This is a genomic window from Magnetococcales bacterium, assembly GCA_015228935.1.
GTDB lineage: Bacteria > Pseudomonadota > Magnetococcia > Magnetococcales > DC0425bin3 > HA3dbin3.
On record JADGCO010000033.1, the window covers coordinates 1 to 42,957 of the forward strand.

The window sequence follows — 42,957 nt, forward strand, 5'->3', positions numbered from 1 at the left end:
GACCTGCCAGGGAGCCAGCCCCCTGGACCCCGTTTTCGCCAAGCCCCTGCCCATGACCGAAACGATGAACATGTCCCATATTTCTGTTGATAAACCATGATGGAGATTTTATGCATCCAGACAAGATGACCAATAAAAAAGTGGCCATTTGGGGTATGGGTCAGGAAGGGCGCAGCGTCTTTGCAAGACTGAAAAATAATCCTTTGGAAGAACTTCTCTGTGTGGATGATTCATGCAGTGGACACAACATGATATCCACCGAACAGATGAAAGACAAAATAGAAAAAGGAAATCTCGATGTCATCATAAAAAGTCCCGGAATCTCTCTCTATGATCCGATCATCGACCTGGCCAGAAAGCGTGGCGTGCAGGTCACTTCGATGACCAACATGTGGATCGAAGAACATGGACAGGCAAAAGTCGTTGCCGTTACCGGGACAAAAGGCAAAAGCACCACCGCAAAGTTGATTCATTTTTTACTGAAAAAAGCCGGTATCGATGCGGCCCTGGGCGGCAATGTTGGCATCCCTCTTTATGATTTAAATCCAGGCCATGCGCTCTACATCATTGAAATGTCCTCCTATCAATTGGCTGACTTTGCAGGGTATGTGGATGTGGTCGTTTTTTTGGATCTTTTTCCGGAACATGCCGTATGGCACAGAACGCACGCCCAATATTACCAGGACAAAACCTCGCTTCTTGCCAGGGCACGGAAGGCTGTCATTATTTCCGGTGCTGTTTTGAAAGAGTATGGTCATCTGATCAACGCCGGCGTGCAGGTGACCTGTCATGATGCCATGGAGGGATTTCATGTCCGGGACAACGATCTCTATTGCGGCAACACACGGGTCACACCCGCTCATTCCACCTTGAAAGGTCGGCATAATCTGCGCAATCTGGCCGCTGCCTGTTCTGCCTTGTCGGTTTTGGGAGTGGATCCGACGGGTTATCTGGATGGCATGGCGGAGTTCGTTCCGTTGCCCCACCGGTTGCAGGAAGTGGCGGAACTGGACGGCGTGTTGTTTGTGGATGACACCTTGTCAACCATTCCTCAATCCACCGTGCAGGCTGTTGCGATATATTATCCGCGCACCATGTCTCTCATACTCGGGGGGACTGACCGCCGGCAGGATTATGCCTGGCTGGCCACGGCACTCATGCCCTACCAGGATCGAATCAAATCAATCCATGCAATTCCTGATAACGGGGAACGGATCATCCGGGAATTCAGGGCTGCCCACTATGCGGGTGAGATGTCTTTTGTCCCGGATCTGGAGACAGCCGTCAAAGCAAGCCGGGCATCCTTGACGGAAGGGGGCGTGGTGCTGTTTTCTCCAGCCGCACCACGTGGTCAACGCTTCGGAAATTCCGATGCACGCGGCATGTTGTTTGCGCAGGTGGCCACCATGCAGCCGGCAAACCAGCCAACCAAAACTGGATAGATCAGGCGAGGGTTGCCGGACGGGCATCCTTGATCAAAAACTGGACCTGATCACGATTCCGGTAACTGTTCACGCTCACGGTTCCGGCCACGTCAATGGGGCCTCGCTCCGTCAACAATCGTTCCCCCAGGGGACCGGGCAGAAGACCAAACCCCAGGGTTTCCACGCGCCCTCCCCCATGGGTCAGCCAACATTTGATGTGGCGTTCTTTCAGGATGGTCGGGTTTTCGATGTGGACTTGCGACAGAACAAGAATGGGTTCGGAATTGCCCATGCCGAAGGGCTGGAATTTCTGGATGTGTCTGATCAATTCCAGGTTCAAAACCACCAGGGGAAGGATGGCATCATACATGAGAACTGGCTGGAACAACCTGGGATCATTCTGGGTGCGCACGGCCTGATCGAAAGCTTCCGTAAAAAGATCCAGTTGCTCCATGGCAACGGTGATGCCGGCGGCAGCCCGATGACCGCCGAAACGTTGCAAATGTTTGCCGGCAGCGGCCACAGCAGCAAAAAGGTCCACATTGCGCACGGAACGTCCCGAGCCTTTGCCTTCGCCCTTGGCCGCATCCAGGGCCACAATGAAGGTCGGACGGTAAAAGCGTTCGGCGATACGCGAAGCAACAATGCCGACCACACCGGGATGCCAACCCGGACTGGCCAGGACCCAACCCAGACGCCGGTTCATGAGATTCTGTTCCTCGATCATCCGCAGGGCCTCGGCCAGAATGCGTTGTTCGATGGCCTGCCGTTCACGATTGGCGTTTTCGAGAATCTGGACAATCTCCCCGATGCGGACCGGATCTTCGCTGCTCAACAATTCCGATCCGAGAATACCCTGCCCCAGCCGACCACCGGCATTGATCCGGGGCCCCAATTGAAAACCGATCTGGCCAGGCGAAATGCCCTTGTCTGCCGTGCGGTTGAGACCCGCCTGTTGCACAAGGGCTTGCAGACCGGGATTTTTCAGCTTGCTGCTCTCGCGCAGACCGGCAGCAACCAGAAGCCGGTTCAACCCGACCAGGCGGGCCACATCCGCGACGGTCCCCACGGCCACCAGCTCCAGCAAGGGTTTGAGATCGGGTTCGGGGCGGGTGGTGCCAAACCAGCCCTGCTCACGCAAAAACCGGTTCAGGGCCATGACCAGGTAAAAAGCCAGACCAACGCCGGCCAACTCCTTGTGAGGAAAGGGGTCATCAGTCCGGTTCGGGTTGACAATCGCCACAGCCACCGGCAACCGGTCATCGACCAGTTGATGGTGATCGGTCACAATGACATCCATGTTGACACTGGCAGCCTCTTCCATGGCGTCAAAGGAGGAGATGCCGCAATCCACGGTGATCACCAGACGGATGCCTTCGGCAGCCAGTTGGCGCATGGCCTGCACATTGGGACCGTACCCTTCGTCCAGGCGATCCGGGACATAGACGCGCACCGCCACACCCAAGGCCCGAAAATAGCGCACCAGCAAGGCCGTAGATGTAGCCCCGTCCACATCATAATCACCAAAGATGGCGATGGCTTCACCCTCTCGCAACGCCTTGGCCACCCTCTGGATGGCCCGCTCCATGTCGCGAATCGACAACGGTTCGGCCAGATGTTGAAATTTGGGTTGCAGGTAGTTTTGGGCCAGTGCCACCGTTTCCAGATTGCGTGCTGCCAGAAGGGGGGCGAGAAGATCGGACAGGCCCAACTCCCGGGCCACATGTTCATGGTGAAGCCCTGCCACTGCCCGGCGTTCCCACAACCTCCCCAGGAAGGAAAGATTGGCAACATGTTCCGGAAAAGCGTTCATGACAACCACTCCTGCCGGAATTGTTGAGGGGAAAAGGTGGGACCTGACCCCCGGCGACCGGCCTGCCAGAAACGTTGCCACCTGGACGGCAATCCGGCTGGAACCACCACCCAGGGGGAAGGATCCGGCAAAATGGCACCGGTGGAATCCAGAACGGGTCCGGAAAGAACCACCAGGGAAGCGGTCCCCTCACGCAACGCCGTCATCAAAGGTGTCACCACATGTTCTCCAAACAAGCGCAAACGTTCCTGGCGTTCCTGCACCAGTCCATGCCGAACCAACAGGGATGGTGCCTGTAAATGGATGATGACCTTGCGGCCTTTTGCCATCTGGGCCAAGCACCCGGCGATCCAATTGTCCGGCAGGGTTTCCGTTTCATCCAGAATGGTTGTCTCCCAACCATCGCTCTGTGCCAGTGCGGCCACCAGTGGTTCGGCGGTCCAACACACGCCCTTGACTGCGGAGGGTGACGTCATGTTGCCAGGCGTTGGTTCTGGCTTCCGCTTTTGTTCATGACCCAGCTCCTGTTCTGAATGACCCTGCTCCGGTTGATTCTGTCCCGGTTGATCCTGTTCCGGCGGATCCTGTTCCCGACCGACACCCCAGATCCATGGGGTATTCAGGGTCAGGCGGCCCTGATCCTGTCTGGCACGATTCAGGGGATGACGGGCCAGAATGAGTTGCCCGGTGGTCAAAAGCCGGATCAGGGTGGCGGCGTCCCTGCCTTTGGGCAGGATATCCAGGGTGGTTCGCCCCTCCACCCGCTGCAAAGGCGTTGTGCGTACCGTCATCGGGCGTGGTGTCGAGAGGAGTATGACAGAATGTTGCCCGGCATGCACCTGCCACCCCTCAAGCTCATAGTCGGCCAGCAGGGCCTCGGCCAGGGCATGAATCTCCGCCTGCGTCTGGCCTGTGCGGTGTTTCGATACGCAACGCAATTCGGCCTGGACCTGTTGCAGGTGCGTAAAACCCAGGCAGGCCCAACTGTGACGGGAGGCATCTGGCCGCCCCAGATAACGGGCCAACAAGGAACCGACCGGCAAATCCTGTTCGGGATCGACTCCATAAGGCATCCCGAACAGGGCAAAAAGGCCGGGCTGTTCCAGCGTCGGATCCAGTTCTTCCGGTGGCCATGCCAGGCGACCCGTTTGATGGCGGTCCACGAGATCCGCCCATGCAGGACAGAGCTGCCGCAGAGGGGGATCGTCGCGGACCGTCAGACCCTCGACCAGAAGGATCACGGCGGCCTGAGCGACGCGACGGTCCATCTCAGGCAAAGAGGCTCTCGATACGGATCAGGTGGGGTCTTTCCCGGACCGAACCCAGGGTGTCCAGTTCCTGCAACCCGGCCCGAATCTGTCTTTCGGTGGTTTCGTGGGTGACAAGCACGAGGGGCACCGGCACGGTGGCCTGGGTGGAACGGCCTTCCTGGTGGATGGTTTTGATGGAGATGGCATGCCGGCGAAACACATCGGCAATTTCCGCCAACACCCCGCTCTGATCCACCACGGCCAGACGCAGATAAAATTCGCCCACCAGATCATCCATGGGGAGGACCGGCAGGGGTCGCAAATACGGTGTCTGGGTGGCCAGCAAGGGGACCCGACGACGCACCCCGGATTTCAGATTACGGGCCAGGTCGATGAGATCCCCCACCACGGCACTGGCGGTGGGTTTTTCGCCGGCACCGCGCCCGAAATGCATGGTCGTCCCGGAAAAGTCGCCCGTCACAAACACCGCATTGAATACGCCATCCACGGTTGCCACCATGCTGTCGGTTGCCACCATGGCCGGATGCACCCGCAGCTCCAATCCGGACGCATTGCGTTTGGCAATGGCCAACAGTTTGAGTCGATAGCCCATTTTTTTGGCCCAGGCAATATCGACTTCCGTGACGTGGCGAATGCCTTCGATGCTGATGTGATCGAAATCGAGGGGGGTGCCGAAGGCGATGGCCGCCAGAATGGCCAGTTTATGGGCGGTGTCGATGCCATCCACATCGAAGGAAGGATCGGCCTCTGCATACCCCATCTGTTGGGCCGCTTGCAGGACCTGGTCGAAAGGGAGGGCCTTTTCCCGCATTTCGGTCAGGATGTAATTGCAGGTGCCATTGAGGATGCCGTGAATCTGGTCGATACGATTGGAGGCCAGACTTTCCCGCAACGCCTTGATGATGGGAATGGCCCCCGCCACGGCGGCCTCGAAAGCGAGATCGCAGCCATGTTGTTCGGCGGTGTGCATGAGTTCATTGCCATGTTTGGCAATGAGGGCCTTGTTGGCCGTCACGACATGCTTGCCGTTGCGCAGGGCGGTTTCGACCAGTTCCCGGGCCGGTTTGAGGCCACCGATCAGTTCCACCACCACATCGATGTCGGGGGCTTGCACCACGGCATGGGCATCCCGGGTCAGATCCACACCTTGCAGGGAGAGTCCCCGGTCCCGCTCCAGATCCAGGTCGGCAATGCGTACCAGGTGCAGGTGTACTCCGGTCCTCTCCCGGAACAGGTGTTCATGGGTCTGCAACAGCCGCACGGTGCCGGTGCCTACGGTTCCCAGTCCCAACAATCCAATGCGCAACGTATCCAAAACCCTTGCCCTCCTGGTGTTGTCCTGCCCTGCTTTGTCTCTACTCTGCTCTGCCCTGCTTTGTCTCTGCTCTGCTCTGCCCTGCTTTGTCTCTGCCCTGCTCTGCCCTGCTTTGTCTCTGCTCTGCCTTGTCCTGACTTGCTGTTACCCCCTGCCTTGCGGGGCTCCGCCCCGGACCCCGCCAGGGGGAAGGGCACAGCCCTTCCCCCTGGACCCCCATCCCAGTCTTTTATTTACTTTTTTTCTTTTTTCTCTTTTCTCTTTTTCAGGACTGAACATCCGCCCCGGCATTGAGAAACCTCCTGATGCTGCGCAAGGCCTGCCGGGTCCGATGCTCATTTTCAATCAAGGCAATACGGACAAAATCATCGCCATGCTTGCCAAAACCCACCCCGGGTGCCACCGCCACCTTGGCCTCCTGCAAAAGAAGCTTGGAAAATTCCAGGGAACCCAGTTTGCGAAACTCCTCCGGAATCCGCGCCCAGACAAACATGGTGGCCTTGGGCCTGTCCACTTCCCAACCAGCCCTGGACAACCCATCAACCAGAATATCCCGCCGGCTCCGGTACAACTCGCGAATCTCATCCACACACTCCTGCGGCCCGTTGAGCCCAATGGCAGCAGCAATCTGGATGGGCTGGAACAAGCCATAATCAAGATACGACTTCAAACGAGTCAGGGCATGGATCAGTTTTTGATTACCCACGGCAAAACCAACCCGCCACCCTGGCATGTTGTAGGTTTTGGACATCGAATAAAATTCAACGGCAACATCCATGGCCCCGGGAACCTGCAAAATACTGGGAGCCAGATACCCGTCAAAGCAGAGTTCGGCATAGGCGACATCGCTCAAAACGATCAGGTCATGCTCCTTGGCAAACGCCACAACCTTCGCGTAAAAATCCAGATCGACCACCATGGCAGTCGGATTGGCCGGAAAGTTGATCATCAACGTCTTGGGACGCGGCCAGGTATGTTCAACCGCATGTTTCAGCGAATCGAAAAAGTCCTCTGCCCGCAACAAAGGAACATGCAAAATGTCCGCACCGGCGATGACGAAGGCATAGACATGGATCGGATAGGTCGGATTGGGTACCAGGACCGTCGATCCGGGTGTCGTGATGGCAAGCGCCATGTGCGACAACCCTTCTTTCGAACCGATGGTGACAATGGCCTCACGATCCGGGTCCAGATCCACATCAAACCGCCGCTTGTAGTACCCACAAACGGCCTTGCGCAGACCATGAATCCCTTTTGACAATGAGTAGCGATGGTTGCGGCCTTCCAGGGAGGCTTCGTTCAGACGATCCACAATATGCTTGGGGGTCGGGTGATCCGGGTTGCCCATCCCGAAGTCGATGATATCCTCGCCCTGTGATCGTGCCTTGTATTTCAGGTCATTGACCACGGCAAACACATAAGGCGGCAACCGTTTGATGCGGAAAAATTCCTCTTCCATAAGGCTCCGGTGCGACTTTGATTTGAGTGAACGGTCGCATGACTCTAAAAAAGGGGAGTTCCCCCTGTCAAGTTTGCACCTTTTTTTTCCGGAACCGGAACCGGGACCAACATCCGTTCATTTTCTCGCCAGGAGCAGCCCGTTCATCCTCTCGCCTGGAGCAGCCCGTTCATTTTTTTTCCAGAATCAACATGTGCAGAACAGGATCAGCAAACACCGTCCGATAGTCGGGCAGAATATTCTTTTTATCAAGCTGGGCAAACAGCGCGTATTCGTCATAGGGCCAGTCCGGCCTTTTGAAAATCAAGACATGAGAAGGTCGATAGGTCTCCACCTGCCAGGTCAAAAACAACAGATTGTCGCCATGACCGATGGCCTGTCGGTCGGCCAGGGCACCGACATACTGGGGCAGGGAGCTGGAGACCAGTGCCCCGACAGGGGTCATTTTTTGCACGATCTCCATGACCTGCGCGACATTCTGTTCGGCTTTTCGTTTTGAAGCAACTGTGAATGCCTTGGTGAATACGCCCCAACACAGTGCCGCCACCAGGACGAGACCAACCAGGAAATGCCACTCTCTCCCGCCCTCGATTTTCCCCATGCCAAACCGCACCGGCCAGGACAACAACATCAAAACCAGTACCGCCAGAAACGGCAGAAACAAAATAAGAAATCGCGCAAAAAACACCACTCCCGGATTCAAGGCATTCAAGACAAAGGCCAGGATGACAAAAAACAACGTATATTGAATGGAAAGCCAGCGGGATTTGCCCAGTAAGAGCGACAACAAGAGAATCATCAACAATCCCAGAGCGACAGGAACCGTCATGTGCCTGCCGCTTTGCACGGATACCAGGTATTGGAAATCCTTGCCGAGTTGTTCACCCATGATGCGTATCCTGCCCTGCCAGGGTTCGGGTTGCCAGGTGGCCAGATCCAGGGTGCTACCCAGGGCCTGCACGCCCAGCATGTAATTGTATAAAAAGACATACTTTTCCAAAAGCCGCACCCGCTTCAAATGCAGCTCCAACAGGAAGGTATTCAGGGGAGAGAGGGTTTCATTTGCGGAGGGGTGCCAGGTGAAATGGTCCGGATCGATCCTGACCCGGTAACGCTCGGCAAGCAGGTCGAGAAAAGGACCGTTCTTGACCTGATAGGATCCATCCGGTTTGGTTTTGAAAACGTTCACGGCGGAATGGGCGATCACCCCTTGGCGGGCAACATAGGCGCTCCACGGCAGGGCCACGGCCAGAAAGGCCAGACCCATGACCAGTAGTGGCAGGGTGGCCGCTCCTGCCCGTCTTGCCTGCTGGACAAACAGCGGGAGGATGAAAATCAAACCCAGCAAGACCACCCCAATACCGCCTTCTCCCTTGGTAAACAGGGGCGGAATCAGGCACAAAAACAGTGCGAACGCCTCGATCCAGCGGTTTTGCCAACGCAGAAGCAGCACGAAGGCCAACAACACATACAACAACGTCACCGCTTCAATAAATCCGAGAAGAAACACCGGATCCAGGGGCAGGAGCAGGGCCATGGCCACCAGAATTTCCAATGGCAGAAGAGCCACAGGCATCCCCAACCGTGAACCCCAGATGCGTACCCATTGCTGGGCAACGGGAACAAGCGCGGCCCCGACCAGGAACAAGATGCAGGAAAGTACCAGGGGATGTTCCGGAAACAGATGAAAATACAAAGCAGACAACAACGGCAGAAAAGGCAACCGGGACGGAATGGGCATGGATCGCACCAGCCCCGTCTGCACGACCGCCGTCAAATCTTCGGGTCGTTGGGGAAAATCCAGGACCAGATAGGAGGTGACATAACCCAAACCCCGGTAGAGGCTTTTGGCCAGGGCCAGACTCTCCACCTGATCTCCCAGGCCATACCGCAATGACCCGGGAAAGACAAAAGTGGAGAAAGCCACCCCACCCCCCACCAGGAACAACAAGGTCCATGGCAGCCAGAAGGGTCCAAAGGGGGGAAAGGATTTTTCCTGCCGGTTGAGGCGGATTTCCCGTCCCAGAAGCAGGGCCGGCACGACCAGCACCACACACCAGGCCGCCCAATCCCGACCCCGGGCATCAAGAGGCAAGACCAGGTGAATCAGCGCCGAAAGGGGAAACAGGAGTGCCAGACCAAGTCCAAACCCGGCACACACTCGAAACAGCCCCGTATCCGCATGGGGCACGGCTCCCAACCTGCGGAGCAGCGGCAACCCGTAAGCTGTGGCCGAAAGAGCCATGACACCCAGGGACAACAAAAAACTCCCCACTGTCATGAACGGAGACATGTCTCCCATGCACGGCTCTTGACAAAAGGTGTTGTACGTCTGGTCGGGAACCCTGGGGAAAGAGAGTAACCCCTTCCCCAGGTCAGAAGAAACACGGGGCAGAATTCCAATCGATCAGGAGAATGGATTCATCCCGGTTTGGGGGCTGCGTAGAAAGCTCCCTTGGCAACCTCTTCCCGAGAGAGGGTGAAGGTCGCCGCTTCCTGGGCAAACCCTCTGGTGTAAGTTGATACTTCGGCGCTGGCCTTCTCGGACAACTGCGCCATGGACTGCAACGTCCGCCTGGACTCAACTGTCGAGCTGATCCGAATATTCTGCTCAGCCTCCCTGGCAAATCCTTTCGCCATATTGTCAATATTCATACCCAGATCCACGCCGCTTATGGCCATCGGATGATCCTCTATTGTTCAGGGTTGCATGGCTGTTGCTGCCTCCACCAAAATAAAACCGGAAGGCATCCTCTTCAGGATACGATGTCCTGCCGAATGTTTAAAGGAGAAAATAAAAAAATCTGGTAAAATGCAGCATGTTGACGCCGTGTGTGGGCGTTGCCGATCAACGTTTCTGGAAGTGGCAAGGCACAAGAGGAAAATACCCATGCAGATCATCATTCCCATGGCCGGCTTTGGCGAGAGGTTTCGGCGGGCCGGATATACACTCCCCAAACCCCTGATTCCGGTCGATGGCAAACCCATCGTGGCCCATGTGCTGGATCTGTTTCCGGGAGAAAACGACATCACCTGTATTTGCAACCGGGATCATCTGGCCAATCCTGATTACCGGATGGCGGACATCATCCACCAGCACGCCCCAACCGCCCGCATCCTGGCCATTGCCCCCCACAAGCTCGGCCCCATCCAAACCTTGCAGGCCATCCGGGGTCTGGTGGATTTGCAACGACCGGTGGTGGTCAATTATTGTGACTTCAGTTGCTGGTGGGACTGGTCGCATTTCAAAGAGTTCGTGCAGACGTGCGGTTGTGATGGAGCCATTCCGAGCTATCGGGGTTTTCATCCCCACTCCCTCTATTCATCCTATTATGCCTATCTGCGCGAAACGGGAGGCTGGATTACCGATATCCAGGAGAAACAGCCCTATACGGATAATCCCATGCAGGAATACGCCTCCAGCGGTACCTATTATTTTGCCAGCGGTGCCCTGCTGCAAAAGGCCATGGATGCCGCCATGGCCCAGGATTTGACCACTGCCGGTGAATTTTATGTCAGCATGGCCTACAAACCCCTGCTGGCGGCGGGGCATCGGCTGGCGGTTTACGAAATCCAGCATTTCATGCAATGGGGGACCCCCCGGGATTTGGCAGATTATCAGGCCTGGTCCGGCATGTTTCACGCCCTGGCCGCCCCCCTGCCCCCTCCTCCTCCCCCCCTGGGTACCCTCATGATTCCCATGGCCGGTCTGGGATCCCGATTTGCGCAGGCTGGTTATCAGACCCCCAAGCCCCTGCTGCCGGTCTCGGGACGCCCCATGGTGGTACAGGCCGCCCGGGATCTGCCTCCAGGCCAGCAGGTTGTTTTCATTCTCCGCACCGCCATGCCGGGTCGGGAACACATTGAGCGGGAAATCCAGCAGGCCTTCCCCCACGTCCGGTTTGTCCGCCTCGACCACCCCACCGACGGCCAGGCCCGCACCTGCATGCTGGCCATGGCGGATGTCGATCCTGACGCCCTGTTGACCATCGGGGCCTGCGACAACGGCCTGATCTACGCGCCCGAACGCTACCAGACCCTGCTTGACGATCCCGGCGTGGATGTCATTGTCTGGGCCATGCGCGGCCATCCGGGCGCGGCACGCCAGCCGCACATGTACGGCTGGATCGATGCCCCGGGAGGAAAAATTCGCGCCATTTCGGTCAAGGTACCCCTCTCCGATCCAACCCTTGATCCCATCATCGTCGGTGCCTTCACCTTCAAGAAGGGACGCCATTTCACCGCCGCCGCCGAACGGATGTTCGCCCGCCAAGGCCTGGTCAATGGCGAATATTATGTGGATACCTGCATCAACGATGCCCTGGCTTTGGGCTTGATTTGCCATATCCTGGAGGTGACCGCCTACCCCTGCTGGGGAACCCCGGACGATCTGTTGACGTTCGAATATTGGCAATCCTGTTTTCAAAAACGGCCAACCCACCCCTACTCGCTGGAAAAAGACCAGCGCATTCCAGCCTCGGCCCGCACTGAACTGGCTGAAAAATACCGGCCCCAACTCATGCTACCCCCCGTGTCCTGAATTCCCGAAAAAAACCAGGGGGAAGGTCTCTCTCCTTCCCCCTGGTTTTTCGCACCCTTGATTTCAGATCTGACGGGTCAGGAGTTGCCACTTGCCCTGATTTCAACATGCCGGGGAACGGCGATGGCGGGAGCCTTGACCGGCACCGAGACAAACTCGGTGATACCGCGACCCATGCCATTCGAAGAGCTTTCAGCCGTCGAAACCATGCGCTGTTGTGTATTCTCATTCCGCAACCGGGCAAAGGCCTGGTCCATCAACTCCGCCATCCTGTTGTCCCGCGACACGGCAGAGCGGCCCCCAAAAACCACCACGATCAACCGGTTCGAACCGCGGACCGTGGAGCCGACCAGGTTGAACCCAGAGGCACGGATATACCCGGTCTTGATGCCATCCATCCCTTCGTAGCGGCTCATCAGGTGATTGTGATTGTTGTGGCGCACTCCGGCATAGGTGAACGCTTCCCGGCTGAAATAGGGATAGAATTGCGGATGGTGATAGACCAGGGCGTAACCGAGTTTTGCCATGTCCCGGGCGGTCGTCACCTGTTCGGGATCATGCAGACCGGAGGGGTTGCGGAACGTGGTTTTGCTCATTCCCAGCTCACGCGCCTTGTTGTTCATCAGGCGCACAAACCCCTCCTCGCTGCCACCGATGGCCTCGGCCAGAACAACGGTCGCATCGTTGGCCGATTTGGTCACCAGACCCAACAAGGCATCCTCCAGGCGAATTTCCTGCCCCGGCCGCAAGCCCAGTCGAGAGGGTTGTTGATTGCTGGCATTCTGGGAGACGGGCAACTGCTGGTTGAGGTTGGCCTGTCCGCTCTTCAGGGCATCGAAGGTCAGGTAAAGCGTCATCATTTTGGTCAACGATGCGGGATGGCGCGTTTCATCATGGTTGGTGGCATGCAACACCCGACCGGTCTTGGCATCCATGACCAGATCCGCATAGCCCGCTGAACTGTCCACGCCGGCGCGGGCATGTTTGGCCCGTTTTGCCTTCTGGCGCTTGCCGTATTTTTTCGATTTGTTCTTTTTGGATTTTTGGGCAAACCTTTGGGCAGCACGGCCAGATCCATCTGCCGCATTGACGGTGTACGGATCAAGCGCCCAAACCGATACCAAGAGAACCAAGAGAAACTTAATGATCCCGGCACTGCGACTTGATGGCAACATAACGCGATTTCCCTGTTATGGTTTCCAGGTTGACCATATTGCGCGACAAAAGCGAAAAAGCCAACCTTCTTGGATTGGGTGTGCCGCCAAACGCATCCCTGCGGCTGGCCACGAACCCGTTGACACGAGCGATTGTTCACTGTTGGCGATCCACGCACGCAATTATGCTGCCAAAGTCGGCTCTCCCCAGACAAAACCCTGAAAATAAATTAAAAATATTTCGTTACAAACAGAACCCGAACCCGAAAACATTCCCCCGGAACGCCATGCAATTGGCAGGCTCCGTCAATCTTCATCACTGTCACTTTTTCGCAAATGATTCCCCTGGTACAACAGACTGCCCCGTTTCTCCTACCAAAACCGGCCAACCTGAAATACCCGGAATCAAACCTTGCCAACCAGGATTTTGGCAGAAAAAATGTGGCCCTGAGAGTCAAGCGAGACCCGATCTCCAAAGGATCCTGATGAATACCTTTCAAATGCCGAAAAAGATTTTATATTCATCATTTTTGATTGTCTTGACACTCATATTTCTTGAAACCGTTCTGCGTATCTATGATATGGCCCGCAACGACATCATCCCGCTGGAGCTTTTGACAACCTTGCAGGTCCAGGGGGGGGGTGGCGGCAAGGTGGCCCATCCATTTCTTCTCTATACCAATGGGCGCAATTTTTCCGCCCATCTACCCATGATGGAGTCTGGCCGGAAATTTTATGCCGCCACCAATGCCGACGGCTTTCGCACCCCCAATTTTTATCCAAAATTGCCGGGGGTCGTGCGAATCCTGCTTCTGGGGGATTCATTCATGTTTGGCTATAACGCCAGCCAGAGCGAGACGGTGGCCGTGCGTCTCGAAGAGATGCTGCGGCAGGAGTTCGGGGTCGGTGTGGAGGTGTTTTCCCTGGGAGTCCCCTCCTACGCCACAGTACAATATGCGGTCCTGGCGAGAATTTATTTTGACTATCTGACCCCGGATCTGGTCATTGTCGCAGTGGATCAGAGTGACCTGAATGAGGACATTCAGCGGGAAACGTTGTGGCTCCGGGATGCCGACCAGGCCCCCATCCGGGTTCAGGATGATTATTTCAAGAAAGCCAGCCAGGATTATGTCCACATCCGCTTCGATGCCGACCGGAATATTCACCTGGATGACAACCAGCAAAAAAACACCTCCTGGCAAACCAGGATGCGCATCGGCAGTTCGTTGTACAGGCACTACTTTGACCTGCAACGCCAGATCGAGGCCCTTTTGCCCCAGCTTGTATCCAGACCCCACCCGGAAAGTATGACCACCGTCAGCTACGACGCTCTGGTGGACAAATTCGGGCCTGATTTGCGCCAGGTTGAATTTCCGGTCGAATCCGGCCAGACAAAAAAGATCAGAAAACTGCATGCGGATATGCTCTGGTTTCCCAGGGAACAATCCCGGGACCATTACAAAAAAAGTCTGCACAATCTGCGTTTTGTCCAAAAAAAGGCCGCCGGTCTCGGCGCTGACCTGTACCTGAGCGTGTATCCCTATCCCTGGTTTGTCTCCACCCGGGAGGCGTTGTTGTATCAATACATGACCTATGGCACGATCCTGGATTTCAGGAGCAACCGGGTATTTCCCCAGATCATGCAGGAGTATGCCCGGGAACTGAATCTGCCCCTGCTCGACTTTTATCCCGTCATGGCCGACACGATCCGACAAAACCCGGACAAAAAATATTACGGCCATGGCGATCCGCATTTCAATGGGGACGGCTATCTTGTTTATGCTCGTTTTTTGTTCGATTCTGTCCGGGATGCCGTCGCCCGGAGAGTGGGAAAATGAACAGGCTTGCATCTCTGAATAGACATCACCATAATGGAATATGAAGATCACCTGTGACCCTGCCAAGAGGGAGTGGACTCTTGCCAAACGAGGACTTGATTTTCTTCGTGCTACGGAGATATTTTCCGGTGAGCAATACACCCGTCAGGATATGCGCGAGGAGTACGGAGAGTCTCGTTTCATCACAATTGGAATCCTCGACAACAGGATGGTCGTCCTGGTTTGGACACCGCGTGGAAATGCCCGACATATCATTTCCTTAAGGAAGGCCAATGAACGCGAACAAACCCGATATCAATCCCATTTGGACTGATCCGGACGATGCCCCGGAACTTACGGATGCATGGTTTGAACAGGCCGATCTGTACAGGGGGGGGCAATTGGTTCGTCGTGGTCGGCCTGCCGGTGGTGAAACAAAGGTTTCCACCAGCGTGCCTTTCGATGCCGAAATCATTGCAGCCTTTCGTGCCACTGGTAAGGGATGGCAGACACGCATGAATGATGCCCTGCGCGATTGGTTGCAGTCGCATTCACCAACGTGATTGAGTTTCTTCGTTTACATCAGTTTCATTGCCTTCTTCCAGTGAACGTCATTGTGACAGCGGAAATGCTCAAGGTGGTGCTGGCTGATGGCCGGGAAGTGGCGGCTCCCCTGGCATGGTTTCCACGATTGTTGGAAGCAACCCAAGAGCAACGGGAAGATTGGCGGTTTATCGGTGGCGGAATCGGCATCCATTGGGAAGCCGTGGATGAGGATATTTCTGTAGACAGCCTCATGATGCAAAAACAGTGATGACCAAACTCGATATGGTCATGGCAAGAACCTGTTCATGCCGAAGCTGTTGCAATATGATCGGTAAAAGATAGACTATTTTCATTAAATCGGATATTTTAAGCATGTCAGATGTGAAAGCATACAAATTTGACGCATTCTTGAGCTATAGCCATGAAGACAGGGATGCAGTAAGAACGCTTGCCAGCCAACCCAGGCAGGATGATTTACGGGTTTGGCTTGATGAGCAAGCAATCGCGCCGGCGAGTCCCATTCGACAAAGCATTGTGGATGGATTGGCGCATTCTCGGGTAGCCATATTGACCCTGTCGCAACATTCCATGAGTTCAGAATGGGCCAAAATGGAGCGTGACCTGGTCATTTCTCGTGATCCAAACAACAGCAAGAAACGGTTTATTCCTCTCAGACTGGATGACTGTGCAATTCCAGATGATTTGAACATGTATTCAATTGTTGATTATCGTAATAAAGATATATCAGAATACGAAAAACTCCTGAATTTCTGTAGCCCGGATGTGCCCCAGCATCCAACCGATGATCCAACAAACAATCTCGTCGATTTGCTGCCTTTCATTAATATGACTAAAGAAAACAAAGAGTTGAAGGCAGCCTTGTTGAATATGAAAATTGCAAGCAAGACAGGCCCGTTATTGTGTATTCTGGCAGGTGATGATGACGATGAACATCGTTATTTTCTTTCTCGGTTTGTCAACGAAACATATCCACTTGTCATCAATAAAGCCGATGACACCCGCTACAAATATTGCGAAATAGACATAGGATACTCGACAATTAACAAACAAATTTTTTGGAAGTCAATAATAAAAAACGGCTTTGAAGGTTATAAAAATCGTTATCGTAAACATATTTTTAATAGTTTAAGAAAAGAAGATATCAATGTCAACAATTCCGAATCGTTTTGTCAATCAATAAATAACAATCCAGATTGTATATTATTTTCCTGTCATTTTCACCTTGATAACTTCAAATCTGATGATGAAAAATCAATTCAGACCTGGTTGAATATTTGGCAAGAAATTGCAAATAAATTAAATAAAATTGTCATTATTGCTTTATGCCTTCACAAGAAAACTCAAAAAAATAAATCCGATCTTGCCCAAAAAATAATTGATAAAATATGCAATGGATTTTCCAATTCAGATCCAGTAATATTAAATCCATTATCAAAAATATCGTTCGATGATGTAAAATTTTGGTTAGAACATTACGTGCGCCCAAGAATAAATTGTTCATCGACTATTTATATGGAGCGTTTTTTCTGGAAGAAAATGAATGATAATAAAATACCAATAAGGAATTTTATTTACGATCCCGGCCTGGAATTCATCAGCTTTGTTTCAAATAAAATAGAGGGAGAAGATGAAAATCAATCCTTATTATACCGGAATAATCAGTAAGCCTGCGCAGCAAAAGGGGCAGGAAAAGTGGCGAACTCTACCTTTCCACGATCTAAAAAAGGCAGAAGATCCAGAAGGGTACGTTGCGAATGATCGACTGATTCAGGCGGTCAATGTCGCTTTGATACTGGGCCGTCCCTTGTTGCTGACCGGAGAACCCGGTGTGGGAAAAAGTTCGTTGGCTGCCCATGTGGCCGCAGAGCTTGGCCTGGATCTCATCAAATACAGGGTCACATCCCAGACCACGGGGACCGATCTTTTTTACAAGTTTGACTATTTGGGAGAGTTTCGCGATGCCCAGAGTCGGCGGTCAGTGACCGAACCGGAGATGGTTGCCAAGTCCGAGATGATTGTCCCGGCCACAACGGACGGCACATCACCCTCAAGTGACAATCCCCCAGCCATGGATCAGCAACGGATGCGTTTCATCCAGTTCCAGGCCCTTGGAAAGGCCATCCTGCTGGCCAATGAATGGGAAACGGTCCAGGACCTTTGGCAATTGGGTCGGGATGAATTTAAAGGACCTGCCCGGACTCTGGTCCTGATCGATGAAATTGACAAAGCCCCCAGGGATGTTCCGAACGATATTCTCAACGATCTTGAGGAGATGAAATTTTATATTCCACAATTATCCGACAAGGAGAACAAGGGAAATCAGGGACGGGAAGTCTCCGCCCCCAAGGAGTTACGTCCCATTGTCATTCTGACCAGCAATTCGGAAAAAAATCTTCCGGATGCCTTTTTGCGCCGATGTGTCTATTTTGATATTCGTCTGGAAAAAGAGAAATTACCGGAGATTGTTGCCAATCGCATCAAAGATGGTATCAGCAAGGATTGTCCGCTTTTAAAGGATTGTCTGGAACTGTTTTCCCTGCTGCGCCAGGATGGTTCCGGAATCCGAAAAAAACCCAGTACGGCGGAACTGTTGAACTGGTTGCACTGGTTGCGCTCAACCGGATTGGCGGCGAATGACTCTTTGAAAAAGCAAAAAGAGGCCAACTTGCTTGGCGGGCTGAGTTGTCTGGTCAAAAGCCGCGAAGATTGGCAACTTGGCGAACAAATCCTGACAAAATGGTTGGGTCAATCCTGATCCATGGCCGCTCTCACCGTCCAGCAGATTCCGGGGGAAATGCTTCCGGAAGAAAAATGTGCAACCGCCCTGGATCACGGGGTGTTGATGGCCTTTCTGCTCTCTTTGCGGACCTCGGAATTTCCCATCACGCCGGGCCAATTGATCGATGTGCATCATCTCTTGCTGGGGTGGTATGCCCGGTTTCCCCTGCCATCGGCGGATGAACTGGCTGGGTTGATTGCCCCCCTGCTCTGCTCTTCGCCCGGGCAGCAGGATGTTTTTCATGCAAAATTTCTGCAATGGCATCAAAGTCAGGCCAAACCTTCATTGGCAGAACCGCCACGGGTTGCTGAAACCAGGCCACATGAACCTGCACAAGCCCAAGCACCGGCAACAGCAAAGACACGAAACAAAAAGATCATTTTGATTCTGTTGGGGATCCTGCTGCTGATCCTGGCCTTTTTGGGTTGGCAATATTATCCAGAGATTAAAAAATTTATTTCAAAATCAGTAAATTACAACCAGGACGTCCTGCTGAAGAACAAGGCCGATTTCCCCAACCCATCCCCTGCTCCTGATACCGTCCCGAACAAATCAAAACAAACCCGTGTCATTCAATTGACGAGTGACTGGCACGAGCATCCTTGGCGATGGGTTTTGGTCTTCCTGCCACTGCTCGGCCCCTTGCTGTGCCCAATCTGGATACGTATTCGTCAGGCTGTTCTGGTCAGAAAATATACGCTGCATAACCCGGAGACCCGGAATGTTGACCTGACCCTGGGCAAACAAGATTCATTGGTGGGAAACTGGTTGGACCAGACAATTTTTTTCCTGCGTCGCCATGACAGCGCAACCACCACCCTGCTGGACGTTCCCCGCACGGCAGAAAATTTTATCAAAAAATCGGTTGATTTTATTCCAATTTTTTGTCAGAAAGCCACAAAGGCCGAATATTTGATCCTGGTGGAAACCCGTTCCGAAGATGATCTTCTGAAGGAGTTGGCAAGCCAACTCTACAAAAAAATGTGCCAGGAGGAGCTTCACGTTCAATTGTATGGTTTTTCGGGAAACCCTCGTTATCTACAAGCCCTGGGCGGTGATGCTGTCGGAGAAAACAAAGAGTTGCACGATCTGGTTGGCAGCCATGGCAGGTGCCGATTGTTGTTGATCAGTGATGGCCGCACGCTGTTTCTTCCTGGCAGCACGCGGCTTTTTTCCTGGTGTCGTTTGTTTGATACCTGGGCTTTCCGGGCCATCCTCACCCCCAATCCACGCAAAATCTGGGGCAGGTTTGAGCAGCAACTGCACGAATCCGGATTTTTGGTCGCACCTGCCACCTCCAGGGGCATGGTATGGTTGGCCAACATGTTGGCCCGGGATGGTTTTATCGATCAGGAAAATAATAAGTTTCAAGAAAACATTGAATCCGATACTGCCGGTCCCTATCCCCACCTGCTGCATCTGTTCCCTGGCCGTTTCGAATCGCACCTGACCCCCAATCCCGATGAAATTCGCTCATTGATCAGACAATTGCGAATTTATCTGGGGCCAAAGAACATGGCCTGGTTGGGAAGCCTGGCCGTGTTTCCCCTCTTGAAACCCACTTTGACCTGGTGGCTGGGTCAACAATTGCAGGATCAAAACAAACAGTCCCTGGCTGGAGAATCCGGTTTCCTGCAACTGGCCCGACTTCCCTGGTTTCGCAAAGGTTCCATGCCGGATTGGTTGCGCCTGGCGCTTCTTGAAACCCTTCTCCCTCACCTGGAACAAGAGACCAGGAATCAATTGCAATCCATCCTCCTGGGCAGACGCGAGTCGCAAAAAACACCTGATCTCACCCTGAATGTGGCTCCACCAGCCTCTCAATGGCAGGATATTTTTCAGGGTCTGCTCCGTCGGCAACCAGAGGAGAGTATTTTGCGGGAGCAAATATTTCTCGACTTCATGCTGGGTCGCCCCATGCCTCGCCTGGGTGTGGCGGTCTCTCGTTCTTTCAGCGAGGTGTTGCGGGCCAATAAAACGTACTTTTCTTTTTGCTCGACTGTCATCCTTGTCTCTTTTGCCCTTGGCATGGGACTTTGGTGGGGCTACGGACTTTGGCAGGACCACTCATTAAAAAATAAACAATTGATCAGCATGGAGTTTGTGTCCATTCCTGCCGGGTGTTTCCAGATGGGGTCGCCGGATTCGGAAAAAGATCGTGATACCGATGAAGGCCCGGTGCATCAGGTCTGTCTGGATGGATTTGAGATGGGTAAGCATGAGGTCACTCAGGAACAATGGAAGGCAGTGATGGGTAACAATCCATCGAATTTTTCGTCCTGTGGAGATGAATGCCCTGTCGAGAATGTGTCCTGGAATGATGCTCAAAAATTTATTCAAAAATTGAATGCGCGTGGAGTCGGGAAATTTCGCTTGCCAACAGAGGCCGAATGGGAGTATGCAGCACGGGCCGGCACATCAACCCCATTCTGGTTTGGCGATACGATCCATACAAACCAGGCAAATTATAATGGGGATTATGTTTACGGCAAGGGCAAGAAAGGAATATATCGAGAAAAGACAATGCCAGTTGGGTCATTTCCTGCCAATGGATTTGGCTTGCATGACATGCATGGAAATGTTTGGGAGTGGGTGGAAGATTGGTATTGTGAAAAATTTTATGAAACGAATGAGGCGCGAGAGTGGAACCCATTATGCAAGAATAATGCCAGCGGCAATCGCGTTCTTCGCGGCGGCTCCTGGAACAACAATCCCGGGAACCTGCATGCTGCCAGTCGCAACTGGAACTGGCCGGATGATCGGTTCGGCATTATTGGCTTCCGTGTGGTCCATTCCGTCTCTCCCCAGGACTGAATTACCCTTTTCTTTTGTTCTTCATGATGAAAGATAGGTTGGTTTGACACCAATACCCACCTACCCCCAGAAAGAGAGTTCTGGACATCTGCGTTAAAGACCGCACAGAAATACGAAAGCGGAGGATGGAACGGAATAAACGTTACTACAATGACGCACTTGAAGATCACCTACGACCCTGCCAAACGGAACAAGACCTTGACCGACCGTGGAATTGACTTCCTTGACGCTGTTGAAGTATTCGGCAGTCGCACCATTGATTCTCCTGATGATCGACATCATTATGGTGAAGTGCGCATTGTCACAGTGGGTCGGTTGCGCGGACGCATGGTGGTTGTGGTTTGGACTCCCCGTGGCGACGTTCGCCACATTATTTCGATGAGGAAAGCCAATGAGCGGGAACAATCGCGTTTTGGGCAGCGACTTGGCAAAGATTGACGCCCACGTCATCACCCGCGAAGAGTATGAAGAAATACCGGAACTCTCGGATGATTTCTTCGAGCGGGCGGACGAATACGTTGCTGGCAAACTGGTTCGCCGTGGTCGCCCCACTGGCAGCGGCACGAAAGTCTCCACCACCGTGCGTTTCGATGCCGATGTCATTGCGGCCTTTCGTGCCACCGGCAAGGGTTGGCAGACACGAATGAATGCCGCCCTGCGGGATTGGTTACAGTCGCATTCACCAGCTTGATATGAAGTTTTATTGTCCATACCCCGCGAATATCGCCAGGCAGGTGACCAGACAGTCGGCAGATTAAGCAATAACAGTGCCAAATATTACATACCTGCCACGGGAAGTGGCCTTTATAAACTTCCTGGGCAAAGAACAAGTCCAGATCCTGGCCCAAAATGCCCGAGCCGCCGCCGAAAAGGCTGGCCTCTCAACAGCCACTCTTTCCATAGTGGACCTGGCCACCCTGCGCAATTATACCGGCCTTACCCAAACCCATACCGGCGAACGCAACCATCAACAGATCAATCGTGCCCTGCGCAACGAAAACCGCGCAGAACTGATCCGTCTGGCACCCCTCATTGCCACCCTGGAAGCCGCCCTGGCCAAATTGCCCAACCATGTGGGCGACGTGGTGCGTGCCACCGATCTACCCGAAAATGTCGCCAATCACATCGTGCCGGGAGGTACCTACAGCGACGCCGGATTCATGAGTACAGCCATTGGCGAAACCGGTTTCAAAGGCAAATACATGTTTTACATCAAATCCAGGACCGGAAAATGGATCGAGCCGTTTTCTTTCTACCCGGAACAGAAAGAAGTGTTGTATCCTCCGGAAAAAGAGTTCACAATCAAGGATGTCGAGGAAGGCTTGAATAACAAGATCAAGGTATGGTTGGAGGAGGTGTAATATGAAATTTGGCCCTGATCCCAACATGACCGAAGAGACCAGACAATGGATTGAAAGCACCAGACCAATAATAGACAGAATCCTTCAGAATCAAGAAACCAACCCCGCTGGTTACTTCAAAGGCGAAAAAACGCTGGGCGGCAAATTTTATCCCCCCGGAGTCAAACCCCCGCCAACCCTCTGGGAACAAATGAAAGCCTCCGGGGAAATCGAGTATTGAATCCCTTGGATCGCCGTGAAATCAAAATATTGCCCACCACCCTGGCCAATCAGATTGCCGCCGGAGAGGTGGTGGAACGTCCGGCATCCGTCGTCAAGGAGCTGCTGGAAAACAGCCTGGATGCCGGGGCAACCCGGATCGAGGTGCGCATCGAACAGGGCGGACGCAAACTGATCCAGGTGACGGATAACGGTTGCGGCATGACCACCGAACAGGCCCGCCTCTCCCTGGAGCGCCATGCCACCTCCAAAATCAGCAGCGTGGAGGATCTCTTCCAGATCCGCACCCTGGGATTTCGCGGCGAAGCCATCCCGTCCATCGGGTCGGTCTCCCATATGGACCTGGAGAGCCGAGTGCCGGAAGAGAGCGATGGCGTGGCCATTCTGATCCGAGGCGGCCAAATCGAAGAAACCCGCCGCACGGTGCTGCCACCCGGAACCCGGGTCACGGTCCGCAATCTGTTTTTCAATACCCCGGCCCGGTTGAAATTTCTCCGCTCGGATCGTACCGAAGCCACACATGTCACAGACCTGGTGTTGCGACTCGCCCTGGGTCACCCGGAGGTCGGGTTGCACCTCATGATCGATGGCAAATCCAGCGTCGAAATTCGTGCCGGCAGCGATGAACAGCCGACCCGTATCCGCTTGGCAACCGTATTTGGCAAGGATTTTCCGGACAATTGCCTGGAATTTGCGGGGGGCAACGATTTTCTGCGCCTGTTTGGCTGGCTGGGATTGCCGTCCCAGAACCGGGCCAATGCCTCGGGGATTCACCTGTTCGTCAATGGTCGCTGGGTGCGTGACCGGTCAATCCAGCATGCAGCCCGGGAGGCCTATGGCGATACCCTGCCCAGGGATCGACATCCGGTTTTGGCGCTGTTTTTGGACGTGCCCCCGGATGCCGTCGATGTCAACGTCCACCCGACCAAGCAGGAAGTCCGCTTCCATCAAGGCAATTTTATTTATACAACCGTGCGCCGCAATCTGGCGGATGCCCTGGCCTCCCTGAACAGACACACCGGAATTGCGCCGGGATCCGGACAGCACCGGATCAACCCATCCCCGGACACACCCATTCTGACAGGCCAAACCCAGGGCGACATCCTTCAGGCCGGCCAACTCCCGGGTCCCCCCCCGCAGGTTGGCCTACTCCTGGGACAACCCTTTCGGGCTGACCAGCCCCCCAACGAACGCATTATCGCCACCCTGCCGGCTGCCGTCAGTCGCCCGGTCTACTGGGAGGAGACCGGAAAGATTCCAGCCCGGCAGGCAGGCCAGGAGACCCAACCCCCAGTCATGATCCCGGCCCGGGATCCGGCAGAATTCCTGTCATCCACCGGCCTGTCATCTACCGGCCTGTCACTCGAAGGCCTGTCACCCGCCGACGATCCGGCAGAACCCCGCCACCCCCATACCAGCACGCAACCCCAACCAACAATGGGTGAGTCATTGGGTATACCCCTGGCCCAGATTCACGGCACGTATATCCTGGCCCAGACTCCTGACGGCATTGTTCTGGTGGATCAACATGCGGCCCATGAACGGATCGTCTACGAAACCCTGAAAAAATCCTACGCCACGGCAACCACCAAACGACAGATTCTGCTCATACCCGATGTGCTGGAGCTGTCCCCAGCCGATGCCGGGCGTCTGCGCGACATGCTGCCGGAGTTGGCCCGGATGGGCGTGATTGTGGAACCTTTTGGCGAACATGCCTTTCTGGTCCGGGAACTGCCGACCATGCTGGCCACCACCGAGTCCGGCAAACTGATCCTGGACATCATCCACGATCTGGACCGTTTTGGCAGCAGCACAGCCGTGGAACGACGGCATGAAGCCATCCTGACCTCCATGGCCTGTCATGGTTCCGTGCGGGCCAACCGGCGACTCAACAGGGATGAAATGGATGCCCTGCTCAGGCAGATCGAAGCGACCCCGCTTGCCGGCCAGTGCGGCCACGGGCGTCCGACCTACATCAAAATGTCCCTCAACGAACTGGCCAAGCTGTTCGGAAGACACTGACCATTGCAGTGTCATGGCTATCAACAAACGAACCGGGCTGTCCAGATGAGACTAAAAATTCAGGGTGATGGTTTTTTTGGTTTTGGTTTTCGTCTCTTCGATTTGCAGACGCAGCTGATAGGCCTGGGTGGCCTCTGCCGGGAAGAACAACATGCCATAACTGATCATGCCTGGTTGAATGGCCCGATGCTGCAACGACTTTTGTGCCATGTCATCCTGGATGCGGTCGATTCCCTCCTGGTTGACGGCACCTTCGACGCCGCCAGCCAGTCCACCCAGGGCGATACCGGCAGCCGCTCCCTTGCCAGCCGATTCCAGCACATTCTTGTTGCTGACGATACCGATGGCGGCACCGGCCAGGGCACCGGCAGCCATGCCCAGAAAACTGCCGTAGGCACCTTTTTCAAACATTTCCTTGGTTTTGGTATATTTCTGGGAACGTTCCTGGACAAACTTGCCATCCAGGATGGGCCACATGGCACCTCCAATTCCCACCAGAAAGGTCTGCGCATCCACGATATGGATGGCATTTTCGCCTTGATTGTCGAAAACGACCTGCACCGGCAACATGCCTGCCCCGATGATGTCAAATCCGAATTTTTCCTTGGCAATATCCGGATTGAAGAAAGGCTCAGAGCCGATGACGGTATTGAATACCCGCTGGTGATTGGGGTACGAATCGGGAGCGCGGAAAGAGACGGGGGTTGCCTTGTACGCCGTCGAACACCCCACCGGCCCGGCGGCCAGCAGGGAGAGTGCCACAAAAGCCGTAAAAAATCTTTTCATGGTCGGAACCGGAACACAGTCAAAAGGATTGCCGTAACCCTCTCTCTAGCAGATTCCTCGCCCTTCGGCAAGAGATTCTCCACGCAACCGAGGCCGGACCAGGATCCATGAACCGGTGGTTTGCGGGGAAACAATTCCCCGACAAACCACCGATTCAAAAGGATTCAAGCATGACAAAAGCAACCGATACTCCTGTCATGCAGCAACGCCAGCAAACCCGGGTCAGGCCAGGCCCGGCATTTCTGCAACATCAGCGACGTTTCCAAACCTCTTTGCTGATGAAATCTTCACCTTGTTCAATGCACTGGCCTTTCCAGCCAGTTGTTCCATCCGGCTCCATGACGCAAACGGTTGGTTTTTTGCCTTCGGCAAAGGCGGCGGCCAGCATGTTACCCATTTGAATGGCGATACCCAAATATTTGCCTTCAGAGTCTTGATAGTTGATCTGGAAGGCCTCACCCTTCTTACTGATGATGGCAACGCCCTCGTAAGGGCTTTTATCGACCGCATTGACGCCGGACACATTGTAGCTTCCTACAGCAACTGCCTGGGCAGCAGGGGCAGCGGCAGGTGCAGCAGCGGCAGGTGCGGCAGCGGCGGGTGCGGGTGCGGGTGCGGCAGCAGCAGGTGCAGCAGCGGCAGGTGCAGCAGCGGCAGGTGCATCAGCAGCAATGGCCAGGGAAGGCAACACGGAACAAAGACCCAACGACAGAACAGCCGCGATGGAGCCGAGTCGGCATTTTTTAAGATTCGACATGAGAAAATCTCCCAATGATTGCGGTGTAGACAAGACAGATCGGAAATATACACAAGCCGGCGAGAGGGTATATTCAATTTACGAGAAAGTCAATATCCAGGTGGCGTGAAATGAATGCCATCCGGTGGATACCAATAAAATTCATTTCTTAATTTTCTGGATTAACTCACGATATCCTCCCCCCTCGTTATTTGCTTGCTTTCAATCCAGCAACAAATATAGGATGCGGAAATCTCGTTACCTGCTTTCATGCAAAGGGAGCCTGAACATGTTGATTCGAAACATTATTCTTATTCCGATGCTTGCAATCATGCTGGCCGGCACGGCGTGGGCCGAGGCCAAACAGGATTTCAACCTCACCAATCGCACTGGATACGTCATTGACAAGGTCTTTGTCTCCCCAACCCATCAGGAATCCTGGGAATCCGATGTCCTCGGTCGCGACACCCTCAGCGACGGCGAAACCGTCGCGATCCATTTCAGCCGTAGCAATAAATCATGCAATTGGGACCTGATGGTTGTTTATGATGATGGCGAAAAAGCCATCTGGGAAGGTATTGACCTGTGTACCGTCTCCAGCATCACCATCAGATGGAACAAATCTACCGGTGTCACCAGTGCTGCCTTCGATTGATGTGATTGACCCTCACGTCAGTCAACAACGTGCTTGCATGCTGCGCAAACCATGGCAGAGGGGGAAATCCTTCCCCCCTCACTTATGCAGTAAACCTGTTCAAGTCACTCTCGAATTCTTGTTCTGGTCATTTTGAGATTCTGATTGTGCCTGGCCTATCCGTTCTGGCCAATGCGGAATTTTGGCAGAACCGTTTTTCCGGGAACAGCCCGAAACAAACTCAGATGATTTTTTTTCGCAGTTAATCAGTTCATGATTTTTAATGAGTTCATGATTTTCTTCATGTAAACATCAACCAATTCTTTCGATTTTTTATCATATAATAAATCGGCTGAGACAATCAATTCTTTCTCAACGATTGATTTTCGGTAAAAAATTTTACCATTCAAAAATCCTGAAACAACAAACCAGTTTCCTTTCAATGTTTTATATGTAATCTCACCGCCTTTATTAATATAATCACCCACGACATCATTATATAATTCACTTGGAGACTTATCGAGAGCATTATAAATTCCAGATGCGGTCAGCAATATTTTTTCGTCACCGGATGAAAATACCACTCCATCATTATTATCAGATTCAAACTTTTGTGACAATATATTTGATGGATATTCTATTTCAAAATTAAATCTGTCATTGTAATATTTTTTATAGTATTTAATTGTATTGCCAGACGTGTTGAGTATTTTACTGTCTGCTTCTGCTTCTGCTTTTAATTTTCCGGGATAGAACGTCACAGTCGAAACAATCATGACCAATAGAATGAATTTAGAAAATACATTGTCTGGACAGGATATGTTTCCTGATTTTATGATCGTTTTGGCATGGATCATGGCCATGAGATTCACCCTCCCGGAGATGGCTGACGGCGAAAGAACAGCTTTTGTCCATCACTGATAATGGTACCGGTGACGGATTGATTATTGTTGAGCCACTCGGAGGTCACGGCAATATCCAGACTTTGGTTACCCTGGGCGTCCCGGGTACCTTTTCCCTGCAAGGTCAACCCATCGGATGCCAGACGCACATTGTCGAAACGAATCCGCCCATCAAAAAAATTCAAGGTGGCGGAGGCCATTTTCCAGTAGAACGATTTTCCTTCTTGAAACAAATTCTGTCCATCCACCAGATTATTGGTAAAAACGGCACCATCCAGGCCGACCAGCCGGCCAGGTTCCAGGCGCAGGTTGGCCTGTCCTGACCACGTTCCCTCTGGCAACAACCGCTTATCAAGCTGTCCCCAAAAATCACCCTGACCGAAGAGAAGTCCTTCCAGTCGGATGGGAGCGGCAGCTTTGGTCTCCGCCAGCCGGTTCAGCAAGGAATCCGACGGCGGCGACACGTTCAGAAAACGCTCAAAAGCCACCCCGGAGATACCCAGTCTGGCATGGAAAACCGGAAAGGGGTCCGAGTGCAGAATCTGGATGGCACCGTCCAGGTTGCCATTGGCAACCCGCAGACGCAGATCAGAAAATTCCCAGGTCATCCGGGAAATTTGCACCGGGGTTGAAAACGACTCCATGACCAGGGGACCCAGACGACTCTTGCCACCTTGCAGAGTACCCTGGATTTGCCAACCAATCTCTGCTGGTCGCGTCAAGTGCAGGTTCATGGCCACCAGACCGTCTCCAGACCACTCCTTGATGTCGTGCAAAACGGGCAGAAGATTATGCATATCCCAGGTGCCGACCAAAGAGAGATCCGGTTGCGGATGCAGTTCTCCCCGCATGGTCAACAGTTCGTTCTCTTCTCCCTGTATGACCGTTTCCAGACTGGAAGTGACGGCATCTTGATGGTTCAGGGACAGCGCAATTTTCAGGGGAGTTCCCACAGGTTTATGAATGCTGTCGCGCCACAGGAGGTCGGTCTGGGTCAGATTCAGCTTGCCGGTCAGCACAAAGGCAGCTGGCCAAACACCCTGAATGTGCATGCTACCCTCAAGAGAACCTCCTGCCGACAAGGAACCGACCGACCATGGAATCCCTTCCAAGGCCAGGGAGTTCATGGTGGTTCCTTCAAGATCGAGAACAAAATGATCCTCGTACCGGACGGTTCCCTTGAGATCCAACAAAGGTGAATCATTCAAGAACAAATAAAATTCCTGGAAAGTGGCCTGGGGAATCAAGTCTTCCATCTTGAGTATGGACTTTTGTCGAATGGCCACATCCATACTGACCGGTGGTGTTTCTTTCCGGGTGGTCAGTGGGGTATGATTCTGTCCGGCAAGAGGTGCCTCTTTCCGGGCTGTTGCAGCAGGATCCTTGGGAGGGGGGGAAGCCAGAATATCCTTCCGGATCTGATCGGGTCGTTCGTTGAGCAGGGCCACAAGAAGATTCTTCCTGGCCGACGGTGAAGGCGTCTTGCGGTTTGCCGGGAAAAATTCCAAACGGTGCAATTCCAGCCAGGAGTTGGTCTGCATGCCATGCAGGAGTTTGCCGTGGACCAGGGTGGAAAAGTAGCCCCGTTCAGCGCGGGCATTGAGGTGAAGTTTGTTCAATATGGCGGTGAGATGATCTGGACGACTCGATTTTCCCTCCACACTGAGCAACAGAGGCATTTCCAGGGGATTGAGAGACATGGGCAGAGGTCCGATCTGACCATGGGCGGTAAAAGGAATGGATTGCACCAGGGCTGAACCACTGATGGCTGATGCCCGTTGGGGAGTCAGATTGTGGATCTGTATCTGGATATGATCCATCACCCAATTCCGTTCGTCAGGTTGTTCCTGGTTTTTCAGCCGGAGCGTTCCGTCGCGAATGACAACCCGTCCCAGGGTCAGGTCAGTCAACGCCAGACCCAGGGTCCTGGACATGTTGGCATTGCTCCACCGGGCACCATCCCTGGCCCGGTTCAACAGAGGCCGGTCGGAACGCTGGACAAGGTTGATCTGGGGATTAACCAGCATGACCGAAGTTACTTTGATTTTTGATGTAAACAGAAAACTCCAATCCAGTCCAACATAAATTTGTCCGACCCGCAACAGAGGCGGATCGGCGGGGTCAAATGATTTGACTTCCAGGGATTTCAGTTCCAGGCGCAAACCTCCTGCCGGGGCAAGCTCGACGGCATCGATGGAGACCGGATAACCAAGAATGACTTCCAGGGTGCGGACAATGTAGGGGCGATATTGATCGGGATCGACGATGCGGGGTGCCAGGACCACGATGCCCCCCAGGAGGAAGGCAAGAACGGCCAACAGGATCGCACTGTTGCGCGTCATCCGGACAGTTTATCCTTGAGCAACTGGTTGACCATGGCCGGATTGGCCTGTCCCCTGGTCTCTTTCATGATCTGTCCGACAAAAAATCCCAGCAAACGGGTCTTGCCAGCCCGGTATTGCATCACTTCCTGGGGATTGCTGGCCAGGACCTGTTCGACTATGGCTTCGATGGCACCGCTGTCACTGACCTGTTGCAGTCCCTGGGCGGCAATAATCTTTTCGGGGGGATCGCCGGTGGTGAACATGGTCCCGAAAACCTGCTTGGCCATTTTGCCGGAAATGGTACCTTGGCCGATCAGGCCAATCAAGCGTCCCAACTCCTTGGCGGCCACGGGCGAAGCGCTGATCTCCCTGTTTTCCTTGTTGAGAAGACCCAGCAGCTCCACGGCAACCCAATTGGCGGCTGCTTTGGGATTGTTGGCTGTGCCGGCGACCTCTTCATAATAATCGGCCACATCACGGGCAGCGGTCAGCACGGCGGCATCATACGCGGAGAGGCCATAGTGCGTCTGGAAACGTGCCTGCCGGGCATCGGGAAGTTCGGGAAGGGTGGCTGCCTGGGCGGCGATCCGTTCCGGGGTGATGTGCAGGGGCGGCAGGTCCGGTTCGGGGAAATAACGGTAGTCGTTGGCTTCCTCCTTGCTGCGCATGGAACGGGTGACCTCTTTTTCGGCATCCCACAACCGGGTCTCCTGCACGATCCGTCCACCACTTTCCAACACATCGATATGGCGCTCTGCCTCATGGTCGATGGCCCGCATGACATTCCGGATTGAATTGAGATTTTTCAATTCACAGCGGGTTCCGAACGGCTCCTGACCCCGGGGCCGAACCGAGACATTCGCATCACAACGGAAGGAGCCTTCCTCCATATTGCCGTCACACACTTCCAGGTAACGGACAATACTGCGCAATTTTTTCAAATATTCCCCGGCCTCGGCGGCGGAACGCAAATCCGGTTCCGAGACAATTTCCATCAGGGGGACACCGGTCCGGTTCAAATCCACCCAGGAGGCTCCGGCAATGCCTTCATGCATGTTTTTGCCGGCGTCCACTTCCATGTGAATGCGGGTGATGCCGATGATTTTTTCCTGATCTGCGCCTGTTGCAATACGCACCTGCCCCCCGGAGACAATGGGCAGTTCATACTGGGTGATCTGGTAACCTGCCGGCAGGTCCGGGTAAAAATAATTTTTGCGGGAAAATTCGCTGTGAAGATTGATGGCTCCCGCAATGGCCAGACCGGTGCGAATGGCCATGTTGACCGCTTCCTGGTTCAGGACGGGCAGCACGCCGGGAAAGGCGGCACACACCGGACAGATTTGCGTATTGGGTTCTGCCCCGAAACGGGTGGCACAGCCGCAGAAAACCTTTGACCGGGTGCGCATCTGGGCGTGGATTTCCAGGCCGATGACAATTTCATATCCGGGATGCGTAGCCATGTCCATTCATTTCCAGTGCCTGTTGGGGAGTCCCCATCATTCCCTTGTTTGCCAACACCTTGGGTCCCGAGAGGTCCACCGCATCAGCGGCTTCACGTTCGGCACACGCAAGCACACGGACTCTCACCGCTGACCGAGCCGAGCTAAAACCACAGCCAATGAATCAGCCGTTATCTTTCCCGCTTCATATCTTGAAATGCGTGATTCCGCCTCCTCTGACCACAGTGCATCAACTCCATTTTCATCGAAACGCACGGTGGTAGAGACCTTCGTTCCACTCCCGGCGGGACGACCACGGCGAATCAGTTGGTTGCCCATGTATTCGTCCGCCTCTTCGAAAAAAGCATCTGTCAGTTCCGGGGCATCATCCGGGTCAATCCACTCTGTTGCCGTATTTGGCGTGTTCCCGTTCATTAGCTTTCCTCAACGAAGTGATGCGACGGATCGTAGAGGATTTTCATGCTCGCCATTGTCGTAACGTTTATTTGGAGATGCCAACACGCAATGTCTCCATGATCTCAGGTTGATCATGCCGCCAATCGGACACCAAATCAACCCCTGGCAGCAAAGCCTTTGGCTACAGGCTTTGGCCACCGGGGTTGATCATGCTGAACCTGCTGCGGTTGATCAGGTCAATTGCCTTCTGGGCATGCTTCCGTGTTTTTCGAGTCTGAAAAAAGCGATGGATTGGGTCAACATGTCGGCTTGCGAGGCCAGTTCTTCGGCAGTTGCGGCCAGTTCCTCGGAAGAGGCCGAGTTCTGGTGGACAACCTGATCAAGCTGCTGAATGGATTGGCCGATATCTGAAATTCCTTCGCGCTGCATCCTGCTGCACTCGGCGATTCCTCGAATACGCTCCGCCGTATCTTGAATATCAGGCACCAGTTTTTCGATGATGGTTCCGGCCTGTTCGGAAACGCTGACGCTGGATGCGGAGAGTTGGCTGATCTCTCCGGCGGCTGTTTGACTGCGTTCGGCCAGTTTTCTGACTTCGGCGGCCACCACGGCAAAACCTTTGCCATGTTCACCGGCCCGGGCTGCCTCGATGGCGGCATTCAGGGCCAACAGGTTGGTCTGGCGGGCAATCTCTTCAATGATACCAATTTTTGAAGCAATCTCCTTCATGGCCCTGACGGCCTCGATGACGGCCTTGCCTCCCTTGGCGGCATCCTCCGCAGCTTTCAAGGCGATGGTTTGTGTGGAATTGGAACTGTCTGTATTCAACTGGCAACTCCCCGTCATCGAATCCAGGGCCATTTTGGTCGTGTCCAGAGAAGCCGACTGTTCGGTCGTTGCCTGGGCAAGACTTTGTGCAGATTCCGAGATGGCCCCACTGCCCAGGGAAACCTGTTCCGCCGCAACCGAAACCTCTCCCAATATTTTTTGAAGGTTTTCCACCATGTTCATGATGGACTGATTGATGCCGGTGGTTTTTTGGGCCACGTCAACCCGCATGGTCAAGTCTCCAGATGCCACCCTGGAAGCCAGTTCGGCAATGGCTTTTGGTTCGCCACCGACCTGTTTCATGATCATGCGAATGATGGCTGTTGCCAAGCCAATCGCTACAACCAGGACCGAAAGCAATAACCAGATTGCCCAACGGATTGCAACAGTACGGGTGGAATCGAACAATTCGTCCGCAGCATGGGCTTCCTTCAGCATGGAAGCTGCAATTATTTCAACATCATCCTTCAGTTTTGCTCGTTGACCATCCAGCTCCCCGTCCAATCGATGCAATTGATCCTCCGCACCTCCCGCTTCCACTTTGGAAAGATTTGAAACAGCAGCAAAATAATCCCCACCGACACGAGCCAGATAATTCCGGTATTGTGATGCGACCTTTTCGGACTGGGAGCGCTCCTCTGGAGTGTCCGCCAGGGATGCCAATGCCGACAGATCCTTGTCCATCTGCTGTTTGGCTTCATCCAAGGCTTTTCGCGATTCATCCAGCTTGCGGTTGATGGCAGCATCGGCGGCAATGGCATACACCCGTTCGGCCTGTTGGGAAATCCCTTCAATGGCCAGTGCATCCTTGAAACGTTTGGCACCCTCATCCTGCAACCTGGCCAGATCGGACATGATCACAATCTGATAAACAGCCGATGCCGCAAACAGGCCCACCACGAGCAGGAACGAACTCATAACCTTGGTACCAAGACGCATATTGGAAATATTCATATGACCCCCCCTTTCATGTTTCCCCTCTCATGAAGCTATTGTTTCAATATCAAAATTCGCGTTTATTCAACTCAAACGACAATCAGGATGGTACCCAGATGCCCCCCTTTGGGATTGACAATCTCCAAAAAAACAGCAGAATCCCGGATTCGATTCGTCTATGGACGTATCAGCATGGACAGGAAGCGTGCAGCAACGAGGAACAAACTTGGCGTGGAAAATAATCTTTTAGACTCTGTTAATCAAAGGTCAAACTTGATGCAGATCAAGATTTCCGCCTGTCTGCGTGCATAAGTGAGGAAATCGGCCAATGATTCAATCAGATCAGATGGATCGAGACCGCATGATCACCAAAATCGGCGAGCGGGCCGAAGCGCTGTACGGAGAGGGATTGTGCTGCTCCGAATCGATCTTTCTGGCCGTTGTGGAGTCGCTGGGTGAAAACCCGGATGTTGCCCGAACGATGGTTCCGGTAGCCAGTGGCTTGTGTGGAGGCATGGGTAACCGCAATGCCACCTGCGGTGTGTACACCGGGGGAGCCGTGGCGATTGGCCTGCTCAGAGGCCGCTCGTCACCCCTGGACAAGGACAAGCTGACCCGGACCCTGACAGCCCGCTTTCAGGAACAGCTGCTGGCCGAGGCGGGTGCCCTGCGTTGCCAGGATCTGCTCGACAAGTTCGGGCCAATCCGCAACATTGGCAAGCGTCTGTGCCGCAAGCTGACCCGGCAAGGGGCGGAAATTCTGGCTAAAACTATTCTTGAATCGAAATAATAATAAAATAATTTCAACAACCATATCTCACGACCGATAAATCTCTCTGCGGTGGCCTACCGTAATGACAACAACTACCAACCGTTTGTCATGGATATGGCACAACAGGCGATAATTGCCGACACGATAGCGCCACCACCCGACTTTGTCACCTTTGAGCGCTTCCCCAAAATGACGCGGATTTTTGCATCCATCTATCCGCTCGGCAAGGTAGTCCAAAATCCGGGTCCTTACCAAAAAATCCAACTTGAGAAGCTGTTTCTCGGCAACTTCGCCAATTTCAACCGTCCAGCCCAAGTTCTTTCCTGATCTGGGACAGTGGTTTGCTGGATCTGGTTTCGGCCAACGCGCCTTCTGCCAACGCCAAATCTTCCTCGTCTTCCAGCATCCTTGAAACGGCCTGTCGCACCAGGTCACTCTTACTGCGATGCCGAGACTTGGCCAAAGCTTCCAACTGCAACTCCATTTCAGAATCCAATCTGACCGCCAACATAACGACACCCTCCGTATAACAGTGTATGACGCGAGAATCTCACTCGCATGGGATGGATGTCAAGCAAAAACTGATCGAAAGTGCAATACTCAAAAGAAAACATATCCCCCCGGATTCCCTCTTTCCAGGCCATGCAAGGAAAGAGGGAATGTCTGGGGGGGATCCAGTCACATCAATCAGGCACCGAGGCGTTTTTTGTATTCGGCGACCTGTTTGCGCATGCGTTCGGGCAGGCGGCTGCCCACCTTGGCCATATAGTTATCCAGGTCTTCCAACTCCGCCTTGAAAGCCGCAGGATCGACTTTCAACAACTCGGCCAGATTTTCCTTGGATATGTTGAGTCCGGTCATGTCCAGGTCTTCGGGTTTGGGCATGAGGCCGATGGGGGTTTCCACGGCACTCCGTTTGCCTTCCACCCGTTCGCACATCCATTTGAGGACGCGGGCATTGTCACCGAAACCGGGCCAGAGCCACTTGCCGGCATCATTTTTCCGGAACCAGTTGATATAAAAGATGGCCGGGGCTTTGCTGCCGAGACGGTCACCCATGTTGAACCAATGCTGCCAATAATCGCCGACGTTGTAGCCGCAGAAGGGCAACATGGCCATCGGGTCACGCCGCAGGGATCCCTTGACATCGAGGGCGGCGGCGGTGGGTTCGGAAGCGGCGGTGGCTCCCATGAACACACCATGATCCCAGTTCATGGCCTGATGGACCAGGGGCATGACCCGGGTCCGACGACCACCGAAGATGAAAATGTCGATGGGCACCCCTTCCGGATTTTCCCAGTCGGAGCAGATGGTCGGGCACTGGTGGGCCGGTGCGGTAAACCGGGCATTGCCATGCGCACCCGGCTCCTTGGAGGCCGGGGTCCACTCACGCCCTTTCCAGTCGATACCATGTTTGCATTCCGTTTCCATCCCTTCCCACCAAACGTCCTTGTCATCGGTCAGCACGCAGTTGGTGAAGATGGCGTTGGCCCGGATGGACTCCATGGCCATGGGATTGGAATTTTTGCTCGTACCGGGAGCGACACCAAAGAAACCGGCTTCGGGATTGATGGCATAGAGGCGACCATCGCCGCGAATTTTCATCCAGGCAATGTCATCGCCGACACACTCGACTTTCCACCCCTGAATGGTGGGTTGCAACATGGCCAGGTTGGTTTTGCCGCAGGCGCTCGGGAAGGCGGCGGCGACATGAAAACGCCGACCTTCGGGATTGGTCAGGCGCAAAATCAACATGTGTTCGGCCATCCACCCCTCGTCCCGGGCCTGGGCCGAGGCAATGCGCAGGGCGAGACACTTTTTGCCGAGCAGGGCATTGCCGCCGTAGCCGGAACCATACGACCAGATCAGGCGTTCTTCCGGAAAATGGGCGATATATTTTTTCTCGATGGGGGCGCAGGGCCATTTGCCGTTGTCTTTTTCCCCCTTGGCGAGCGGCTTGCCGACGGAGTGCAGGCAGGGAATGAACTCGCCGTCGGCTCCGAGCGTCTCGATGACCTTGGTGCCAACCCGGGTCATGATATGCATGTTGGCGACCACATATGGACTATCGGTAATTTCCACCCCGATTTTGGCAATCGGCGATCCCACCGGTCCCATGGAAAATGGAATGACATACATGGTGCGGCCATGCATGCAGCCGTTGTACAGGCCGCGCATGGTCTTCTTCAACTCTTCCGGATCGATCCAGTTGTTGGTCGAACCGGCATCCTCTTTTTTCCGGCTGGCAATGTAGGTACGATCCTCGACCCGGGCCACGTCGGAGGGATCCGAACGGAACGCATAGCTGTTGGGACGCTTGGATTCATTCAGCTTGGTGGCCAGTCCGGCATCCACCAACAATTTCATCATGTTGTCGTATTCAGCCTTGGTCCCATCGCACCAGACCACAGTATCGGGTTGGCACATGGTCCGAACCTCTTCAACCCAGGCGAGCAATTTGGCGTTTTTCGTCATCATGAGTACCTTTCCTGGAACCAATTATTGGGTGGAGCGACAGGCGCATGAAAGATGCCGGTCCCGTTAATCCGCACACAAGGACCGTTGGCAGAAAATTTTCACTTTCAGTTGGATCCTGTGAGCAGGCACAAACTTCTAAGTTCTACCAGTGATTTTTAATCTTGTCAAGGAAGATTGGCAAAGACCACACTTTGTTACGGGATTTTTACATTTTGGTTCGGAAGAGTCCAGAAAATATTTCAATCATGGCCAGAATTTGAATAATCCGAAGGATTGAGTACCTTGCCAACAGCGAACAGGATGCCAACCGCACAGAAACATCCGGCAATTTTGCACCAGCAACAGAATTGCATCCGCTCAGAAACATCCGGCAAATTTCCTGCGGCAGACGGGCATTCGACCGCTCAGGAGAATCCGGCAAACTTTTCAATTGCAGCCAGAATGTTGGGCACATCCTCAGGACCGACGGCGTGAAACATCTCCCCCCCCGGGGCAATGCGTACATTGGGTCCCTTGGCACATTCACCAAAACAGGAAATCAGCTTCACAGGAATGGGCCAGTGACGTTGGGCAATGGCATCGACCAACAGAGTGACCAATGCCTGACTGCCCCGCTGACCACAAGAAGGATTTGACGATGAAATTCGCTCCTTGGTACAAACCAGCAACATGACTTCCCGTGAATTCGGCAAAGAACCGGTCATGACGCACTTTCAAAGCCAGATTTGGATGGTTGGTGATGAATGCATCCCGTTCTGGCTTGTGCCTGGATCCGGGACCCAGGCAAGCCACGAACGGGTACACTCCCCTCCATCCTGATGTTGCGCTCGACCGAATTGTCAAGTCACAACAAATTATTTCATGGTTCCAGGTTGGTGGATGTCACATCCGGATCGGGATGCGTGGCTGGTTTGCCGGCCTGGGACTTTTCCTCCTCGGCATCCACCAGATCGCGTGGTGAAATCGTCTCGGAGCGGGTTCCAAAGACCTCTTCCATGAACACGCGGGAAAGATTGGCCTTGATCTCTTTTTCCACATACTGAAGCGAACGCAAAGTGCCTGTTGTGGAAATGGAGACAGAATCCCGCACCACCCGGGCGGATGATTCCACCAGGGTACCAAAATCCATGGTACCGGTGTTGGTCATTTTCGGCTTGGGATCCAGGGCGGTCTGGGGCGTGGATCGAATTTCCATGCTGGGTTTCTCCGTCAGGGGGGTGGAATCCTGCTTGTGGGCGAGACCACCCCGGATTAGTATGAAATCTGAATGCCCTGTCACTCCTGATCGGCAAAAACCAGCGCCGGAATAAGCGATCCATGTTGAATTTTCTCAACCGACTGGGTGTCAACGAGCAAGTCACTCTCTCCGGTATCGCAATCCTGATTGGCATCATGGTGGGTTACGGATCCATTCTGTTCCGTCGTCTGATCGAATTGTTTCAATTCTTTTTCATGGGAAGCGGCGACGAGGATGTCGTCACCGTGCTGTCGGGGCTTCCCTGGTGGCACATTTTATTGATGCCGGTTGTGGGTGGGTTGATCATCGGTCCCCTGGTGCATTTTTTTCTGCCGGGTGCCCGGGGTGATGGCGTGCCAGAGGTGATGGCCGCCGTGGCCCTGCGGGGTGGCAAAATCAATCCCAAGGATGGTCTGGGAAAAATCATCGCCTGCGCCCTGTCAATAGGCAGCGGCGGCTCGGTGGGCCGTGAAGGTCCCGTCGTCCATCTGGGAGCCACCATCGCTTCCTGGTTTGGTTCATATCTTCAGATGACCACCAAACACATGCGCACCATGGTCGGCTGCGGGGTCTCCGCCGGCATCGCCGCATCCTTCAATGCCCCCATTGCCGGGGTGATGTTCTCCCTGGAAGTGATCATGGGTGACTACGGTCTGACCACCTTTTCACCCATCGTCCTTTCCGCTGTGATCGCCACCGTGGTGGCCCGGGTCCATCTGGGCGATTTTCCGGCCTTCATTGTCCCACACTATACCCTGGTCTCCGCCTGGGAAATTCCGGCCTATGTCGGTCTGGGACTTGTGTGCGGCCTGACCGGCATCCTGTTCATGCACACCCTCTTCAAATCCGAAGACCTGATCCATAAAATTCCCATTCCCATCTATCTCAAACCCATGCTGGGCGGCTTTGTCGTGGGTCTCATCGCCCTGTTGTATCCGCAGATCATGGGGGTCGGCTACGACACCATGAACCATGCCCTCCAGGAAGAGATGCTCGGCATGCTGATGCTCACCCTGGTGTTCGTCAAGATTGTCGCCACCGCGATCACTCTGGGCAGTGGTTTTTCCGGAGGAGTGTTCACGCCCAGCCTGTTTCTGGGAGCCATGGTCGGAGGGGCCTACGGGACCTATGCCCACTCCCTCTTTCCCGCCCTCTCCGCCGGTCCGGGTGCCTATGCCCTGGTCGGCATGGGGGCCATGTGTGCCTCGGTTCTGGGGGCACCCATCACCTCCATTCTGGTCTTGTTCGAATTGACACGCGACTACAGAATCATGCTCGCCTTGATGGTCTCCTCGATCGTGGCCTCCCTGCTCATCAACCAGATCTATCGTCATTCGGTTTTCACCCGTGCCCTGAGCCGCAAGGATATCCACCTCCACGCCCAGCACGAAGCCAACCTGTTGCGGGACATTCCCGTGGGTGCCATCATGCGCCCCCCCTGTCCCATCGTCGCCGACACCACAACCATCCACCAGATCAAGGAGATGATCCACCACACCCGGGAAGAGTTTTTCCTGGTCAAGGAAAACAGCGACACCATCAAGGGCACCATCTCCTTCCGGGAAATCCGGGGCGTGGCCTTCCAGGAGGATTTGGAATATCTTGTCCTGGTCCGGGATATTCCAATCCAGAAAATTCTGACTGTCGTCCCCACCGATGATCTGTTTGAAATATTTCAACGCATGGGTACAGCCGGCATCGAACAGGTGGTGGTGGTTTCGCAAATCAACCCGTCCCAGGTATTGGGCATCCTGACCAACCATGACGTGATCCGTGCCTATAACAAGGCGCTTATGGGACGCGACTCCGGACATGGGCAGAAATAGAAACAGGCACTTTCCCCCATGAATGACAATCACCCCGTTCTGGACGACCTCAATCCACCCCAACGGGACGCAGTCTTGTTCCGGGATGGTCCCTTGATGGTTCTCGCCGGTGCCGGCTCCGGAAAAACCAGGGTTTTGACACGACGTCTTGCCTGGCTGGTCCTGGATCAGGCCTGCCGGATCGAAGAGATCCTGGCCGTCACCTTCACCAACAAGGCCGCCCGCCAAATGCGGGATCGGGTGGCAGAACTCCTCGCCGAACGTGCCCCCCTGCACAGTGGTCGCCTGTGGATCGGCACCTTCCATGGACTGGCGGCCCGTATCCTGCGCAGGCATGCTGAAACACTCGGTTTTACCAGTGACTTTACCATCCTGGACATGGCCGACCAGAAACGCCTGATCAAGGGATTGGTCGAACAATTGAATTATCAAAACAGTTATTGGACACCGGACCGGCTGGCCAACTCGTTTTCCCGCTGGAAGGATGATGGACTCGGGCCGGACGAGATTGGCGAAGAGCAGGTGCGCATTCCGCGTGACCGGGATGCGGTTCGCTCCTTTTATCAAAACTATCAGGATGCCCTGCGCCGCACCAACTGCATGGATTTTGGTGACCTGCTCCGCAACTGTCTCATCTTGTGGCAAAGAGAACCCGCCATTCTCGAAACCTACCAGAACCGTTTCCGGTATCTCCTGGTCGATGAATATCAGGATACCAATCTGGTGCAATATCGCTGGTTGCAGCAGTTGGCTGCCGTTCATCGCAATCTGTGTGTGGTCGGCGATGACGACCAGGCCATCTACAGTTGGCGCGGGGCACGTCTGGACAATATTCTGCGCTTCAATGAGGACTATCCAGACACCCGGGTCATTCGGCTCGAACAAAACTATCGTTCAACCGGGCATATTCTCCAGACCGCCGGTTCCCTGATCAGTCACAACACCGGGCGCATGGAAAAAACCCTTTGGACAAGCGGGCAGGATGGTGCCAAGGTCGATCACTATGTGGCCGAGGATGGCGATGACGAGGCCCGTTTCATTGCCGACGAAATTCACGGTCAGGTGCGGGATGGACACTATAACCGTTTTGCCATTCTGGTACGGACCAGTCACCAGACCCGTGCCCTGGAAGAGGCCTTGATGCGCCGCAACATTCCATATCAGATTGTGGGTGGTTTGCGTTTCATGGATCGGGCCGAGGTCAAGGATGCCATGGCCTATCTGCGCCTGGTCCATTCCAGCCTGGACAATCTGGCTTTCGAACGAATTCTCAATGTGCCGCATCGGGGATTGGGGGCTGTTGCCCTGGAAACCATCCAGAACACCGCCCGGGAACAGGGTGGATCTTTGCTGGATGCGGCCATCCATCTGCTCGGGGAAAACACCACCCTGGCGGCCCGCTCCCGCAAACCCTTGCAGGGCTTCGTCAATTTGATCCTGACCGCCCGCGAGCAGATGACCGCAGACCATCCCGGTAAAATTCTCGAATACATTCTGCTGGAATCCGGTTACATCCGGGCACTGGACCACGACGAGCGTCGTGCCGACAAACTGGAAAATCTCCAGGAATTGAAGAATGAACTGGGACGCCGTCCGGATTTGACCTCCTTCCTGGAGGATGCCGCGCTGATTACCGACATGATGGAGCATGCCGACACGCCGGAAGTTGGCGAGCGGGTTTTGATTTCAACCTTGCATGCGGCCAAGGGTCTGGAATTTTCCGTGGTGTTTCTGGCCGGACTGGAGGAGGACCTGTTGCCCCACAAACTGGCCATGGAAGGCGGACCTGCCGGATTGGAGGAAGAACGTCGCCTGGCTTATGTCGGCATGACCCGGGCCAGAGACAAGCTCTATCTGACCCTGGCCCGTCGTCGCTGGCTTTTCAATCGGCTGAATGTGTGTATTCCATCGCGGTTTCTGGAAGAGCTTCCCAGGTCGGTGTTGCATGATCGCAGTTTGCGTCTGCGGGTCAGAAGGGGTCCCGGGGGCGGGTTCAGACGCTGAAAAAGGGGATCTGTCCAGAACCCCTGCCCATGCAAATCCTTACGGCATACTTTTTTGTTGGATCGGCAGCTACTGCCGTTTGCCACGAGGTATCCGCAGAGGATTCCGGGCCTTTGAGTCAAGGAAATTCATTGGACACCCCCAGACAGGATCGAATATAATGTCGGCGGTGTATCATCTTGATCCCTACCTGCCAGGACATGCACCATGACCGGTCTTGCCTTTGATACCCTGAAATACACGAAGCGTCTCAAGGATGCGGGTGTTGCCGCGCCCCAGGCAGAAGTACAGTCCGAGTTTTTGGCCGAGATCTTGACCGAAAACCTGGCATCCAAAGAGGATTTGGCAAAATTGGATGCCAAAATGGAAATCCGGTTCAAGGAACTGGATTCCAAAGCTGATGCCAGATTCAAAGAACTGGATTCCAAAGCTGAAGCCAGGTTCAAAGAACTGGATTCCAAAGCTGATGCCAAGTTCAAGGATATTGATGCCAGATTCAAGGATATTGATACCAGATTCAAGGAGGTTGATACCAGGTTCAAGGAACTGGAAACCAAAATTGAAATCAGGTTCAAGGAATCGGACACCAAAGCTGAAATCAGGTTCAGGGAAATTGATACCAGATTCAAGGAACTGGAGACCGGATTCAAGCGGGATATCAAGGATCTGGAAACCGGATTCAAGCGAGACATCAAGGATCTGGACACCAAAATGGAAACCCGGTTCAAGGAACTGGAACTCCGCATGGTGATCAAGCTTGGGGCAATGATGCTGGCCGGCTTCGGTCTCATGGTGACTGCCAACCGCTTTTGGCCCATGACAGTCCAGTACGCTCCAACTCCTCCTGCCGTCCAGGACTCACGTATACCCTCAACCCCTCTCCCCGCCCAAACCATCCCGGGTACACCACCACATCTTCCCGCCCAACCCATCCCGGGTACATCACCACCTCACTGATGCTGTTGCCCGCTCCTGGTCCCCGTCCCTGGCGTGCTTCATGGCTCCTACTGGACTACAAGACAATGCTTGTGTACTGGTTCAGCGTGAATCCGACAAACGACCATCGCGGATAAGCTACTTTTC

The 42,957-nt window shown here is 54.0% G+C and carries 37 protein-coding genes and 1 pseudogene; 19 read left to right on the top strand and 19 right to left on the bottom strand.

Annotation, left to right across the window (positions count from 1 at the left end; translation table 11 throughout):
• The first annotated feature begins 110 nt into the window (after nucleotides 1-110).
• Entirely contained in the window at nucleotides 111-1,442 is a 1,332-nt protein-coding gene (murD, locus tag HQL65_09715) for a UDP-N-acetylmuramoyl-L-alanine--D-glutamate ligase (GenBank protein MBF0136505.1), read from the top strand.
• 1 nt (nucleotide 1,443) lies between these two features.
• Here murD and recJ read toward each other — a convergent pair whose 3' ends face one another.
• From recJ to HQL65_09745, 6 genes are all read right to left on the bottom strand, one after another.
• Nucleotides 1,444-3,237 carry a single-stranded-DNA-specific exonuclease RecJ gene (recJ, locus tag HQL65_09720; GenBank protein ID MBF0136506.1) on the bottom strand — a complete coding sequence of 598 codons (1,794 nt, stop codon included), beginning with the start codon at nucleotides 3,235-3,237 and terminating at the stop codon, nucleotides 1,444-1,446.
• Nucleotides 3,234-4,514, bottom strand: coding sequence for a hypothetical protein (locus HQL65_09725; protein ID MBF0136507.1), 1,281 nt, complete (start codon nucleotides 4,512-4,514; stop codon nucleotides 3,234-3,236). Before HQL65_09725 ends, recJ begins: the two co-directional genes overlap by 4 nt.
• Nucleotides 4,507-5,823 (bottom strand): homoserine dehydrogenase, encoded by a 1,317-nt coding sequence (locus HQL65_09730; GenBank protein MBF0136508.1) that lies wholly within the window; start codon nucleotides 5,821-5,823, stop codon nucleotides 4,507-4,509. The genes HQL65_09725 and HQL65_09730 overlap by 8 nt, the downstream gene beginning before the upstream one ends.
• A gap of 265 nt (nucleotides 5,824-6,088) precedes the next feature.
• Nucleotides 6,089-7,282 (bottom strand): aminotransferase class I/II-fold pyridoxal phosphate-dependent enzyme, encoded by a 1,194-nt coding sequence (locus HQL65_09735; GenBank protein ID MBF0136509.1) that lies wholly within the window; start codon nucleotides 7,280-7,282, stop codon nucleotides 6,089-6,091.
• Between the two features lie 169 nt (nucleotides 7,283-7,451).
• Entirely contained in the window at nucleotides 7,452-9,584 is a 2,133-nt protein-coding gene (locus tag HQL65_09740; GenBank protein ID MBF0136510.1) for a hypothetical protein, read from the bottom strand.
• A gap of 119 nt (nucleotides 9,585-9,703) precedes the next feature.
• The gene (locus HQL65_09745) at nucleotides 9,704-9,964 is read right to left on the bottom strand and encodes a hypothetical protein (protein ID MBF0136511.1); all 261 of its coding nucleotides are present in this window, start codon (nucleotides 9,962-9,964) and stop codon (nucleotides 9,704-9,706) included.
• A 208-nt stretch (nucleotides 9,965-10,172) separates the two neighbouring features.
• Between HQL65_09745 and HQL65_09750 the strand changes: the two genes are divergently transcribed.
• Nucleotides 10,173-11,822 carry an NTP transferase domain-containing protein gene (locus HQL65_09750; GenBank protein MBF0136512.1) on the top strand — a complete coding sequence of 550 codons (1,650 nt, stop codon included), beginning with the start codon at nucleotides 10,173-10,175 and terminating at the stop codon, nucleotides 11,820-11,822.
• A 77-nt stretch (nucleotides 11,823-11,899) separates the two neighbouring features.
• On the opposite strand, the gene HQL65_09755 is transcribed toward HQL65_09750, so the two are convergent.
• The gene (locus HQL65_09755) at nucleotides 11,900-12,997 is read right to left on the bottom strand and encodes a D-alanyl-D-alanine carboxypeptidase (GenBank protein ID MBF0136513.1); all 1,098 of its coding nucleotides are present in this window, start codon (nucleotides 12,995-12,997) and stop codon (nucleotides 11,900-11,902) included.
• A 464-nt stretch (nucleotides 12,998-13,461) separates the two neighbouring features.
• On the opposite strand from HQL65_09755, the gene HQL65_09760 reads away from it, so the two are divergent.
• The 12 genes from HQL65_09760 (at nucleotide 13,462) to mutL (ending at nucleotide 24,555) form a co-directional block, all read left to right on the top strand.
• Nucleotides 13,462-14,814, top strand: coding sequence for an SGNH/GDSL hydrolase family protein (locus tag HQL65_09760; protein ID MBF0136514.1), 1,353 nt, complete (start codon nucleotides 13,462-13,464; stop codon nucleotides 14,812-14,814).
• Nucleotides 14,815-14,854: 40 nt separating this feature from the next.
• A complete protein-coding gene (locus tag HQL65_09765) occupies nucleotides 14,855-15,127 on the top strand; it encodes a BrnT family toxin (protein ID MBF0136515.1) in 273 nt (90 codons plus the stop codon).
• A complete protein-coding gene (locus HQL65_09770; protein ID MBF0136516.1) occupies nucleotides 15,087-15,356 on the top strand; it encodes a BrnA antitoxin family protein in 270 nt (89 codons plus the stop codon). Before HQL65_09765 ends, HQL65_09770 begins: the two co-directional genes overlap by 41 nt.
• Nucleotides 15,357-15,409: 53 nt before the next feature.
• Nucleotides 15,410-15,607, top strand: coding sequence for a DUF2442 domain-containing protein (locus HQL65_09775; GenBank protein MBF0136517.1), 198 nt, complete (start codon nucleotides 15,410-15,412; stop codon nucleotides 15,605-15,607).
• Between the two features lie 104 nt (nucleotides 15,608-15,711).
• Nucleotides 15,712-17,025 carry a toll/interleukin-1 receptor domain-containing protein gene (locus tag HQL65_09780; protein MBF0136518.1) on the top strand — a complete coding sequence of 438 codons (1,314 nt, stop codon included), beginning with the start codon at nucleotides 15,712-15,714 and terminating at the stop codon, nucleotides 17,023-17,025.
• Complete coding sequence (locus tag HQL65_09785) at nucleotides 16,988-18,115, top strand: MoxR family ATPase (protein ID MBF0136519.1); 1,128 nt, start codon at nucleotides 16,988-16,990, stop codon at nucleotides 18,113-18,115. Before HQL65_09780 ends, HQL65_09785 begins: the two co-directional genes overlap by 38 nt.
• 3 nt (nucleotides 18,116-18,118) lie before the next feature.
• Nucleotides 18,119-20,953, top strand: a complete 2,835-nt coding sequence (locus HQL65_09790) for a formylglycine-generating enzyme family protein (protein ID MBF0136520.1) — start codon at nucleotides 18,119-18,121, stop codon at nucleotides 20,951-20,953.
• A gap of 159 nt (nucleotides 20,954-21,112) precedes the next feature.
• On the top strand, nucleotides 21,113-21,391 hold the full coding sequence (locus tag HQL65_09795) for a BrnT family toxin (protein ID MBF0136521.1): 279 nt from the start codon (nucleotides 21,113-21,115) through the stop codon (nucleotides 21,389-21,391).
• The gene (locus HQL65_09800) at nucleotides 21,345-21,644 is read left to right on the top strand and encodes a BrnA antitoxin family protein (protein ID MBF0136522.1); all 300 of its coding nucleotides are present in this window, start codon (nucleotides 21,345-21,347) and stop codon (nucleotides 21,642-21,644) included. Before HQL65_09795 ends, HQL65_09800 begins: the two co-directional genes overlap by 47 nt.
• Before the next feature lie 76 nt (nucleotides 21,645-21,720).
• On the top strand, nucleotides 21,721-22,314 hold the full coding sequence (locus HQL65_09805; GenBank protein MBF0136523.1) for a hypothetical protein: 594 nt from the start codon (nucleotides 21,721-21,723) through the stop codon (nucleotides 22,312-22,314).
• 1 nt (nucleotide 22,315) lies between these two features.
• Complete coding sequence (locus HQL65_09810) at nucleotides 22,316-22,534, top strand: hypothetical protein (GenBank protein ID MBF0136524.1); 219 nt, start codon at nucleotides 22,316-22,318, stop codon at nucleotides 22,532-22,534.
• Nucleotides 22,531-24,555, top strand: a complete 2,025-nt coding sequence (gene mutL, locus HQL65_09815; protein ID MBF0136525.1) for a DNA mismatch repair endonuclease MutL — start codon at nucleotides 22,531-22,533, stop codon at nucleotides 24,553-24,555. The genes HQL65_09810 and mutL overlap by 4 nt, the downstream gene beginning before the upstream one ends.
• Before the next feature lie 51 nt (nucleotides 24,556-24,606).
• Here mutL and HQL65_09820 read toward each other — a convergent pair whose 3' ends face one another.
• Nucleotides 24,607-25,341: a glycine zipper family protein gene (locus tag HQL65_09820; protein ID MBF0136526.1), complete on the bottom strand. Its 735-nt coding sequence runs from the start codon at nucleotides 25,339-25,341 to the stop codon at nucleotides 24,607-24,609.
• Between the two features lie 250 nt (nucleotides 25,342-25,591).
• A complete protein-coding gene (locus HQL65_09825) occupies nucleotides 25,592-26,098 on the bottom strand; it encodes a hypothetical protein (protein MBF0136527.1) in 507 nt (168 codons plus the stop codon).
• Between the two features lie 268 nt (nucleotides 26,099-26,366).
• Between HQL65_09825 and HQL65_09830 the strand changes: the two genes are divergently transcribed.
• A complete protein-coding gene (locus HQL65_09830; GenBank protein MBF0136528.1) occupies nucleotides 26,367-26,732 on the top strand; it encodes a hypothetical protein in 366 nt (121 codons plus the stop codon).
• 245 nt (nucleotides 26,733-26,977) lie between these two features.
• On the opposite strand, the gene HQL65_09835 is transcribed toward HQL65_09830, so the two are convergent.
• From HQL65_09835 to HQL65_09855, 5 genes and pseudogenes are all read right to left on the bottom strand, one after another.
• Nucleotides 26,978-27,574, bottom strand: a complete 597-nt coding sequence (locus tag HQL65_09835; GenBank protein MBF0136529.1) for a hypothetical protein — start codon at nucleotides 27,572-27,574, stop codon at nucleotides 26,978-26,980.
• A 5-nt stretch (nucleotides 27,575-27,579) separates the two neighbouring features.
• Nucleotides 27,580-29,955 carry a hypothetical protein gene (locus HQL65_09840; GenBank protein ID MBF0136530.1) on the bottom strand — a complete coding sequence of 792 codons (2,376 nt, stop codon included), beginning with the start codon at nucleotides 29,953-29,955 and terminating at the stop codon, nucleotides 27,580-27,582.
• Nucleotides 29,952-31,397, bottom strand: a complete 1,446-nt coding sequence (gatB, locus tag HQL65_09845; GenBank protein ID MBF0136531.1) for an Asp-tRNA(Asn)/Glu-tRNA(Gln) amidotransferase subunit GatB — start codon at nucleotides 31,395-31,397, stop codon at nucleotides 29,952-29,954. The genes HQL65_09840 and gatB overlap by 4 nt, the downstream gene beginning before the upstream one ends.
• A gap of 225 nt (nucleotides 31,398-31,622) precedes the next feature.
• Nucleotides 31,623-31,811, bottom strand: a pseudogene (locus HQL65_09850) (hypothetical protein).
• 213 nt (nucleotides 31,812-32,024) lie between these two features.
• A complete protein-coding gene (locus tag HQL65_09855; GenBank protein ID MBF0136532.1) occupies nucleotides 32,025-33,575 on the bottom strand; it encodes a chemotaxis protein in 1,551 nt (516 codons plus the stop codon).
• A gap of 328 nt (nucleotides 33,576-33,903) precedes the next feature.
• Between HQL65_09855 and HQL65_09860 the strand changes: the two genes are divergently transcribed.
• Nucleotides 33,904-34,347 carry a C_GCAxxG_C_C family protein gene (locus HQL65_09860; GenBank protein MBF0136533.1) on the top strand — a complete coding sequence of 148 codons (444 nt, stop codon included), beginning with the start codon at nucleotides 33,904-33,906 and terminating at the stop codon, nucleotides 34,345-34,347.
• Between the two features lie 27 nt (nucleotides 34,348-34,374).
• On the opposite strand, the gene HQL65_09865 is transcribed toward HQL65_09860, so the two are convergent.
• The 5 genes from HQL65_09865 to HQL65_09885 form a co-directional block, all read right to left on the bottom strand.
• Nucleotides 34,375-34,644: a type II toxin-antitoxin system RelE/ParE family toxin gene (locus tag HQL65_09865; GenBank protein MBF0136534.1), complete on the bottom strand. Its 270-nt coding sequence runs from the start codon at nucleotides 34,642-34,644 to the stop codon at nucleotides 34,375-34,377.
• Nucleotides 34,628-34,840, bottom strand: a complete 213-nt coding sequence (locus HQL65_09870) for a ribbon-helix-helix protein, CopG family (protein MBF0136535.1) — start codon at nucleotides 34,838-34,840, stop codon at nucleotides 34,628-34,630. The genes HQL65_09865 and HQL65_09870 overlap by 17 nt, the downstream gene beginning before the upstream one ends.
• 176 nt (nucleotides 34,841-35,016) lie before the next feature.
• On the bottom strand, nucleotides 35,017-36,804 hold the full coding sequence (locus HQL65_09875) for a phosphoenolpyruvate carboxykinase (GTP) (protein ID MBF0136536.1): 1,788 nt from the start codon (nucleotides 36,802-36,804) through the stop codon (nucleotides 35,017-35,019).
• A 407-nt stretch (nucleotides 36,805-37,211) separates the two neighbouring features.
• Nucleotides 37,212-37,511, bottom strand: a complete 300-nt coding sequence (locus tag HQL65_09880; protein MBF0136537.1) for a (2Fe-2S) ferredoxin domain-containing protein — start codon at nucleotides 37,509-37,511, stop codon at nucleotides 37,212-37,214.
• A gap of 155 nt (nucleotides 37,512-37,666) precedes the next feature.
• Nucleotides 37,667-38,002: a hypothetical protein gene (locus tag HQL65_09885; GenBank protein ID MBF0136538.1), complete on the bottom strand. Its 336-nt coding sequence runs from the start codon at nucleotides 38,000-38,002 to the stop codon at nucleotides 37,667-37,669.
• 122 nt (nucleotides 38,003-38,124) lie between these two features.
• On the opposite strand from HQL65_09885, the gene HQL65_09890 reads away from it, so the two are divergent.
• The 3 genes from HQL65_09890 (at nucleotide 38,125) to HQL65_09900 (ending at nucleotide 42,831) form a co-directional block, all read left to right on the top strand.
• Entirely contained in the window at nucleotides 38,125-39,870 is a 1,746-nt protein-coding gene (locus HQL65_09890) for a chloride channel protein (GenBank protein ID MBF0136539.1), read from the top strand.
• An 18-nt stretch (nucleotides 39,871-39,888) separates the two neighbouring features.
• Entirely contained in the window at nucleotides 39,889-41,874 is a 1,986-nt protein-coding gene (locus HQL65_09895) for a UvrD-helicase domain-containing protein (GenBank protein ID MBF0136540.1), read from the top strand.
• 207 nt (nucleotides 41,875-42,081) lie between these two features.
• The gene (locus HQL65_09900; protein MBF0136541.1) at nucleotides 42,082-42,831 is read left to right on the top strand and encodes a hypothetical protein; all 750 of its coding nucleotides are present in this window, start codon (nucleotides 42,082-42,084) and stop codon (nucleotides 42,829-42,831) included.
• The last annotated feature ends 126 nt before the right edge of the window (nucleotides 42,832-42,957 follow it).

Excerpts from the sequence above, each read along its gene's own strand:
- recJ (MBF0136506.1), bottom strand. The coding sequence starts at position 3,237 with ATGAACGCTTTTCCGGAACATGTTGCCAATCTTTCCTTCCTGGGGAGG.
- HQL65_09875 (MBF0136536.1), bottom strand. The coding sequence starts at position 36,804 with ATGACGAAAAACGCCAAATTGCTCGCCTGGGTTGAAGAGGTTCGGACC.
- HQL65_09780 (MBF0136518.1), top strand. The coding sequence starts at position 15,712 with ATGTCAGATGTGAAAGCATACAAATTTGACGCATTCTTGAGCTATAGC.
- HQL65_09750 (MBF0136512.1), top strand. The coding sequence starts at position 10,173 with ATGCAGATCATCATTCCCATGGCCGGCTTTGGCGAGAGGTTTCGGCGG.
- HQL65_09890 (MBF0136539.1), top strand. The coding sequence starts at position 38,125 with ATGTTGAATTTTCTCAACCGACTGGGTGTCAACGAGCAAGTCACTCTC.
- HQL65_09895 (MBF0136540.1), top strand. The coding sequence starts at position 39,889 with ATGAATGACAATCACCCCGTTCTGGACGACCTCAATCCACCCCAACGG.
- HQL65_09840 (MBF0136530.1), bottom strand. The coding sequence starts at position 29,955 with ATGACGCGCAACAGTGCGATCCTGTTGGCCGTTCTTGCCTTCCTCCTG.
- HQL65_09810 (MBF0136524.1), top strand. The coding sequence starts at position 22,316 with ATGAAATTTGGCCCTGATCCCAACATGACCGAAGAGACCAGACAATGG.
- HQL65_09785 (MBF0136519.1), top strand. The coding sequence starts at position 16,988 with ATGAAAATCAATCCTTATTATACCGGAATAATCAGTAAGCCTGCGCAG.
- HQL65_09735 (MBF0136509.1), bottom strand. The coding sequence starts at position 7,282 with ATGGAAGAGGAATTTTTCCGCATCAAACGGTTGCCGCCTTATGTGTTT.
- gatB (MBF0136531.1), bottom strand. The coding sequence starts at position 31,397 with ATGGCTACGCATCCCGGATATGAAATTGTCATCGGCCTGGAAATCCAC.
- HQL65_09835 (MBF0136529.1), bottom strand. The coding sequence starts at position 27,574 with ATGGCCATGATCCATGCCAAAACGATCATAAAATCAGGAAACATATCC.
- HQL65_09870 (MBF0136535.1), bottom strand. The coding sequence starts at position 34,840 with ATGTTGGCGGTCAGATTGGATTCTGAAATGGAGTTGCAGTTGGAAGCT.
- HQL65_09830 (MBF0136528.1), top strand. The coding sequence starts at position 26,367 with ATGTTGATTCGAAACATTATTCTTATTCCGATGCTTGCAATCATGCTG.
- HQL65_09880 (MBF0136537.1), bottom strand. The coding sequence starts at position 37,511 with ATGACCGGTTCTTTGCCGAATTCACGGGAAGTCATGTTGCTGGTTTGT.
- HQL65_09860 (MBF0136533.1), top strand. The coding sequence starts at position 33,904 with ATGGATCGAGACCGCATGATCACCAAAATCGGCGAGCGGGCCGAAGCG.
- HQL65_09770 (MBF0136516.1), top strand. The coding sequence starts at position 15,087 with ATGAACGCGAACAAACCCGATATCAATCCCATTTGGACTGATCCGGAC.
- HQL65_09790 (MBF0136520.1), top strand. The coding sequence starts at position 18,119 with ATGGCCGCTCTCACCGTCCAGCAGATTCCGGGGGAAATGCTTCCGGAA.
- HQL65_09820 (MBF0136526.1), bottom strand. The coding sequence starts at position 25,341 with ATGAAAAGATTTTTTACGGCTTTTGTGGCACTCTCCCTGCTGGCCGCC.
- HQL65_09900 (MBF0136541.1), top strand. The coding sequence starts at position 42,082 with ATGACCGGTCTTGCCTTTGATACCCTGAAATACACGAAGCGTCTCAAG.
- HQL65_09765 (MBF0136515.1), top strand. The coding sequence starts at position 14,855 with ATGAAGATCACCTGTGACCCTGCCAAGAGGGAGTGGACTCTTGCCAAA.
- HQL65_09760 (MBF0136514.1), top strand. The coding sequence starts at position 13,462 with ATGAATACCTTTCAAATGCCGAAAAAGATTTTATATTCATCATTTTTG.
- HQL65_09745 (MBF0136511.1), bottom strand. The coding sequence starts at position 9,964 with ATGGCCATAAGCGGCGTGGATCTGGGTATGAATATTGACAATATGGCG.
- HQL65_09885 (MBF0136538.1), bottom strand. The coding sequence starts at position 38,002 with ATGGAAATTCGATCCACGCCCCAGACCGCCCTGGATCCCAAGCCGAAA.
- HQL65_09855 (MBF0136532.1), bottom strand. The coding sequence starts at position 33,575 with ATGAATATTTCCAATATGCGTCTTGGTACCAAGGTTATGAGTTCGTTC.
- HQL65_09740 (MBF0136510.1), bottom strand. The coding sequence starts at position 9,584 with ATGGGAGACATGTCTCCGTTCATGACAGTGGGGAGTTTTTTGTTGTCC.
- HQL65_09800 (MBF0136522.1), top strand. The coding sequence starts at position 21,345 with ATGAGCGGGAACAATCGCGTTTTGGGCAGCGACTTGGCAAAGATTGAC.
- murD (MBF0136505.1), top strand. The coding sequence starts at position 111 with ATGCATCCAGACAAGATGACCAATAAAAAAGTGGCCATTTGGGGTATG.
- HQL65_09825 (MBF0136527.1), bottom strand. The coding sequence starts at position 26,098 with ATGTCGAATCTTAAAAAATGCCGACTCGGCTCCATCGCGGCTGTTCTG.
- HQL65_09755 (MBF0136513.1), bottom strand. The coding sequence starts at position 12,997 with ATGTTGCCATCAAGTCGCAGTGCCGGGATCATTAAGTTTCTCTTGGTT.